Genomic DNA, 57671 nt, shown 5'->3' on the forward strand with positions numbered 1-57671 from the left:
CTGAAATAAACAATAGCAAAAAGGGGCTGTCACACTTTTTGGACAGCCCCTTCTCCAAACGCAATGAATCACCTTTTTTACTTCTTGCAATCGCAAGTTGAATATGCTACTAACATCCAAACCAACTTCTCTTGTTCTTTCAGATAATCGCTCATCAAAGCGACCGTAGCCTCATCTCCCGCCCCGGATGCCAAGGAAAGAAGTTTACGTTCCTCATCGATCAAATGACCATACGTATCAAGAATATTCTTTAACGCCTCGTCACCACAGGATACGCCTGATACCTCTTTTACACGGGCTACTTTCAGGTACTCGCTGAACTTGTTCTCCGGCTCGCCTCCCAACATCAGGATACGTTCCGCCAACTCGTCAACCTTCTCGGCAGCGTTGTTGTACATATCCTCGAATTTACCATGAAGAACGAAGAAACCGTGTCCCTTGATATTCCAGTGGAAACCACGAAGGTTCGTATAGAATACTTGGTAGTCCGCCAATAATTGTTTCAAGCTTGCTACTACGTTACTTACCGCTGATGCGTCTAAGTGGATATAATCTAATGTTCTCATAATTGCTACTTTTTAATTTGTTATACTTTTTGCTTTTCTTGTACCACAAAGATACGGCAAGTATAAGTAGCTGTCAAACAGATAATTTTTATATCAAGATAGAGGAAATTTATTAAACTATTCCATACAATAAGTATGCAAATGACATGAATACATAAATAATTGGATACTAACATTTTAAAAAGACGATTATCATTTTCGAAAAACACGTACGTGTTTTTTTGAAAAGTCGTACATGTTTTTCGGGAAACACGTACGACTTTTTACAGAATCATACGGCAAGGAACTAGAACATACATAAAAATATACGATAAGTCTCCCTTTTTCAGGGGGCCCAAAAGCATTTCCCCCAAAATCCCCTACTCGAATTATCGCTGTGGTTTTAGAGAGCCGTAAAAGAATGAAGCCGTTGCGCCTCCGTCTATCAGAAAATTTCTTGCGCAGAGGATGGCAAAGATAGATGAGTCCGTTCTATAGCCACTTAGCAAATTTACAGATTCTCTTACCACATTTACGGATTTACCAATATCAATAGTCGTCTTTATCAAGGATTAGTTACTTGATAAAGAAAGAAACCGGACGAACACCTATAAAAACTTAAGCAAAAAGGTTACCTTTGCGGAAACAAGATTTCGCTTTGGAAGTACAAGAATTATTGAAACTATATGCCGCTCACCCGCAAGTGACGGCGCTGGACACCTTACTGAAAAACGATACGTCCCGCAATATATTCCTAAAGGGACTGAATGGCTCGGGTCCGGCAATGACGATCGCCTCTCTTTTTACGAAAGGAAGGGGAAGTTATGTGTGCGTGTTGAACGACCAAGAGGAAGCCGGCTATTTCTATCACGACTTGATGCAGCTTACCGCCAGCGATGAGGTATACTTCTTCCCATCCGCTTACCGGAGGGCCATCAAGTACGGGCATGTCGATCCGGCGAACGAGATCCTGCGCACCGAGGTACTCAGCCGGTTGCAAGACCCGGACGCCTCTTTCGTGATCGTCACGTATCCGGACGCCTTGGCGGAACGAGTCGTGGCCCGGGAGGTATTGAAGGAGAATACCTTAAAAATCAGCGTGGGCGAGAAGCTGGATAATATGTTTGTCTCCGACGTGCTGGACGAGTATGGCTTCGAGCAGGTCGATTATGTATATGAGCCGGGGCAGTACGCCCTCCGTGGCAGTATCCTCGACGTTTTCTCTTTCTCCAACGAGTTTCCCTACCGTATCGACTTTTTCGGCGACGAGGTGGAGACCATCCGTACGTTCGACGTGGAGACGCAACTCAGCAAGGAGAAACTGGACAGCATCTATATCGTCCCGGAGATGAGCAAGAACGCCATGGATAGTACTTCCTTGCTAGGCTCCCTTCCCCGGAACACCTGCATAGCGGCGAGAGATCTCGCATGGTGCAAGGAGCGCATCGGAAGCGTATGGAACGACGATCCGGTGGTAGCCGACGAGGAATCCTTCGCCGATATCGACCAGATGCGGAAGAAATTAGTCCGGGGCGAGGACTTCCTACGGGAGGTCTTGGATTTCCGTCGCATCCATTTCGGGGTACGGCCGATGGGAACGGCGGACGCTACCATCCACTTCTCTACGCAAACGCAGCCGATCTATCATAAGAATTTCGACCGGGTGAGCGAGTCGTTCCATAAATACCTCGACGAGGGTTATACGTTATATATATTGAGCGATCAAGAGAAACAAGCCAACCGTATCCGGATGATTTTCGAGGATAGGGGCGACAATATCCCTTTCACCGCCGTAAACCGCACGATACACGAGGGATTCGCCGACGATACGCTACGCATCTGCTTTTTCACCGACCATCAATTGTTCGACCGCTTCCACAAGTTCAACTTGAAGAGCGATAAGGCACGAAGCGGAAAGATCACCCTTTCACTCAAGGAGCTGAACCAGTTCTCGCAAGGGGATTATATCGTACATATCGACCATGGCGTAGGACAGTTCGGAGGATTGGTACGCACCGAGGTGAACGGTAAGATGCAAGAGGCCATCAAATTGATTTATCAGAATAACGATATTATATTCGTCAGCATCCATTCCCTGCATAAATTATCGAAATACAAGGGGAAAGAGAGCGGCGAGCCGCCTAAGTTGAGCAAGCTCGGCACGGGCGCTTGGGAAAAGATGAAGGAACGTACCAAGGCGAAGGTGAAGGATATCGCCCGGGACCTGATCCTCCTCTATTCCAAACGCAAGCAAGAGACGGGTTTCGCCTACACGCCGGACAGCTTCATGCAGCATGAGCTGGAAGCCAGCTTCATCTATGAGGACACGCCGGACCAGATGAAGGCTACCGCCGAGGTCAAGGCGGATATGGAAAGTACCCGTCCGATGGACCGGTTGATTTGTGGAGACGTTGGTTTCGGAAAGACCGAGGTGGCTATCCGTGCGGCATTCAAGGCGGTATCGGACAATAAGCAGGTGGCCGTGTTGGTACCCACCACCGTACTGGCTTTCCAGCATTACCAGACGTTTTGTGAGCGCTTGAAGGATTTCCCTTGCAAGATCGATTATATCAGCCGGGCCCGTACGGCCGCGCAAATCAAGGCTACCTTGAAAGAGCTGAAAGAGGGCGAGGTGAATATCTTGATCGGCACCCACCGGATCGTCGGCAAGGATGTACGTTTCAAGGATCTGGGCTTGCTTATCATCGACGAGGAGCAGAAGTTCGGGGTATCCGTCAAGGAGAAGCTTCGGCAGCTGAAGGTGAACGTGGACACCTTGACAATGACGGCCACCCCGATCCCCCGTACCTTACAATTCTCCTTGATGGGGGCCCGGGACCTTTCCAGCATCACCACGCCACCGCCCAACCGTTATCCCGTGCAGACGGAGGTGGAGCGTTTCAATCCCGATATCATCCGGGAAGCGATCAATTTCGAGATGAGCCGGAACGGGCAGGTGTTCTTCATCAACAACCGTATCCAAAACATTTACGAGATGGAAGCCTTGGTACGGCGGGAAGTCCCCGACGCACGGGTAGCCGTGGGGCACGGGCAGATGGAGCCGGAGAAGCTGGAAAAGATCATCCTCGATTTCGTGAATTATGAGTATGACGTATTGATCGCTACCAGTATCGTGGAGAGCGGCATCGACGTGCCCAACGCCAATACGATCATCATCAACAACGCCCAGCAATTCGGGCTTAGCGACCTCCATCAGCTACGCGGACGTGTAGGACGAAGCAACCGGAAAGCCTTCTGCTACCTCCTTTCCCCGCCCCTCACCTCGCTGACGCAGGAGGCACGGCGCAGGTTGCAAGCGATCGAGAACTTCTCCGAGCTGGGTAGCGGTATCCATATCGCCATGCAAGACCTCGACATCCGGGGAGCCGGGAATATGCTAGGCGCCGAGCAAAGCGGTTTCATCGCGGATCTGGGTTACGAGACGTACCAGAAGATCTTGGAGGAGGCGGTAGACGAGTTGAAAAGCGAGGAATTCGCCGATCTTTACGCCGATAATGCCGAAGGGCATCGGGATACGGGCAGCGAGTACGTCCGGGAGACCTATATCGAGAGCGATCTGGAATTGATGTTCCCTCCCACCTACATCCCCAACGACTCGGAACGTATTTCCCTATACCGGGAGTTGGATAATATGGAGGAGGAACGTGACATCCTCGCCTTTACGGAGCGCCTGAAAGACCGCTTCGGCAAGATACCGAAGGAGGGCAAGGAGTTGATCCGGATCGTGCGCCTCCGTCGCATGGCCAAGAAACTGGGTATGGAGAAGGTGATCCTGAAGAAAGGGCAGATGAGCCTCTTCTTGGTGAATAACCCAGACAGCCCGTATTACCAAAGCGAGGCGTTCGGCAAGCTGCTGGGCTTCATCCAAAAGCATCCCCGTGAATGCAACCTCCGGGAGCAGAATGGCAAGCGAAGCATCGTGATCAAGAACGTCCCTACGGTGGAAGCGGCATGCGGCTACCTGCAAGAGATGGAAAAAATAAACTCAACCAACTTTTGACACATCCTCTTACAAACACGAAAAGATATGGAAAAGAAAACGATTATAGACCTTTTTGAGAGTTCAGCCAAGCGATTCCCGAGTAATCCTTTTTTATGGGAGAAGACGGGCAAGCGATTCGAGCCAACCACTTACTCCGAGGTTCGAGACCTCGTCTATGAGGAAGGCGCAGGCCTCATATCGCTGGGTGTGCGAAAGGGGGATAATATGGCTTTACTGAGCGAAGGGCGCAACGCGTGGATCATCGGCGAGCTGGCCATGTTCTACGCCGGGGCGACGAACGTGCCCCTATCCATCAAGCTGGAGGAGGCGAACGACCTCCTGTTCCGCCTCGTCCACGCCGACGTGAAATATATCATGGTATCGGGCCAGCAACTCAAGAAAATCCGGGCGATCAAGGATAAGCTCCCCGCCGTACGGAAGATCATCGTACTCGACGAGCAAGCGGAATACCAAGACCGTGAGATGTCGCTGTCCGAGATACGCCGGATGGGGAAGGTCTATCTGGGTATTCATCCGCTAGAGGAGTTCTTGGCGATCGGGCAATCGCTGGGCAACGATGATTACGCCACCATCACCTATACCTCCGGCACGACCGCCGATCCGAAAGGCGTGATCCTCACCCACCGTAACTATACGGCGAACGTGGAGCAAGCGCTCACTTGCGTGGATATAGACGATACGTGGCGTACGTTGGTGATACTCCCGCTGGACCATTGCTTCGCCCACGTGGTAGGATTCTACATCTTCATGTCGAAGGGAGCCTCGGTAGCTACCGTGCAGGTAGGGCGTACCGGTATGGAGACCTTGAAGAATATCCCTATCAATATAAAGGAGTTCAAGCCGTACCTGATACTGAGCGTCCCCGCCTTGGCGAAGAACTTCAAGAAGAATATCGAGCAAGGTATCCGAGCGCGAGGCAAGAACGCCGCCCGCCTTTTCAACCTAGCCTTACGGATCGGTTATATCTATAACGGGGATAGCGACGAGGAGGAAGGAAAAGGTTTCCGCGTCCTCTTGAAGCCACTGGTCCGTTTGTTCGACAAGCTATTGTTCGCGAAAGTCCGTGAGAACTTCGGGGGCGAGCTGAAGTTCTTTATCGGAGGGGGCGCCTTGCTGGATAAGGACTTGCAGAAGTTCTATTACGCCTTGGGAATCCCGATGTACCAAGGATACGGGCTGAGCGAGGCGACACCGATCATCTCGACCAACGGCCCCCGCCGCCATACCTTCGGCAGTAGCGGTGTATTGGTACGGCCCCTCGACCTAAAGATCTGCGACATGGACGGCAACGTACTTCCTCCGGGGGAGAAAGGCGAGATCGTCATCCGGGGAGAGAACGTGATGGCCGGCTACTGGAAGAACCCGGCATCGACGGCCGATACCGTAAAGGAGGGTTGGCTGTACACCGGGGATATGGGATATATGCGTGACGGGCTTCTTTATGTGTTGGGGCGTTTCAAGAGCCTGCTGATCGGAAGCGACGGGGAGAAATACAGTCCGGAGGGTATAGAGGAGGCCTTGGTAGAGCATTCCTCTTGCATCGACCAGCTGATCCTATACAATAACCAGAGTCCGTACACGACCGCCCTGTTGGTCCCTAACAAAGAACGGTTGAGGAAGCATCTGGCCCACCAGAATCTGGACCTCACGAGCGATCAAGGCCGGGAAGAGGCCATCCGTATCATCCAGCGCCAGATCGACCGTTTCCGCAAGGGAGGCGACCTGTCTAGTATGTTCCCGGACCGTTGGTTGCCGACCACCTTCGCCATCCTCCCCGAGCCTTTCACCGAGCAAAACGGCATGGTAAACAGCACCATGAAGATCGTCCGGGGCAAGGTAGAGAAAGCCTACGCCGCCCGTATCGCCCAGCTCTATACCCCCGAGGGGAAGAACCCGCAGAACAAGTGGAACAAGGAGGCGTTGTAGAGACGCGGCGTGCTCGCCTACTCCATGCACCCCCGAGAAGGCTCCCTAAGCACGAAGCAGTATTACAACCCGGAATATTATCCGTTCTTGGTTCCTACGTTAGATGACAATGGCAAGCAGATCGGGGATCTGGTACAGCCTGAGGGCGGCACGCGTATCATCGTGATCAAGAAGAAATGATTTATCGGCGAGGCCCGGCCACCAAGGTTGGGCCTCGCATTTTTTACAGATTTGACCTCGCGCCCGATATAAGTCCCATTTCAAATTTGAAATTCCACCTCGCACCCGATGTAAGCCCAGTCTCAAACTTGAAATTCCGTTTCACACCCAATGTAAGCCCCATTTCAAATTTGAAATTCCACCTCGCGTCCAATGCAAGCCCAGTTTCAAAATTGAAATTCCGTTTCGCACCCAATGTAGGCCCCATTTCAAAATTGAAATTCCATTTCATGCCCGATGTAAGCCCGAATATATGAAAAATGCGATAGGTTTTGGTGGCTGGATCCCAAAATTATCATACCTTTAGCACTGTAAAACGGATCTAGCGATCCTCCTAAAATTTTCAGATATGGAAAAAATAACCAAGGTGAATATTATTTATTTACAGAGATTGAACAACGCCGAGTACCGAACCTTCATGGCCCGCTACGGGAACCTGCTCGCGGGTGGCGGAGGCGACTCGGAATCTCCCGACGAGATCAGCTTCGACCCGAACGACCCGCTGGGCATCCCCCAAGAACTTCGTACGGCCTTCGCCACCGATTTCGCCCTGCTGACCGACGCCGTGAACCAATCCTCGGCCAGCGAGGAGACCGCGCAGATGTCCGCCCTCGACAAGGAGAGGGATGATCTCTTGATCTTCATTACTTCCACTATTACCCAAATGACGAAAAGCCCGCTGGCGGCGCAACGCACGGCGGCCGAGAAGCTATACCTTCCCGTGAAACCCTACATCGGAGCCGCGCGCCTCGCCAACTTGCAGGAGACGGCCGCCATCGAGGGCTTGCTGGTAGACCTCGACAAGGCTGGGATGCCCGAGGCGCTGGCGGCGATCAACCTCACCGAGGTAGTAGCAGCGCTGAAAGAGAAGAACAAGCAATACGCCACGCTCACCGAGCAACGCGCCAACGCCAAGGCGGACGACCCCGTAGAGAGCGCCAAGAAAATCCGCCTACGCATGGACGAGGAATACGACGAGATGTCCACCTACGCCTTTGCGCAAAGCGTGGTGAAGCCCACTCAAGAGACCGCCGCCTTCATCAGCCGCCTCAACGCGCTGGTCGACGAGACGAACGCCCTCTACAACCAACGCATAGCGCAGGCGAGGGCCGCAGCCGCCAAGAAACAAGAAGGCGACAAGCCCGCTACCGACAGCGACTCGCCATCAGAGATATAAAATAATGAAGATCTTTTTCGTTAAATAATGAAGCTCGCGTTTTCTACCGCCGGGTTTCCCATCGAGCGGTGGGAAACCCGGTGATTAATGATTATTAATAGCCTCTCCCCCCTCCCTCCCACGAAAAAAACATACCTTTGCCAACAGTATTATCCGTGAAGGAATAACGAGACATTTACATGATAAGATCTATTCGCTATATCACTTTGCTAGTCCTGTTACAATTCGTGACCGGCATTTCCGTCCTATACGCCCAGAGCATAACTTCCGCGTCCGGAATCGTGAGAGATTCCGTAAGCGGGGAACCCCTATCCTACGTATCCGTCATGTTCGAGAACTCGACGATCGGGGCGATGACCGACGATGACGGGGCTTTCAGCCTCCAGAATGACAAAGGACTTACCCGGCTGGTCGTATCCTCGCTTGGATATGACAATAAGGTCGTAAACCTAAAGGCGGGGCAAAAGAACAACGCCCTCAACGTGCTCCTCCGGCCTACCTCGTTCGAGATTGCCGAGGTAGTCGTCAAGCCTAAACGTGAGAAATATTCCCGCAAGGACAATCCCGCCGTGGAACTGATCAAGAAAGTCATAGAGCATAAGAACGACAACCGCATCGAGGCGAAGGACGAGTACCAAAGCGAGGTGTACGAGAAGCTCAGCATGTCGCTGGACGACTTCAACCCCAATCTCGAGAAGAATAAGTTCCTGAAGAAATTCAAGTTCATCAAGAACTATCTGGATACCTCGGAGTTCAACGGGAAACCGATCCTGACGATCTCCGTCCGTGAGACGATCTCCGACCAATACTACCGCAAACATCCCAAGGCGGAGAAGACGATCACCAAGGCCAAGCGCCAGCAGGGTATCGACAAGACCTTGGACGATGGAGGCGCCATCACCGCCAACCTTGAGGAGATATTCAAGGGCGTCAATATCTTCGACAACAATATCAATATCTTGTTGAACCGTTTCGTGAGCCCGCTGTCTTCCACGCTGGCCGTCTCCTATTACAAATATTATATCATGGATACGGTGGACGTTGCCGGAGATAAATGTGTGGATCTCGCCTTCGTGCCCGTAAACAGCCAGAGCTATGGTTTCACGGGCCGCTTGTACATCACGCTGGACGGTAATTACGCCGTCAAGAAATTCCTCTTGAACACCCCGGCGAACATCAACCTCAACTGGGTGGACAAGCTCCGGATCGAGCAAGAGTTCAAGCGGATGCCGGATAGCACTTGGGTGCTCGCCAATGAGAATACTTACGTTAATTTCTATATCGTAAAAGGGGCGCAACAGCTCTACGCCCACCAGCTAAGGAATTTCGATAAGTATCAGTTCGACGTGCAGAACGCCGACTCGATCTTCGGCCTTCTCGGCCCGATCCATGAGTTGCCCGAAGCCACCGCCCAGACCGACACCTTCTGGATACACAACCGCCATGTCCCCTTGAAAGAGAAAGAGAGCGCCTTGGACGACTTGCTGGCGCAACTTCGCAAGGTACCGGCTTTCAACGTGATCATCAAGACCGCCGAGATATTGATCACCGGTTATATCCCGACCACGGCGGACAAGGATAAGAGCAAGTTCGATTTCGGACCGATGAATACCACGTTCAGCGCCAACCATCTGGAGGGCTTCCGCATGCGTGTGGGAGGTATGACGACGGCAAACCTCAACCCGCACTGGTTCGGTAGCGGTTATCTGGCCTATGGCGTAAACGACCGTAAGCTAAAGTATAACGCCAAGCTGACGTATAGCGTGAACAAGAAGAAATATCACGAGGGAGAAAGCCCGGTGAACAATATCTCCGCGATCCAAGAGTACGACGTATATACGCCTGGTCAGGACTTCCTCTTCACCAGCAAGGATAATATGTTCGTGGCATGGAAGGTGGGCGAGCCCGTCACCATGATGCAATACATCCGCAAGACCATGCTCCAGTACCAGAAGGAATGGCTGAATGGCCTGACCCTTACCACTTGGGCGCGGAACGAGAACAACGAGGCGGCCGGAACGCTCCGCTACGACCGTTACGACGCCGACGGGACATTGACGAACCTAAAGAGTTTCACCAACACGGAGCTAGGGACCCAGCTTCGTTTCGCCCCGGGCGAGCGTGCCTATAACGGACGAGAGGGTAAGAACTCGCTTTTCAACCTCTCGAAAGACGCTCCCGTATTCAAGCTATCCCATCAGATGGGATTGAAGAACGTGTTGGGGGGCGACTTCAACTACAACCATACGGAGATCAGCGCCGAGAAACGGATCTGGCTCTCTTCCTTCGGACATATCGACGCCTTGGTGACGGCGGGCAAGGTATGGGACAAGGTTCCTTTCCCCTTGCTCATCATGCCGAATACCAACCAGTCCATCACGATCCAGCCGCAAGCCTTCAACATGATGCGTGCGCTGGAGTTCGTAAGCGACCAGTATGTTTCGTTCTACTTCACGTATTATATGAAGGGATGGATCTTAAACCGTATTCCCGGCGTGAAGTGGCTACGTTTGCGTGAGGTGATATCGTTCAGCGGTTTCTACGGAGGACTGACTGATAAGAACAACCCTGCCTTGGACCCGACGGGACTATACCGCTTCCCCGAGGGAACCTCGCCGATGGGCCGTACGCCTTACCTAGAGGCCAGCGTAGGTCTGGAGAACATCTTCAAGATATTACGGATCGATTATTACCGCCGGTTGACGTATCTGGACCAACCGAATATCAAGAAGGGGGGCGTGCGTATAGCGCTGCGGTTCTCCTTCTAAGAGTTGACAGTTGAGAATTGACAGTTGACAGTTAAATGTAGGAGAGATAAGAAAATGGGGGAGTTGGAACGCAGACCGAACGCATGGGCGTTGACGCCGCTGGTGGTATTCTTATTGACTTATTTGGTGGTGTCTATCGTGGCGGGGGATTTCTATAAGATGCCGATAACGGTAGCCTTCGTCATCTCCTCGATCGTAGCGATAGCGATCTCCAAGGGAGGCAAATTAAGCAACCGTATCGAGCAGTTCTGCCGGGGGGCGGCCAACAGCAATATCATGCTGATGGTATTGATCTTCATCCTCGCCGGGGCCTTCGCCCAGACTGCCAAGGCGATGGGTGCCGTAGACGCTACCGTGAATCTGGCGATGTCCATCCTGCCCGGTAACCTGTTGGCGGCCGGAATCTTCCTAGCCGCTTGCTTCATATCCATCTCGGTAGGTACGTCGGTGGGCACGATCGTGGCCTTGGCCCCGGTAGCCGTCGGTATAGCGGACAAGACGGGGATGCCGGACGCCCTTATGCTGGGTGTCGTGGTAAGCGGCGCCATGTTCGGCGATAACCTGTCGTTCATATCCGATACGACCATCGTAGCTACCCGCACGCAGGGTTGCCAGATGTCCGATAAGTTCAAGGTGAATATCCGTATCGCCCTCCCGATAGCGATCCTGACCGGATTGATATACGTGCTGGTGGGAAGCGGCGTGGAGAACGCTTACGCTCCGGCCCCGATCGAATGGGTCAAGGTGATCCCTTATCTGGTGGTATTGGTAACCGCCGTTTGCGGGATCAATGTCATGCTGGTGCTATTCATCGGGATCGTCCTGTCCGGTATAGTAGGTCTGTGGACCGGTAGCTTCGATATCTGGGGCTGGAACGCCTCCATGGGACTAGGTATCACGAATATGGGCGAGCTGATTATCGTGACGCTTCTGGCAGGAGGCATGTTGGAGATGATCCGTTATAACGGGGGTATCGACTGGATCATCCGCAAGCTTACCTCCCGCATCCATTCCTCCAAGGGGGCCGAGATGAGCATAGCGGCCTTGGTAAGTTTCGCCAACCTCTGCACGGCCAACAATACGATCGCCCTCATCATGGCCGGCCCGATCGCCAAGGATATAGCGGACCGGTTCAAGATAGATCCCCGCCGCAGCGCCAGCCTATTGGATATCTTCTCTTGCTTCGTACAGGGAATCATCCCCTACGGCGCCCAGATGTTGATGGCCGCCGGACTCGGGCATGTCTCCCCTATCGAGATCATGCAATATCTTTACTACCCGTATCTATTGGGAGCAGGCGCCTTATTGGCGATCTTATTCAATTACCCGAGGAAATATACACACGTATAGGCTGCCCGTCCTTACGAAAAAACACAATAGTATTCAAAGCAAAAAGACTATTGTGTCCGGGATTGAATACTATTGTGTTCGCTGATGAATACTACAGTGTTCAGGTGGGAACACGGTAGTGTTTGGGAGCGATGGGAATACCGCTGTCGGATTAGCCGAACAAATCCAGCGTAAGCTGTTTCTTCGCGGCTTCCAGTTTACGAAGATGCCGCTTGCCTTGAGGGGTGACGATCTCCATCTTATCGAAACGGGTACGTATCACCGTAGTCACGGTATAGCTCACGTTGACCACCTCTCCTAGCTCCGACAGACGGCGGGCGATCTCCAAGACGCAATCGATGCACATACCGCTCGTGAACGAGATCTTGTCCTCGAACATCTGTTTCTTGAAATCCTCATCTTGCATATAGAAATCGATCGTCTCGCCTCCCTTGTTGTAGATACCTTTCCACCGATACTTACTGTCTTTCAGTACCGGCGAGATGATCTCTATCGTGGCCTTATTATCCTTGACCGTAGGCAGATCGTCGCTACGCAAGATAAAATAATCGAACTGGTCCCGTTTCACCTCCAGCGAACCGGAACGGTTGCGATCCTTCTCGTTCAACTCACGTACCGAGATTTTCGTCACCTTCGGATACCCTTTCAAAGCCTCGTAGAAATTAGACTTACACTTACAGAAACGGGGCGAGGCGTTCAACAGGTCGATCAAGCGGCGTGAAGGCGTAGCCCCCGGAGTCTTCAGCCGTAGTTCACGGCGTAACTTGGACAGCTCACGCTGCATCTCCTCCTCGTCCGCCGGCGTACGATCCATCAGCGGTTGTCCACCTACCGACAAGGAAGGACGGGTCAATATCTGCATCACCAAGTTCAACACGATAGAGATAGAGCGGCTACTCTCCCCGGCCACGCCCAGCTTCTCACGGAAACCACCCTCCTTATCGTAAGGCTCGTTGTAAACCGTCAGCTTCACGTCCAGCATATCCGCCAAGGAACGTATCAGCGTAAGAATCTCCTTCTCACACCGGTGCTTGGTCATGGCATCCATATAATTGGATTTATTATTAAAGGAATAACGTATCTCCAGCTTATTCGCGAATTTTAGAATAGAGTCACTCATTTGTTTCTAGTTTTTCGGTTCTTCTTTCGGTTTACGATCAAAAAACGGGTTCTTCGACGAGGCGCTGACCGGTATCGCCATCACGCATTTACAGTCTCCCAACAGCCCCAGTCGTTGGGCCGCCAAGCCGGCGCTGAACATGACACGAGTATCCACACGCAGGTCCGCCGCCGTAGCGCAAGCCGAGCCGATAGCGATACCCAGATCGACGGAATTAATAGCGCACGGAACCAAGTCCGGCTTCTCCACGCAGGTATCGAAACCGCAATGGGCACAGTTCAAGCCTTGTACTTTCTGGGAGGTACCGATAATCACCACGGCGTCGGCACTCTTTATATTCTCGGCGTCACGGAGCAGGAACTTGAATCCGGTCTCGGCCGCTATCTGGATCATCTCATCGGACAAGCGCAAGATATCCCCATCCGTCACCATCGCTATCTCTATGATATCAATACCCTTGCCTTTAGGAGCCGTGCGAGCGGCTGTCATCATACGGCGTGCGGCCTGTAACACAAGCTCATGCCTGATTTCTCTTTCGTTCTGTATCATATCCTTCTAAATTCAGTGAAACAAAATTAAGCAAAATATACGAAACCAAGGCAAACATATGAGGATAGAATTCATAATTCAAGATTAGTCATTCGGTCCGTGGCCTTAAAGGGATAAGCCGGGTATTCATAAATACTGAAGCGAGGCTCCGTCTCTCCCTCGCAATAATTCCAGATCGTACGGTACTCATTGACATCCTCGCCCATCTCCTTCAATTGCCTAAGGTAAGCGGCCACGGATTTATTCTCCACGATATAAACCTCACCCATTTGATCGATAATCGGGCTATGCCGACGGCTCCCGTCGTGATCGAACTTAAGAATCCGCTTTCCCTCGGAAGTCAGGCCTATGGTATGGAAAGTCATGCTCTTACCAATAGCGGGCAAGTTCAATACATTACGATCCGTACCTGCGAACAACAACCCGTTTTCCTTCAGGAAACGAACCAAACGCTTGCCTAAAGGACGTTGGTTACGGATCATATCATACAACTCCGCCTGTTTCTCCTCCGGCACCTGCCCGAAGATCTTCTCCTCACGAGCCTCTTGCAACGAGCGGCTATTCGGGGTATAAACCGCATAATTCTCCCGGAATCCCTTCACGGAGAACGTATAATAGCAAACCACCCCAAGGGCGTTTAAGGTCTGCCGTAATTTCGCCGTATGCCCCCTACGGGAAGCCGAGACCGTATAAACCAACTGATTCGTGATCGTCCAGCCCGCCGCCAAGATCGCCTCGATAGCGTGCCTCGCCTCCGGTGTCACCTCCAGTGGAGACTGGAAATGCGTTTGTATATAGAACTGGCTCACGCCGATAGCGGAAGCCTTCTCCTTGAACTCCCTCAATATACCAACCAACTCGTCGGTCACACGCAGCGGAAGATAAGCCAGCAACCGGGAACCTAGCCGTACCCGTTGCAGCTCGGCGTACTTCTCGCCCTCCGGACGGCTCTCGTTCGCCTTCCGTTTCCGCACCGCCATCTTATATACCGCCTCCAATATCTTACGCAAGGTAGCGTTCTGGCTCATCAAGGCATCCCCGCCCGTTATCAGGATATCCCGTAGCTGGGCGTCTTCCTCGAAATAACGCATCAGACGACGTAACTTCCGGTCCCAACTCTCCTTAGGCTTCAGGGCCTCGAAATCGAAATTCAACCGCTCGCTCTGGAAATCATACATGCGCTGGCAAGAAGCGCACAATCCACCGCAGGCACGCCCCATCGAATCGGGGATCAAGATCGCCACCTCCGGATACCTCCGGTGTATATTATGTCCCTCCGGCAATAGCCAACCCGCCGCATTCGGCTCATCGGCAACGACCATGTCTTCCTTTTCCCACGCCTTAATGCTTCCATACGTATCTACCAGCTCGTTCGAGTACATGATGTACGATCGCACCGTAGCGTCGTCATACCCCTCATGTTCTATATTTAATAGGGAAAGATAATAAGGAGTCACAAAAAAGGGCATCCCCTTCTTTTTGGCACGGGCCAATAAGCTCATCGTCTCGTCCGACAGGGAATATCCCAAAAAGAAGTTCAATTCCGTAGGACTCTTGATCGCCATCGACAAATGGAAACGAGCGGTATTCCACCATTCACGTACCCGGGCCTCTTTCTCCTCATAGGAGATGCCCTCGGCGAACTGAAAACGTGACGAAGGGCTATGGCGTCTTTCTATCTTCTTGATCAAGCAAGAGATGATACGCTCCTTGTTCCTCTCACGGATAGCGATTACCTCCGGGTCAAGCCCGGTCGGCCAACGGCTCATCTGCCTTTTCACCAATGCCCGGTCCGGTAGGATCTCAACCGGATATTCCAATAAATCAAACTGATGGTATAGGTCAATGAATAAATCAGGAGAGACCTCATTTTCCAAATGGCCGATCAGGAACTGCCAAAGATAAGTGACCGTCCGCACCGGAAGACGCTCGCCCGTAGACAGCTCGTCCACGAAAGTATCATCATGCTCAATCAAAAGAAGGATACGTCTCGCCACCGCCATTCCTACGTTTTCTTGGGTACTTTCCTTTTCCGTGAGCCGGGATAAAATAAGAGAACGCAAAGCATCCTTAAAATACTTTGCGTTCTCACTTTCTTCCGCTAAGGTCACCAACCAAGGGAAGCTCTGATTATATACTTTTTTTAGTTTAGAAATGTCGGATACAAGATGTTCTTTTTTTATCATAAGCATGTCATTTTTGTAGATTAGAATACATTTGTAAAGCGCCCTCTTGACGATTTCCTACAAAAATAACAAAAAATACGGCAAAATGCCGTTTATACAAATCTAAAACATCTTAATAAATCCTTACCATACGATCGACGGACAATACTGCGATATCGTATTTTTCAATACCTTTAGATTGATCGGCTTCGTGATAAAACCGGAAGCCCCGGCTTCTTTAGCGGCTTCCATATCAGAGTCGAATACATAAGCCGACTGCATGATTACGGGGATATCTTTCGATAGCTTACGGATTTCCTTCAAGGACTCGATACCCGTCATCTCAGGCATCTTTATATCCATCAAGATCAAGTCCACCTCGTTTTCCTTAAAGAGAGCCAAAGCTTCCAAACCAGTTTTAGCACGGATCAAATTACAATATTTATGTAAAATGGTCTTCAGAAGTAAATAATTACTTTCCTCATCCTCCGCGATTAGCAACGTGGGCTTTCCTCCACTCAAATCATTTTTCACATCCATATATATAACGTTTTATTCTTTTAATCAAAATCAAATAAACTCTGATGAAGCAAAGATAAAACAAATATTAGAAAGTAGACATAAAATTCAAGGAGATATGAGTATTCGGGGAAGTTCTTTTTCCACCCATGCTAGAAAGTTACGTCTATACCTCCCATAAATATCGCCTTCGGCATCGGGAATCCTTCGTTGATGGAATAACGGGCAGCCGTTAAATTCTCTCCTTTGACAAATAGATTCAAGCCTTTATCACGTGTACCGAAACGGTAGGCTGCCTTCGCGTTCAAAACCGTGTAATCCTCTTTCACCTTGTCCGCCGTATTGATATAAAGGTCGAAAATGGATTGTACGTTCACGTTGAAAGTGAAACGTCCCGGGGCATACATCACGCCAGCGAAAAATTTATGTGCCGGAGCCGCCAGCAGGGCCTTGCTCGTATGCAAATAGCTATAATTCATATCGAGGCTCAAATTCTTGAGAATCTGGTAACGGGAATCGAACTCGATACCTTTATTCGTAAAAGTACCCGTATTGACATTCTTAGGCCGTCCGTCTATACGTGTCGTCTCGATCATATCCTGCCCGTCGATAAAAAAGGCAGTCAACTCCGTAAACAAGTTGCCGTCCAAAAATGTCTGCCCGATGGATACCTCGTAGTTCATCATGCGCTCCGGTTTCAAATCTGGGTTCTGAGGCGGGAACATGTACATCTCCCGTATATTCGGACTCCGGAAGCCTTTCGACAAAGAAGCCTTTATCACGTTCCCCTCGAACGGACGTACCGTGAAGCCGGCCTGCGGAATCCACTCGCCGCCGAAGATACTGTTATGCTCATAACGAACCCCGGCGTTCAAGCTTACCTTGTCAAATAGATCCTGCTGCATGATAACGTATCCGGCTACCTCGTTCACGGTCTTATTCACCAACTCATTCTGGTTACCATTGATACTATCCTGCCATGCGTGACCACCCCAGTTCTTATAATCGATGCCGACCGTAAAACTATTCCCTTTCACCAAGCGGAAAGACTGATAAAGCAAGAAACCCGCATTATGATCGTCCGAATAAAACAGATAAGGATTAGGCGTCCCGCCCGGATTATACCCATCATCAATCTTATGATGGCCCCAGTTGTAGAAAGCACGAAGAGCACCACTTGTCTTCCCGTAATTATTCTCTAAAGCGAAGGAGGTAGTACCTCGCAGGATATTCATTATATTATCGATAAGCGGATTTGTTATCTCTCCCGGGTTCTGGTTCTTGAACTTAGCTAAGCTTACGTCTCCCGTCACCTTATAATGATCATCAATCTTATATCCTAACTTAGCGAAACCATTCGTGATATGAAACTTCGAATCCGGACGATGTCCATCCGTGCGGTCATGATTCAATGAGATATAACTACTAAAGTTACCGATATTGTACCCATTATTAATCATATACTTCTGGGTGTTATACGAGCCGTACATGATACGGGCTTGTGTACGTCGTCCCGGCCGATTATGCTGGCGGGTAATGATATTCACGACACCTCCCATAGCGTTCGAGCCGTATAACAAGGAACCCGGGCCACGGATCACCTCCACCCTTTCCACGTCCGAAGCCACATAGGTATCCGGAAGCGAATGGCCGAATATACCGGCCCATTGAGGCTGTCCGTCGAACAACATCAAGACCTTATTACTCTGTCCGACACCCCGGATATTAACCGTCCCGGCCGCTCCCTCGGAGACGCCGAAACCTGTAATCCCTTTTTCCGTGACAAACAGCCCGGGTACTCGCTCCGACAATACGGGAAGCAACGCCGATTCACTGCTAGCCTCAATCTCCTCCCGTTCGATGACCGAGATAGATAACGGCACACTGTTCCGGTTCACATGGATCTTGTTGGCGGAAACCACCACCCCTTTCAAATTGATCAGACTGTCAATCTCTGCCGGATCTATCGCAAACGCCATGGAGCCTATCAACAGTCCGAAAACCAGTAAAAGTTCTTTTCTCATATACTACTACATCTATAATATTTATCATTTTAAACATCCCTTAGTAGCACGTCTACTAAAAAACGTGTTACCAAACCCGCAAAAAAAAGCATTAATCCGCCCGGCTCATCACCAACTTACCATGCTTAATGCCTTTGATTGTCGTCAACTTATCCGACAATTCCGTCAAGCGGTGGGCCGTTCCCATCACCGTCACTATATGCAAGCAAAAATTCTGATTGATATAATACTGGGAAGACGACAAGATCACATCCTTATAATTTTGTTGGATACTCGTGATTTTCAAGGAGATCTCTTTCTTGACTTGGTCATACATGATCACGATCGTCCCGGCTACGATATGGTTGCATTGCCATTTACGTTCGGCTACATTCTTCTCTATCAGAAAACGAATCGCCTGTGAACGATTGGCGAAGCCATTCTCATTCACATATTGATCCAATGATTCCAACAGATTGTCTTCCAAAGAGACACCAAAACGTTTTAAAGACATAAACCCTTTTTTTATAATTTTCGGTGCCAAAGGTAGTGTTTTTTCAAGAATCTCGGTATTCTATCGGCAGGAAGAGGAAAAATTAGTCGCTAATCACGAAAATTCACTCCGGTATCCCACCATAAGCGAGTACCTCCGGTATCCGGACCTCCCAAATACTCACACAAGGCGGAATATTGAGCCGGGTTACCGGAAATAATGCTAACCGGGAAATTCAAACGACGAATCATCGTTCGCATATCGATCTTTCCATTGCTTTTATTCACCAAAACCGGGAACAAACGGGGATAACCGGTACGCCTCTGCTCCGCCCAAGCCTCACAGCCCTCGGGGTAACAAGCGATCCATTTTTGGGTAATGATCTTCTCCAGCTTGGTCTCCCTAGAGGCTTCTTCATCCCATGCCGGAGACACCAAGCAAAGCGCCTTCGCAGAATAGTCGGGAGTAAACGTATCCACGAAATCGGCGGCTACATGATCACTTTGTAAATAAGCGTTCGCCTCTCCTACCCTCCATTGATTGAACGATGATCGTACGCCTTGCTCATAGCAAGTCCCGGCGTCCTCCCCGGACCAGCCCCGCAAGGCTGCCTCCGCACGTAAGAACCAAACTTCCGCAGGCGTCATTAAGATAGCGTCCGTTTTCTGGGTAATCGTGCTTCTCGAATGCTCACTATAGCGGGAATGATTAAATCCTGTCCCTTGCCGGATTCCCCGGTACTCCCCGGAATATCCCTGTCCGGTAGCAGGCTCAAAATAACGAGATAACCGAGGGTCTTTATATCCTTTAAGGATCGATTCCATATTAGCGTTCATAAAAACCTCTCCCCACGCCTTATTGATCTCCCCCAGCGGATTCGAGTAGCCGGTTCCGGCGGTAGAAACCGCAACGACCTCATAAGCCTCCTCCAGCAAACCGGCTGGATGTGTCAGCGACTTATGCGCCTCATCCCTTGCCTTATCAGGGTCAGCCATAGCGATACGAATCGCCAAGCGCAAACGTAATGAGTTGGCGAAACGCATCCATTCCCCAAACGTCCTGTAATTCTCCGGCATAATCATATCGAAACGAGAAAAGGTTTCTTCTCCATCATATTCAGACAGCAGGTGAATAGCCTCCCCCAAATCTTGGAAAAAAGCATAATAAGCGTCTTTCTGGGAATCCGGCATTACCCCGGCATCCGACTCCCCAAACTTTGTATACACAATCGGGCCATAATAATCCGAGATCCGATGCATGATCTCTACTTTCAGTATTTTAGCGATCGCATAGAAAGCCGGATATTTATCACGGGAATGATCTTCCGTCTGCTTTATCTCCGTCATGATATATCCATACGTATTATCCCACATCGTACCATTCCAGCCATCCTGCAAATTATAGACCGTATTCCCCAATCCTGCGTTGAAGGGTTTAAAATCATGCATATAACCGGAAAACATATCCGCATTCAGATTTTGCATCGTCTGGAAATGCCAGTTCTTGCCACTCCCCCAATCATAATTAAAATAAATCCCCATCTGGACTACCTTTAGCCAGACACCGAACGTATTATAATCATACGTTTTCTGCTCATCGGTAAAACCCGTATTATCGGTATTATACTCCTCGAATTTACCCGTACAGGAAAAAAGGAGTAATACAGCCAACAGAGCTGCCATCTTATTCAGAAATCTCGTCTTCATACGCTTAGAATGAAAGTTTCACATTAAAGCCGACACTTCTCGTAGTCGGTATCCCGAATATATCAATCCCTTGATTGCTATTGCTCGCCGAAAGCACGGCATCCGGATCAAATGGAGCCTTTTTATAAATAAAGAATAGATTCCGGGCGACAAAAGACAGTTCCGCCTTTTTGAGAAATTGTTTTCTCCCCAGCAATCTCTTCGGTAGCGTATATCCCAAAGATAACTCCCGCAAACGGATATTGGTAGCATCGTACATATAATATTCAGTCACACCGTTTCGTCCTCCCACCTGCTCATAAAATCCTTTTATGTTATAAATATGATGCCCTTCCAAATCCACATACCCCATCGTACGGGCCTCTCCGGAAACCTTACTCACTCCCGTTTGGTCAAGCACAGCCTGAGTCTGGGCCAGCACATCTCCCCCAAAATGCCCGTCAATCAAGAAATAGAACGAGAAATCCTTATACGTGAAACTATTTCCCCAACCCAATAAGAACGCCGGATTGCAATTCCCCACCTTAGCCGTATTCCCGCTGCCGATCTCTTGGGGCAAGCCGTCCCGACCATACACGATCGCACCATATTTATCCCGCTCAAAAGCTTTCCCATAGATATCACCAAACGAGCCACCTTCCACCAAACGCATCGTATAGCTAGAGGAGAATCCTTCATCTCCTTGAATAAAGCTAGCCAAATCATCATGTAGTTTCTTTACTTCATTTTTATTCCGGGAAAAGTTGAGTGTCGTATTCCATTTAAACTGATTCGTTAAGATAGGAACCGCACCGAACGTCAATTCCACTCCCATATTCTGTATATTTCCCGCATTCACAAAATAATACTTGTATGCGGCTCCAGCGGAAGAAGGTAAAGAGAAGAGTTGATTTTTCGTATTGGTCTTATAGAACGTAAGATCCACGTCCATACGATAATCAAAGAATTTCCATTCGGTACCTATCTCAAAAGAACTGCTCATCTCCGGCTTCAAGGTACCGAACGGAGCCGTATCATTCGGCTGGGGAATCCCGCCCGCGGCGATATGGCCTACCGTATTGCTAACGAATAAGGGTATATCATTACCCACCTTACTCCAAGAAGCCCGTACTTTCCCAAAAGATATCAAGGAAGGCATCGAAAAGGATTTAGGGATAATCCAAGAAAGACCGACTGAAGGATAGAAAAAACCTCTTGATTTACGTTCCGTAAACGCAAGGGTAGATGACCAGTCATTACGTGCGGTCACATCTAAGTAAAGGCTTTCCTTATATCCCAACTGCGCCATAGCAAAAAAGGATTGCATTTGCCGGCGTGCGTCATCCGACTCCTCGATGTAGGCACTGGACGACATGTTAATATTAGCGATCGTAAAGACATTCGGATAATACAAGGAAGCCGTTTTCGAATCCAGCCTCAACGCACTGGTGCGTGTGTCCGTTATGCTCGTACCGATAGCGGCGTTCAAGGAGAAATCATCCCAGCTCTTATTCAATTTAGCCATCAAATCCCCATAGAGCAACGTAGTCTGGTAGGTGTAATAAATGTAACGCCCGTTCTCACCGGCGATACCCGGAGAGGTAGAAGCGTATATTTCCTGCTGATACTTATCATTCACATAATCGATATTTCCACGGCCCTGTAATGTAAGCCAATCTGTCACCTTGAAACTAGCGGAAGCCAACGCCAACACACGGGCACGTTTGTCCTCGTTTTCCGTACGGTTGACCAACCAATAAGGATTTTGCTCAAAATCAGTAATCGTAGTATACCAGTTCTGGACGTTCATATTCCGTTTCTCGTTATATACCTCAAAGTTCTCCTTATAAGGTGCCATATCCATCCCTCTAGGAAACGTGTATAAACCTTGTAACGGGTTCATATAAAATCCCCCGGCCGTAGGTTTTCCTTTGATTGTTTGGAGTATCAAGTTTACCTGCCCCTCCAAGATCAAACGATCATCAAAGAAAGAAGAACTTTCACGGAGATTAAAATTATGCTTGCTTAAATTATTCTTAGGAACGATGCCCCGTGCGGTCGTATTGGCATACGAAAAATAATTTTGCACATGGCTATTCCCTGCCGTAAATATCAATGAGTTAATAGCGGTAATACCCGTCCGGAAGAAATCGCCGACAGGGTCATAGACCGGAAGAGAAGCCCGGTCTCCCCAACAAGTTTCCGCCCCTTCCATCCGTCCGAACTCATTCTGAAACTTGGGGAGACTGATCGCTTGATCAACAGTCAGCGACGAGGAGAAATGAATATTCCGTACCCCGGCCTTACCTCTTTTCGTTTTGATCAAGATCACACCGTTCGCCGCTTGTCCCCCATACAACGCAGAGGCCGAAGCCCCTTTCAAGACACTCAAACTCTCTATATCATCAGGATTTAGATTAGAGATACCATCGCCCGCATCCCGGTTACCGGCATCGGCCGTACCACCGATCGTTGTCAAGGCTTGCTCACTGCTAATGCTCAAGATCGGGACACCGTCTATCACATACAAAGGCTGGTTATTTCCGGATGCGGAACGACTACCTCGAATAATCACCCGGGACGAGCTACCCAGACCGGCGGAAGTCCGGTTAATCTGGAGTCCAGCCATCTTTCCGGAAAGCGTACTCATAAAATTAAAATCCTTGGCCCTTACCAATTCCCCACCTGTGATTAACTGGGTGGCATAAGGCAAGGAAGATTCTTTCTTCTCGATACCAAGAGCCGTAACGACTACCTCGTCCAAAATCTGGGCGTCATCCTCCAACTGCACATTCAATGACAATTGCCCCTCATACTCAATTTCCCGTGAACGATAACCGATATAAGAAAAAACCAAAGTAGCCTCCTCGGGAAGCTCCAATACAAAGCTGCCATCCATATCCGTAATCGTACCGTTTCTCGTTCCTTTCTCCACCACATTCACGCAGGCAATAGGCTCTCCTTTGTGATCGGTCACGATGCCTTTTACCTTACCATCCAGCTTTTGTTGCATTTGGATTATCGCCTCTTTCTTATTCAAGATGATCTGGTCATTCATGACCGTATAGACGATCTCCGTGTTCTTAAACAATAAATTTAAGATCTCGAAAACCGAACGCCCGGATAAAGGTTTACGCACTTTCTCCGATAAATTGATCACCTGAGCGTCATAAATAAAAGAATAATTGGTTTGGCTCTCGATCTCATCCAAAGCGCCAGCCAAGCTAACCGGGGGAGAGATACGAATATAGGATTCCGAACGTTCCTGTTGGGCGCCCAGCGGGAATATACATAATAATAGTAGAATGAAGATATAAATATATAATCTCATAATTTACACACGCACAATTTATCATGGGTAAATGTAAGAATTATTATCTAATACTATTCAATTATAACAAAAAAATCTCGCTTGGAGTACTGTTCTTCACAGATAAGTATCTCCAAACGAGAATAACCATCAGCTTCTGTTAAAGCCCAATATAATCAATCTGTCTGTTTATTTATTTTGAAGATGTGCAATAGTTGGAATTCTTATCCCACCAAATCGGGGTCGAAACCACATCACCTTTCCCACCTAACATGGATTTGCCTTTCTCATATTCAGCAGCATTTACCAATTGCTCTTTCATCGGGTATTTCATACGTTTGATGAAATTTTGAGGATTCAAGATATTTGTATCACTATTATTGTATACAGCTTGATCTCGATAAACAGCCACATCCAAACGAGGCAAGTTCAAACGACGCTTGTCATTCCAAGCTTCCTGCGCCAAATCTGGAAGTCCGGCGATATATTTCTGCGTGATGATCTTTTCTAAAGCCGTATTGCCCGCGCCTTGTTGATCGTCATATTTCGCACTGGTACCAGCCTCATTCTTTTCCGTGGAAGCCAAATACTCCTCAACATCACCCGATACACCCCAAGTCTCGAAGGAAGCACGTACACCTGCCTCGTAAGCAGCTTTAGCATCACCGGCGACCAAATTACGGGCGAACAACTCAGCTTTCAAGAAATCAACTTCCTCAGAAAGGAACATGTCATAAGGACGAGATTTATACGGAGCACCATCCTTAATAATAAAGCCCATCTCTGCACATTGCTTAGACTGATAAATACCAGTATTCGCCTCCTCGGCTTTCGCACCGTATACCAAACCCTTCCAATCACCATTCTCAATACCCGGCTGGAACATCTTCGGGGCACGAGGGTCTACCTTAGCGGGATGTACATTCGATACCGCAACTCCGGATGTCTGGTTTACCACGCCGGCAGGCCAATCGATATTACCGATATTAGTCACTAATTTCTCAAATGACTTGGACATACAGATCGGACCGCTCCAAGTAATCTGGAACATCGTATAGTTATAGTCTTGTCCCCAAGAACCATCCGCTTTTGGAGGCATATAAGCGTTATCGGCCTTACTTGAGATCAAGCCACAAGGGGATGTCAAAGCGGCATTTGCCTCAGCGACACATTTCTCTCGATCCACCTCAGATAGACGAACAGCGAAACGAAGACGCAAGGAGTTTCCAAATTTTTTCCAAAGAGAAACGTCATTCTTATAGACCAAGTCGATACCTGCATCCGAGAATATAGGCTCAGCGCTATCGCTGAAGCTATTCAACGCCTCATCCAATTCCGTGAAATATTCATAATAGATATCCTTCACCGATTTATAAGGAGGATTATCTTCTACGGTAGCATAGGCCGGGAAAGGCATCGGACCAAACTTATCCGCAGCCTGGCTATGGATATACACACGCCAGATACGAGCGAAAGCGATCGTATTAGCATATAAGTCCTTATCTTTTTCCATCAAACTACGGATCACGATATTGATAGAGGAAATCTGTGTCAGATACGCTTGCCATGTTAAATTGTTCCACTCGTCATTTTGGATATAATTCTTAGTTGCCCAGCCACCGCCATCGATCAACATTTGAGAGTAGAAATCAATTTGCAAAGGCTTCAAGCGTTGTTCCACATCACCATCGATAATCATCCCACCACGTAGCGTAGAGGCCAATCGAGGTTCGTTCATATTGTAATTTACATCATCTGTCGGCTTATCCGGGTTCTCATTTATACCTGTCAGGTCGCAACTAGTCACACCCAGCATCATAAACGAACAAGCTGCTAATATCTTTATACTACTTTTCATAATAATTCCATTTTTAGATTTATGTTTCATTAAAATGCCAGATTAATATTGAAACCTAAGCTTCTCATAGTAGGCATAGAACCGTACTCGATACCTTGAGCGTTACCAGATGTATAAGCAGCCTCCGGGTCGAATCCCTTTGTCTTACTATAAATCATGAACAAGTTACGAGCCACGAAACTCAAGCGAGCGGAAGTAAATGGAGTCTTCGCCAACATCGTTCTCGGGAAATTATAACCCAAACTCAACTCACGTAAACGGATGTTTGTCGCATCGTACATATAAGCCTCTGTCACGTTATTGCTAGAAAGACCATTCCAATAAGCTTGAGCCGTAATGCTTTTCGTATTGGGAGTACCATCGGCCAATACCCCCGGAACAACCATACCATCACGACCATCCAACGTCATCTCTAAATTACCGGATGAAGCACCCGCACGGATAGATCCCATATACACATCACCGCCATAACGCATATCGAACATGAAGTTCAACACGAAATTCTTATATGACAAGGTATTGCTCCAACCCATCATCCATTTCGGCTGGTTGTTACCCAACAATACCATATCGTCCGTTCTCAAAGGAACACCATCAGCACCGATAATAATGTTGCCGTTATCATCCCGTTGATAAGCGTAACCGTAAATATCTCCATAGGCTCCACCCTCGTGAGCGACGATCTTCAAGAAACTTACTGATGCGTCACTAAGGATCTGCTCTTTCGTATCATCTGTCAATGAAATTACCTTGTTGATATTCTTTGACCAGTTCAACTGAGTATCCCATTGGAAACCACTCTCGGAGATATAAGGAGTAGCGTTAAACGCAACCTCTACACCTTTATTCTCAATATTACCGGCGTTGATCATCTTTTTCTTAAACCCTGTAGCGGAAGGAACATCGATCTTTAAGATCTGGTCTTTGGCGTTCTTCTTATAATACGCTACGTCGACACCAACCCTATTCTCAAACGCCTTCAACTCAAGGCCTAACTCCCAAGAGTTGATCGTCTCATTCTTTAAATTTGGATTTGCCATCCAATCCTCGTTGCTGGCATTAAAAATACCCCCTTTAATATCATAACTGATATTATAATAGTCACGCAACATATAAGCGTCCGTATCATTACCTACCTGAGCCCAAGACGCACGGATCTTACCGAAAGAAAGAATACCCGTGTTATGCCCCATCTTATTCAACATTTGGGTGAAAATCCAGCTAACACCTACCGACGGGTAGAAATAAGAGTCATTGTCTTTCGGAAGTGTTGAAGACCAGTCGTTACGAGCGGTTAAGTCCAAATACAAATAGTCGTCCCAAGACAAAGATGCCGTAGCATATAGCGAGTTGATTTGTTTACGGTTGCGAGTATACTCACCACCATGTGTCTTACCGTTGGCGATCGCATGGAAATCGGGAATCACAAACTCACCGGATGATTCCTTGTACCATGTAGAATTACGGTACATCATATTACCACCTACCGTACCTACGATACCAAATCGATCCCAGTTGCCTTTAGCAGTCAATAAGAAATCAGAGTTGATCTCGGTGAATTTCTCCATATTGGCAGTCATGCTACCGTTGTTCTCCCAATACGGGTTACCTGTCGCACGGATTGTCTCATACTGGATGGTGTAATTATCCATACCAGAGCGAAGCTTCAAGCTCAACCAATCCGTAAACGTGAAATCCAAGGCCGCGAATCCGATAAAGCGGTCTTTCTTATCCTTGTTCGTATTGCGGTAAGCGGACCAATACGGGTTATTGGCGTTGGCTCCCGTGTCGATCAGATAACCAGCGGGCTTTCCGTCCGCACGTTTCCAATCATTATCTTTATAGGCGTCATAGTCAGAGAAGCCCACACTTCGAGGCATACTTAAATAGTTAAGGAAGATATTATCCGGGTCGCCCGCTAATTTCACACGGTTGTTCGTATGCTGGCTTACATAATTGACCTTCACGTCAGCCGATAACCATTTAGACAGCTTAGCCGTAGAACGCAAATTAATAGACGTACGATCCATTCCGCTATTCGGGACAACCCCCTTATTATCCAAGCGTGTCACACCGGCACGGAAAGTGATATCCTCGGAGCTCTTACTCAAATCCACGCTATTCGTCCAAGTGGTACCAGTGCGCAAAAAGTCCTTGTACAGATTATTATCTCTAGCCGCATAGCGATGAGATCCCATCGCCATATCCTTAGGAGAACCATCCATAACGGCACCCCAGCTCGTCGCTTTATTATTATCGAAAGCGCCGTCGATACCTTGTCCGTATACATCTTGGAACTTCGGGGTTTGCATCGGGTTCTCAGCCGTGAAATTCGAGTTGATACTTACGCCCCAACCTTTATTCTGGCTACCTTTCTTAGTCGTGATCATCACGACACCGTTACCTGCACGGCTACCATACAACGCCGCGGCTGCCGGGCCTTTCAATACGGACATACTCTCGATATCATCCGGGGAGATATCAGAGATACCGGAACCTTTATCCACGTTACCGTTACCCCAATAGTCATCCGTACCACCGCTAAAGTTATCGATAGGTACACCGTCCACAACGATCAACGGCTGGTTATTACCAGTAATAGAGTTATTACCACGAATCACGATACGAGAGGAACCACCGACACCGGTACCATTTTGCTTGATCTGCAAACCTGCTACCTTACCAGCCAAAGCGTTGGCCACGTTAGCATCACGGGTTTGCGTCAGGGACTCACCTTTCAATTCAGACATAGAATATCCCAAAGCCTTTTTCTCTCGCTTGATACCCAAAGCGGTTACCACGACTTCATCCAAGGCTTGCGTATCATCGACCAATTGAACCTCGATAGAAGGTTGTCCGGTAAAGACGATCTCTTGCGTATTAAAACCGATATAGGAAACTTGTAAAGTCGCATTGTTAGGAACATCCAACTCGAAACGGCCATCCATATCCGTGATGGTACCGTTGGTAGTTCCTTTGACAATTACGTTAGCACCGATAATAGCCTCGCCCGTTTTGTCCGTAACGACACCGACTGCTTTTCGTGTCTGTTGTTGAGCGTTTAAGACTGTGACTTCATGCGTGTTCTCTGCGAAAACCATGGCCGGTACCAAACAGAATGCGCATACCCCCATGTTAATCATTAACGGAATTTTTCGAAAAAGAGAATAACTATTCCCCCTTAAAGCATTTAAGGTTACAATTTTATTCATATTTTTGTAGTGTTACTATTTATAATAAAGTTATTTGTAGCTGCGCCAACAGCTCTTCTTGACTTTTCGTACGGGAGAATACGCCAATATTCTTCCGTATGTTTTTAATCCTTGTTTATTCTTTCTTCATGGGCAGACGTATTTTAGAAGGTTACACATTATTTCTCATTTTGATATTTCCACGACTGAGGTTCCCGATCCACTGTCCTTAACGGTAGGTTTATGTATCGCATACTGGATTCCCGACGCCAATTTCAGGTATTCCAATACTTGAGGCAATTGCTCGTCCTTGAAACGGGCTGTTATTATGGACTTGAGTATCTCGTTATCTTTTACCTCGAATACTACATGATAATGACGTTCCAGCGTTTTCAATACTTTATCCATCGGATGGTTCCTGAAGATAATCTCCCCGTTCTTCCAAGCCGTGTCATATTCGGTATTCACGCCGAACACCTTGATCTTGCCAGCGCCCTTTTGATACTCGGCTTTCTCGTTTGGCTTCAACATCTGTGTCATTCGCTTTCCTCCGGACACGACGTTCAGCTTTACCGATCCCTCTACCAAGGTGGTCTCTATCATACTCTCGTCTTTGTAAGCGGATACATTGAAAGAAGTTCCCAACACCTCTACCGAGTAATCTTTATCCGCTTTCACAATAAAAGGCTTATGGGCATTCTTCGTCACCTCGAAATATCCTTGTCCGGTTAATTCCACCGTACGGGTATCCGCATTGAAGTCCGAAGGATATCTCAATTCGCTATTGGCATTCAGCCAAACCTTAGAACCGTCAGGTAAATCGAACGCCGAAACCACCCCAGGATTCGTGCGTACGGCTAGCGTACGCACGTTCCCTTGACCCTGCTGTATGAACAAATAAGCGGATAAAAGAAAGACTGGAATGAATAACACGGCCGCAGCCCGTTGAATAACACCTAACACTTGTCTTAAAGCTAATCTTTTCTCTTTCTTATGGATTCTTGATTTAAAACGAGACAACGCCTCGTCCGGGTTCACGGTCCGCATGACTTTTAGGCGACTTGCCACTTGAGTCGTAAAATAGACCTGCTCCAACAGTTTCTCGTTTTCTAGAGAGGCGGCCCGCCAGTTTTTCACCTCCGCAGCTTCCTCCTCGGTCAACATCCCATCGATGTATCGGATCAATATGTCTTCGTTTATTTCCATTTTTTCTTGTTTCTATAATTAATACAGTTGAGACAAAAGATGTACTAAACAAAAAAACGATTTTTTTCAAGAAAATTGAATAATGGCAAAAATACCGTTCCTAAAGAAAGGCTCAACAATATCCCTCTTTCTACTGTTTTACCACAAAATGAGACTTCTTATGGTAAAGATTCTTTTAAAACGGATTTATGAGGAGCCAAGTGAGGCGGATGGTTATCGCATTCTTCTCGACAGGCTATGGCCCAGAGGACTGAAGAAAGAGGATGCGAAGTTTGACGAATGGAGAAAAGACATCACTCCATCTAAGGAGTTACGCCAATGGTTCCACGAGGATAAAGACAGGCATTGGGAAGTATTCCAAGGTCGCTACGGGATGGAAATCAAGCAGAACCCGGATTTCATTCCTTTCTTACGAGAGATCGAGAAGCATCCGGTTGTCACTTTCCTCACGGCAGCGAAGGATGTACAACATAGTCATCTACCTATATTAAAAGAAGTCATCGAGGATTTCGAGAAAAACAAATCATAAAAATAAAAAGACCTATGAAAAGTATCGTATTGCTTCGCCACGGCGAAAGTGTATGGAATAAAGAGAACCGGTTCACCGGTTGGACCGATGTGGATTTGACAGAAAAAGGCGTGGCCGAAGCTTATAGGGCCGGCAACTTATTGAAAGAAAAAGGATATGTGTTCAATAAAGCCTATACCTCTTATTTAAAACGGGCTGTCAAAACCTTGAATTGTGTATTGGATCGCATGGACCAAGACTGGATCCCGGTGGAGAAGAGCTGGAGGCTGAACGAGAAACATTACGGATCGCTACAAGGGTTGAACAAGAGCGAGACCGCCCAAAAGTATGGAGACGAGCAGGTCTTGATCTGGCGTCGCAGTTACGATATAGCCCCGCTTCCCCTATCGGAAGGCGACCCTCGTAACCCTCGCTTCGATATCCGCTACAAAGACGTGCCGGATAAAGAGTTGCCCCGTACGGAATCCTTGAAAGATACGGTTGAGCGGATTCTCCCTTATTGGAAAGAGGTTATCTTCCCGACGCTCCGGACCGCCGACCAGATCCTTGTCGCCGCTCACGGAAACAGCTTGCGGGGAATCATCAAATATTTAAAAAACATCTCCGATGAAGAGATCGTTCATCTGAATCTCCCGACAGCCGTTCCATACGTGTTCGAGTTCGATGATGACTTGAAACTCGTGAATGATTATTTCCTTGGCGACCCGGAGGAAATCAAGAAACTCATGGAAGCCGTAGCCAACCAAGGAAAGAAAAAGTAGCGGGATTCATGCCTCTTATCCGGAATTATTCATTAAGTTTGCAACCAAACAAACTTAAACACTATTGTGGACGAGAACGCAGAACGAATTTCACTAGAACTTATCGCAGGAGACGAACAAGCGTTCGACACCGTGTACAAACAATATTACCGGGGATTGTGCGCCTTCGCCTCCCAATATGTAACAGTACCAGAATCGGAGGAGATCGTACAAGACGTGATGATGTGGCTGTGGGAAAACCGAAAATCCCTAGTAGCGGACATGTCCCTGAAATCACTCCTCTTCACCATTGTCCGCAATAAATGCCTCAATACGATCAGCCACATACAGGTTAAGCAACAAGTGCACGAGAGATTGTACGCCAAGTTCCAAGAGCAATTCGAGAATCCTGATTTTTATATAGGAGAACTGATGGCCTTGGCCTCCAAGGCCATCCGGGAGCTCCCGGATGAATACCGTAAGGCATTCGAGATGAACCGTTTCGAGGAAATGACCTACAACGAGATCGCCGAGCGGACAGGCGTATCCCCCAAAACAATCGCATACCGCATCTCTCAAGCGCTCAAGATATTACGGACGAAATTAAAGGACTATATCCCTTTATTGGTATGGCTGCTTTACGAACAAACACGCTCATAACGGAGGAAGCATCCTACCGCCATGAGCGTTTTTTTAATGAGTCAAAAGACTTATTTCACGAACGGTGCTTTCAATAAATAATCCACGCAGCCTTTCACGCCCTCAAACTGGGAACGTCCGTCAGGCATACCCTCCAACTCCACGAAATAATCCTTGATTCCATTCGCGTAAGCTTGCCGGAATATATTCTCGAAATTCATCATCCCGGACTCGCCTAGAATAGCACGGTCCTTGATATGCAATACCTTGATACGGTTCGGATATTTCTTCAACCACTCTATCGGATCTTGTTGTCCCATCACGGCCCAATAAACATCCATCTCGAAAAACACAAGCGAAGGATCAGTATTCTTCAAGAACAACTCATAGATGCAATCTCCTTTCACACGCCTTCCCAGCTTGGCCTCCGTACTACCCGGATTTACCTTGGCGAACTCCATCTCATGGTTGTGATAGCCGAAAGGAATACCGGCCGCTTTCACGATCTTACCCGCCTCGTTAAAAATCTCGCAGACGAAAGCGGTTTCCTCGGTGCTACGGGTACTCGGTTGCCCGGGCTGGATCAAGTACTTCACGCCTAGTTTGGCATGGTCATCAGCCGTCTTCTTCCAATACTCGGAGATCTGGGAGCGATTGGCCTTCGTGTACTCACGTACCGGAGGATTCACGTGGGAACTGGTGATCTTCAATCCGGCATCATCCACCATCTTCTTGAATTCCATCATGTCTACACCGCCGATCTTGCCTTCCTTGTAACCGGCCAATTCCAGATTCGTGTACCCCATTTGCTTGATCTTTTTCAATCCACCGGGTACATCCGCATAAAGTTCCTTGCCTAAAGAATAGATTTGTAAACCAACTGTCTTAGCGGCCATCGTCTCAGTAGTGACAGGTTTAGCCGCATCTGCGCTCCCGACCTTTCCGGCCATCAGGCCACCCAAGGTGAAAAGGGACGCGTTCTTTAAAAAATCTCGTCTATTTATCATGATTATTAGAATTAAGTCAGTCCAAAGATAGAGATTATAATCTAAAAAAAGACCGCATAGGATGGAAAAATCCACCTATACGGTCCACAAATGGTATACATTATATAATAGGAATCGATTAACGGCGAGGCTTGATATCCAACTTCACCGGCTTGATCATATTCTCCGGGCTTAAGATCGTATCCAATTCCTCCTTGGTCAAGATACCATGATCCAGTACCAATTGATAAACGCTAACACCGGTCTCCAACGCCTCCTTCGCGATCTTGGTCGAGTTCTTATAGCCGATTACCGGATTCAAGGCCGTCACCACGCCGATGCTATGATGTACCTCCTCACGGCAACGATCCTCGTTAGCGACAATACCGTCCACGCAACGGGTACGCAAGGTATCGAAACCATTGATCAGCAAATCCACGGACTCGAAGCAGCATTGTGCCATCACCGGCTCCATGGCGTTCAGCTCCATCTGGGCGGCTTCCCCGGCCATGGTCACACATAATTCATTACCCATTACCTTATAAGCGATCTGGTTCATCACCTCCGGGATCACAGGATTCACCTTACCCGGCATGATAGAAGAACCCGGCTGCATAGCAGGCAAGTTAAACTCACCCAAACCGCAACGAGGGCCGCTTGCCAACAAGCGAAGGTCATTACATATCTTATTCATCTTCACGCAAACCCGCTTCATGGCGGAAGCATAGCCTACCAAGCAAGAAGTATCCGAGGTAGCTCCTACCAAATCGGAGGAGAGACGGATATCCCATCCGGTTATCTCACGTAAAGCCGCGATACATTTCTCCGCGTATCCCGGCTCGGCACAAATACCCGTACCGATAGCGGTAGCTCCCATATTAACCACCAAGAAATCGGCGGCGGCCTCATTCAAGTGAGCGATCTCATCCTGCAAGATGCTGGCGAAGCCATTAAAGGTCTGCCCCAACGTCATAGGTACGGCATCCTCCAACTGCGTACGTCCCATCTTGATAATTTGCGAGAACTCCTCCCCTTTCTTACGGAAAGAGGCGATCAATTCCTCCAAATGGGGAAGCAATTGAAGATGCTTAAAATACATACCGATATGGATAGCGGTCGGATATGCGTCGTTCGTGGATTGCGAGCAGTTCACATGGTCGTTCGGTGAGCAGTATTGGTATTCACCTCTCTCATGCCCCATCAATTCCAAGGCACGGTTGGCGATCACCTCATTCGCGTTCATATTTGTAGTCGTACCCGCTCCGCCTTGGATCATATCCACCGGGAACTGGTCGTGATGCTTGCCATCGAGAATCTCCCCGCAAGCGGCGATGATAGCGTCCTTTTGCTCTACGGTAAGCAAGCCTAGTTCAAAGTTAGCCATGGCAGCCGCCATTTTTGTTATAGCTAATCCTTTAATGAATAAAGGATATTCACTCAAACGGAATTTACTGATTGAGAAATTCTCGATTCCTCTCAAGGTTTGAACTCCGTATAATGCTTCGGCGGGGATTTCACGAGCGCCGATCAAATCGCTCTCTATGCGAGTTTTTCCAGTTAATTTAGTATCCATATTAGAAATATTAATCGTTTTTTATTGTTTCCGCAAAGGTAGAAACTATTATTTTGAAAGCAAATTATTCTTCGAAATAATAAAAACAAATACCAAAAACGTCAATACACGTCTACACAAGGCTCAATGAATTACAATTTGTCAATAGAGCAGTTTTAATAGACCTTCTGATCTTTTTTATCTCATTCATAAAAAAAGCACGATTTTATTTGCTGTTTGTCAAAGATTCCATATATTTGCTGCCGTAATAACAAAACAGAGTCATGAGAACATTCGTAGTAAATACATATTGGTGGTGGCGCTCCGTACAACTCAAAAGGTCGTAAGGAACGAAGACTCGTATGTATATATAAACACTACATAAAGATATAAAGAGGTCTGTCGCACTTGCGGCAGGCCTCTTTTCTTTTTATGGCAAATTCAAAAGGAAAATAACTAAAATAGATAAAAGATGAAAACGTATCAAGTTGACAAGAATGGTTACTATGGTGAGTTCGGCGGGGCTTATGTTCCCGAGATCCTTCATCAATGCGTGGAAAATTTACAGAATACCTATCTGCAAGTGTTGGAGAGCGATAGCTTCAAGGAAGAGTTCGATCAGTTATTGCGTGATTATGTAGGCCGCCCCTCCCCTCTTTACTTGGCCAAACGGTTGAGCGAGAAGTACGGATGCAAGATCTATTTGAAACGGGAAGACTTGAACCATACCGGAGCACATAAGATCAACAATACGATCGGACAGATCCTCCTAGCTCGCCGCATGGGGAAGACCCGTATCATCGCCGAGACGGGTGCCGGACAGCATGGAGTGGCTACGGCTACGGTATGTGCCTTGATGAATATGGAATGTATCGTTTATATGGGGAAGACAGACGTGGAACGCCAACATGCCAACGTACAGAAGATGGAGATGCTGGGAGCTACCGTCGTGCCCGTGACCTCGGGAAACATGACCTTGAAAGACGCCACAAACGAGGCGATTCGTGACTGGTGCTGTCATCCTTCGGATACGTATTATATTATCGGTTCTACGGTAGGACCCCATCCTTATCCGGATATGGTAGCCCGGCTGCAATCCGTTATCAGCGAGGAGATCAAGAAGCAACTGCTGGAGAAGGAAGGAAGGGATCACCCGGATTACCTGATCGCCTGCGTAGGCGGGGGAAGTAACGCCGCCGGTACGATCTATCATTTCGTGGACGACGAGCGGGTGAAGATCGTCTTGGCCGAGGCCGGCGGCAAGGGCATCCACTCCGGCATGAGCGCCGCCACGATCCAATTGGGTAAAGAGGGCATCATCCACGGGGCACGTACCTTGGTCATGCAGAACGAGGACGGACAGATCGAGGAACCTTATTCTGTTTCCGCCGGCTTGGATTACCCGGGCATCGGCCCGATCCACGCGAACCTCTCCGTAGAGCACCGTGCGCAAATCCTAGCGGTCGATGATGACGAGGCGTTGGAGGCCGCTTTCGAGTTGACCCGTTTGGAAGGAATCATCCCGGCCTTGGAAAGCGCCCATGCCTTGGGAGCCTTGGCCAAGGTAAACTTCAAGCCGGAAGACGTGGTGGTACTGACTGTCTCGGGCCGTGGCGATAAAGATATGGACACTTACATTAATTATAAATTGAGAATTGAAAATTGAAAATTATATGATGGATTATACCTTTAGGACAATAAGCAAGAAGGTGATGGGCGACCTTCATACGCCCGTAAGCATCTATCTGAAGGTGCGGGATATCTACCCGGAATCGGCCCTGTTGGAAAGCTCGGACTTCCACGGAAACGAGAATAGCCTTTCCTTTATAGCGCTCCGCCCCTTGGCGAGCATCGGTATCAACAACGGAGAATGCACGGCTACCTTCCCGGACGAGACCCGTGAGGTTACCCCGCTCACCGAAGACTATAACGTACCCGAGGCGATGAACGCTTTCCTCGGCCGCTTCAAGGTGGAGGGAGCGGACAAGAAGGTCTGCGGATTATTCGGCTACACGGCTTTCGATGCCGTCCGTTATTTCGAGAACATCCCGGTCATGGAAGTTCATCACGAGGAGAACGACGCCCCCGATATGCTATACATATTATATAAGTATATCCTTGTCTTCAATCATTTCAAGAACGAGTTGACCCTAGTGGAGATGCTCCAAGAGGACGAGGCTAGCCGGCTGGAAGAAATCGAGACATTGATCGAGAACCGTAACTTCGCCTCCTATAACTTCCAGACAGCGGGTCCCGAGACCTCCCCGATCACCGGCGAGGAATACAAGGCGATGGTCCGCCAAGGCATCAAGCACTGCCTCAGGGGGGATGTCTTCCAGATCGTATTGAGCCGTCGCTTCGAGCAACCGTTCAAGGGAGACGACTTCAAGGTGTACCGGGCTCTTCGCAGCATCAACCCCTCTCCTTATTTGTTCTATTTCGATTTCGGAGGTTTCCGTATCTTCGGCTCTTCCCCCGAGACGCATTGCAAGGTAACGGGCAGACACGCCAGCATCGACCCGATCGCCGGGACCGCTTTCCGTACCGGTAATATCGAGGTAGACAAGCAGCGTACCGAGGCCCTGCTTGCCGATCCCAAGGAGAACGCCGAGCACGTGATGCTGGTAGACCTCGCCCGCAACGACCTCAGCCGGAACGCCCACGACGTGCAAGTGGATTTCTATAAGGAGGTACAATACTACAGCCACGTCATCCACCTCGTATCCCGTGTGAACGGCGAGATCAACACCGATAGCGACCCGGTAAAGACCTACGTCGATACCTTCCCCGCCGGCACGTTGAGCGGAGCCCCCAAAGTACGGGCCATGCAATTGATCACCGACATCGAGCATCATAACCGGGGCGCTTACGGCGGCTGTATCGGCTTTATCGGTCTGGACGGTGATTTGAACCAAGCGATCACGATCCGTACCTTCGTCAGCCGTGGCAACGTACTTTACTATCAGGCGGGAGCCGGGATCGTGGCTAAGAGCAACGATGAGCGTGAATTACAAGAGGTAAACAATAAGCTGGGAGCCTTGAAGAAGGCGATAGATCTAGCGGAGAAATTAATCAATTGATTATCCGGTTGTAGAGACGGGGCGTGCCCCGTCTCCCACAGTCTGATAGTATTTTAAGTTACCATTTTGAAAGGATGAGACGGGGCACGCCCCGTCTCTACAACAACAACAATATATATAAAATGAAGATATTATTATTTGATAATTACGATTCCTTCACCTACAATTTGCTACATATATTGAAGGAACTGGGTGCGGATGTAGAGGTACACCGCAACGACAAGATCTCCTTGGAAGAGATAGAGCGTTTCGATAAGATCTTACTATCCCCGGGACCGGGCATCCCCGAGGAAGCCGGCATCCTCCTCCCCTTGATTCGCCGGTACGCCCCGACAAAGAGCATCCTAGGTGTCTGCCTAGGCGAGCAGGCCATCGGCGAGGCATTCGGCGCCACATTGATAAACCTTACCGACGTGCATCACGGCGTTTGCTCCGATATACGGATTGTCGCTAAAGATCCTATCTTCGAGGGACTGGAACCGGGTATACGTGTTGGGCGTTATCATTCTTGGGCGGTCTCCAAGGAAAACTTCCCGGATTGTCTGGAAATCACGGCGGTCGATACGGAAGAAGGACAGATCATGGGCTTGCGCCATCGTGAGTACGATGTACGAGGTATCCAATTCCATCCGGAATCCGTGTTGACACCCAAAGGGAAGACAATTATAGAGAACTGGCTGAAACGCTAATTACCTCCTAAGGCACTTATAGTTTCTTCCTAACGAAACATCAGTTTCTCTATGGTGAAACTAATGTTTCTCAAGCAAGAAACAAGAGTTTTCCCCTAGAGAAACAAAAGTTTTTCGATAAAGAAATATCGCAAAACTGCAATATTTTATCATTCAACACATTACAGACATGAAGCAAATATTATACAGATTATTCGAGCACCAATATCTAGGTCGGGAAGAAGCCCGGAATATCCTCCAGAATATAGCGGAGGGACGCTACAACGATTCCCAGATCGCCAGTCTGATCACCGTATTCCTGATGCGCAGTATCTCCGTAGAGGAATTGACCGGATTCCGGGAAGCTTTGCTGGAGATGCGTGTACCGGTAGATTTAAGCGAATACAAGCCGATCGATATCGTAGGTACCGGAGGCGACGGGAAAAACACGTTCAACATCAGTACCTGTTCCTGTTTCGTAGTGGCCGGTGCCGGTTACAATGTCGTAAAGCACGGTAACTACGGGGCTACCTCGGTGAGCGGCGCCAGCAACGTGATGGAGCAACACGGCGTAAAATTCACGAACGATATCGATAAGCTACGTACCTCCATGGATACCTGCCATATCGCCTACCTCCACGCCCCCTTGTTCAACCCGGCGCTGAAAGCGGTAGCTCCGGTACGGAAGAGCCTCGGCGTGCGCAGCTTCTTCAATATGCTCGGCCCGCTGGTCAACCCGGTCATGCCTACTTACCAATTGTTAGGCGTATATAACCTCCCGCTACTCCGCCTATATAATTATACGTATCAAGAGAGTGGTACCCGTTTCGCCGTGGTACATAGCTTGGACGGTTACGACGAGATCTCCCTCACGGCCGATTTCAAGGTAGCCATGCCGGAGAAAGAGAAGCTTTATACCCCGGAGATGCTCGGATTCAAACGTTGCACGGAAGCGGACCTCGATGGCGGAGAGACCCCGGAGGAAGCGGCCCGTATCTTCGACGCCGTATTAGGGAACAGGGCTACCGAGGCCCAAAAGAGCTGCGTGATCGCCAACTCCGCTTTCGCCATCCAAGTGATCTGTCCAGAGAAGAAGATCGAGACATGTATCGCCGAGGCACGTGAATCATTGGAAAGCGGAAAAGCATTGGCCACATTCCGTAAATTTATATCTTTGAACCAAAGATAAAGAAACATATCCTATGAAAAAGGACATCTTACAAGATATTATCGCCAATAAGCGCATCGAGGTAGCCCGGCAAAAACAGGCCGTAAGCTTACAGACCTTATTGGCTCTAGGTAGCGACCGTATGGAGCGTGACACACGTTCCATGCGTGCGGCGCTGGAATCATCCCCCTCCGGTATTATCTCCGAGTTCAAGCGTAAAAGCCCCTCCAAGGGCTGGCTGCATCCGGGTGCGAATATCGCCGACGTGGTGCCCGCTTACGAGGCCGGAGGAGCCTCCGCCTGCTCGATCCTTACGGACGGGGATTTCTTCGGAGGTTCCTTGGGCGACTTGCAAAAGGCCCGCAAGCTGGTGGATCTCCCGTTACTTCGCAAGGACTTCATCATCGATACCTACCAACTCTTCCAAGCCCGGGTGATGGGTGCCGACGCTGTCTTGTTGATCGCCGCCGCCCTTACGGAAGAAGAATGCCGGATACTCGCCGAGACCGCCCATAGCCTGCAATTGGAAGTCTTGCTGGAAGTCCATAGCGAGGACGAGCTCAAATACCTGAACGCGGATATCGATATGCTCGGCGTGAACAACCGCAATCTCGGCACCTTCCATACGGACGTAAACAACTCATTCAAGTTGGTCGATAAGATGCGAGGCTTCTCCCCTCTTTTAGTGTCCGAGAGCGGAATCTCCGAGACCGATACCGTACGCCAATTGCGTGAGGCCGGTTTCCGTGGATTCCTGATCGGAGAGACCTTCATGAAAACCGAGAGGCCGGGCGATACCCTAGCCGATTTTATAGGAGGACTGGCATGATCATCAAAGTTTGCGGAATGCGGGAACCTCAGAATATCCGGGAAGTAGCCGCCCTAGCCATCAACTGGATCGGCTTTATCTTCTACGAACGTTCCAAGCGCTTTGTCGAGCGATGCCCGACGGAGCAACAGGTAACGGACAGTGAACAATTGTCCCCTAAGAAAGTGGGCGTTTTCGTCAACGCTACCATCGAGTCCATGATGGAGAAAGCCTCCGCCTACAAGCTAGACTATCTCCAACTTCACGGTAACGAATCGCCGGAAGATTGCCACACCTTGCAAAAAAGGGGCTATTCCTTGATCAAGGCTTTCCCCATCGCTACGAAAGAGGACTTCGAAAAAACAAGGGAGTATGAGGGCCGGGTGGATTATTTCCTTTTCGATACGAGATGCGAGGGCTATGGAGGCTCAGGCAAACGTTTCGATTGGTCCATCCTAACCGAATATAAAGGAGAGACTCCCTTCTTGCTCGGCGGAGGCATCCGTCCGGAAAACGCAGAGGCGATCCGGAACTTCCGGCATCCCCGTCTCGCAGGTATCGACCTCAACAGTGGCTTCGAGATTGAGCCGGGATTGAAAGACATCGACAAACTAAAGAATTTCATCCAACAAATTTTACATCTAACAGTAATGAATCGCATCACAAACTTATTCCAGACCCAGAAAGACGGAATACTCTCCGTCTATTTCACCGCCGGTTATCCGAACTTAAACGATACGGCAAGCATCTTAAAAGCCTTACAGGCTAAAGGTATCCACATGGTAGAAGTAGGAATCCCTTTCTCCGACCCGATGGCAGACGGCCCCGTCATCCAAGAGGCCGCCACGCAAGCGTTGCGTAACGGGATGTCACTGCACCTCCTATTCGAGCAATTGAAAGAGATCCGGAGCGAAGTACAGATCCCGATCATCTTGATGGGCTACCTGAACCCCATCATGCAATACGGTTTCGAGAAATTCTGCGCCAGTTGCGTAGAGGCCGGCGTAGACGGAATGATCATCCCCGACCTGCCTTACGCCGATTATATCTCCGATTACAAGGAAATCGCCGATCGCCATGACCTAAAAATGATCATGCTGATCACCCCAGAGACCTCCGAGGAACGAATCCGGCAGATCGATGCCCATACCAGCGGATTTATCTATATGGTATCCAGCGCCGCCACGACCGGAGCCCAACAAGACTTCAACGAACAAAAGCAGGCCTATTTCCGTCGTATCAACGCCATGAACCTACAGAATCCCCGCTTGGTAGGTTTCGGCATCAGCAATAAAGCCACTTTCGAGGCGGCGACAGCCCATTCTTCCGGTGCCATCATCGGTAGCAAGTTCGTCCAGTTACTAAAGAGCGAAGCTACTCCCGCCGAGGCGGTCGATAAGTTACTGGAAGCCCTAAAACAATAGGAACCCTATTCATGTTTACATATAAAAACAGTAAATAGTCCTATGAATAACTTCACTTTTCACAACCCAACCCGTTTATTATTCGGTAAGGGCATGATTGAGAAACTGAGTACGGCCATCCCGATGGTGCATCGCATCATGATCACTTTTGGAGGAGGTAGCGTAAAGCAAAACGGTGTGTACGACCAAGTGATCAAGGCGCTAAAGGATCGTGACTATATCGAGTTCTGGGGCATCGAGCCTAATCCCACCATCGAGACCTTGCGAGAAGCTATCCAGATAGCGAAAGGCAAGCAGGTGGATTTCCTATTGGCGGTAGGCGGTGGCTCCGTCATAGACGGGACGAAGCTAATCTCCGCCGGCATCCAGTACGACGGTGATCCTTGGGAATTGGTACAGAAAGGGTATTACTATCATACCGTGCCCATGGGTACCGTACTGACCCTGCCCGCCACAGGTTCCGAGATGAATAGCGGGGCCGTGATCTCCCGGAAAGAGACGCAAGAGAAATTCCCGTTCTACAGCAATTTCCCCGTATTCTCGATCTTGGATCCGGAGACGACCTTCAGCCTGCCCCCGTATCAAGTGGCTTGCGGTATCGCCGATACCTTCGTCCACGTGATGGAACAATATATGACTACGACCGACCAATCCCGCTTGATGGATCATTGGGCGGAAAGTATTTTAAGCACCTTGGTTGAGATCGCCCCGAAGATCAAGGAAGATTCGAGGAATTACGACCTGATGGCAGATTTCATGCTATCCGCCACGATGGGCTTGAACGGCTTTATCGCTATGGGCGTAACGCAGGACTGGGCTACCCATATGATCGGACACGAGCTAACCGCCCTTCACGGATTGACGCATGGAGCGACCTTAGCGATCGTCCTCCCCGGAACCTTACGCACCCTACGCAAGCAGAAAGAGGGCAAGATCCTGCAATACGGCGAACGGGTATGGGGTATCAATAGTGGAACGACAGAAGAACGGGTAAGCCAAGCCATCGAGAAGACTGAGCAATTTTTCCAAAGCCTCGGTTTATCTACCCGCCTCAGCCAAGAGAAGATCGGCGATACGACAATCACCGAGATCGAGAATCGCTTCAATGAACGAAACGCCGCCTTCGGGGAGGCGAAGAATGTAACGGGTAGCGTGGCACGGGAAATATTGGAGAGCTGTAAATAACGTACAACTTGTAGAGACGGGGCGTGCCCCGTCTCATCCCCTCAAAAGGGTATAGATTTTATCTTAACAGGACTACTACCCGGATCGGGCCATGCGCCCCGAATACCAAGGCTTGTTCAATATCAGCAGTCTTTGAGGGACCGGACATGAAGACTCCGTAATCATAATCCATAGTGGCAGTACGGCGGTAAGCCTCATTCATCGTATGAACCAATTGAGTCTTGTCCAACAAGATCACCAAAGCGTTCGAGATAAAGTACAGACCTTTATAACGTACCTGACGGGGTAACCAGACAGCGGCATTCTCCGCCACGCCGAAACTACCCTCCACCACAGATACGTCCGTCCCGTTCAACTCCCGGGGATCGGTCAGCTCATCCGGGTTAAAGGTAGAGCAAGTAATCTCCTTCAAATTCGAGGCGATACGTTTCGCCTCCGGAAACTCACGGCGGATCACCTCATTCACATCCTCGCCGGGCTTTAACTCGATGGCCTTGCCACCCGCCCCGGCTAACACTTCCGAGAACGTAGCCAACTTATCCGCATAGGTAATCGCCTCCAACGTAAGCTCAGGCATCTCGTGGCGTGCACCCGTATGATGACGGATACTCGCCAATATAGAATCTTTACTACTCATTATCTCACCTTATTATTCTTCCACATATCATTAAACGACTCCTTGGCAAAAGCCGGAAGCTCACGTCCCTTGCCCCAAGCGTTCAAGCCATTGTAGACCATGAAACGGGGCAAATGATTCACTACCGGAGCAAACTTCAACGCCGTATTGAACAATCTCGGACGTTCCATCAGGAACTTCATCCCGAAAGACATCACTTTCTTCTCCTTGCTCGCCTTACCGATCTTATCCAAATCTTGCCGCCAACGGTAAATCTGCTCGCCCAAATCGATCTTTACCGGACAAACGTTCGAGCAAGAAAGACATAAGGAGCAAGCCGATACGTTATCCGAATATTCCTCCGGATTCCTCAGCATACCCAAGTTGATCCCGATCGGTCCCGGAATGAAATACGTATACGAATAGCCACCACTCCTGCGATATACCGGACAGGTATTCATGCACTCGCCACAACGGATGCAATTCAACGTACGGATATGATCCGGTTTCGCCAAGATATCACTGCGCCCGTTATCCACGATAATGATATGGAACTCTTGTCCCTCGGGCGGACGGCGGTAATGAGAAGTATAAGACGTGATGGGTTGCCCCGTACCCGAACGAGCCAGCAAACGAGTGAATACGCCCAATGCCTCCAGATTCGGTACGATCTTCTCCATCCCCATCGTAGCGATATGCACCTTCGGGAAGGAGGTTCCCATATCGGCGTTTCCCTCATTGGTACAAACCACGATCTCGCCCGTAGAGGCGACGGCGAAGTTAGCGCCCGTCATCGCCACGTCGGCATGCAGGAATTTCTCACGCAGATTCTTACGGGCGGCATGCGTCAGGTAGGTAGGGTCGATATTCCCTTTCTCCGTTCCCATCTCACGCTCCATCATCTCGCTGATCTGCTCCCGTTTGATATGGATCGCCGGCATCACGATATGGCTCGGGGCCAAATGCATCAATTGCAAGATACGCTCACCCAAATCGCTCTCCACCACATCGATTCCTTTCGACATCAAGAACTCGTTCATATGGCATTCCTCCGTCAGCATCGATTTGCTCTTGATCAGGTTCCGGGCATCATGCTGGCGCAAGATCCGCAAGACGATCTCGTTATGCTCCTCGGCATCTTTCGCCCAATGCACGATAGCCCCGTTGGCGATCGCGTTTTTCTCGAACTCCTCCAGAAGCGTGTCCAGATGGCTGTTGGAGTAAAGCTTGATCTCCGAGGCCAACTCCCTCAACCGCTCCCACTCGGGAAGCGAATGGCTCATCTTATCCCGTTTGGTACGTACCATCCAAAGCGTATGGTCGTGCCAAGCCTCATTCTCCTTATTCTCTAGGAAACGGGCCGCTGCTATAGCATGTTTCGTACTCATAATCCGGACGCTAATATTTGAACGATGTGAATAGTCTTGATCGGAAGTTTCTCCCGCTTGATAACCCCTTCCATATGCATCAGGCAAGAGCTATCCGCACCGGTGATATACTCGGCGCCGGTACTCATATGATCCTTTACCTTGTCTTGTCCCATGCAAGTAGAGACCTCGGGCTCCTCGATGGCGAACATACCGCCGAAACCGCAACATTCGTCCACCCGCTTCGGCTCGAACACCTCGATACCTTTCACCAAGGAAAGGAGATCACGTAACTTGGAATAGTACGGGATATTACGCTCGCTGGGCGACGAGAGATGCAACTCACGCACCCCGTGGCAACTATTATGGATACTCACCTTATGCGGGAAAACGGCCGGCAGGGATTCCGGTCTCACCACGTCGTGCAAGAACTCGCAGATATCATAAATCTTCTTGCTGTTCATACAAACGTGATCCCGCTTCTCCAAGATATGGGGATGGTTCTCTTTTACGAAGGCTACGCAACTGGCCGAGGGGCCTACCACGTAGTCATAGTTCTTAAACTGTTCCTCCATCCGGAGGGCCAAGCGAGCCGCCTCATCCTCGAAGCCGGCGTTCGCCATGGGTTGTCCGCAGCAGGTCTGGTCCATCGGATAATCGACATCCACACCCACATGCTTCAACAATTTATACGAGGCGATACCCACTTCGGGATACACCGCGTTAATGTAACATGGGATAAATAATCCTACCTTCATACTAATTATATCTTTATATCCTTATATACGACACCGTATATAATTAACACCTAAAGGCCCATCACAACTGCATATTTGCCCTAACCCGGCTCAACGTCTCGGGAGTCATCAACAAATAAGAAGCGATATGGGACAAGGGGGCACGCTGCACGATCTCAGGGTGTTCTTTCAATAAGCGGGCATAACGTTCATTAGCGGTCTCGAAACGAAGGAAATCCGCTTTCCGTTGAGACAGGATCAGCGAATTCTCCAACAGGCGGCGATACATGACCTCGATCTCGTAATCCTCGGCGCACAATGCCAATAAAGGATCATGAGGAATACCATACAGTACCGTATTCTCCAAGGCCTCCACCAACAGATTAGCGGGACGTTGGCGCAAGAAGCTCTCGATGCAAATGAAGATGTTGTCCTCGCTGGCGAAATGCTCGGTCAGCTCTTTCTTATTCTTGAAGTAAAACTGGCGAACCATTCCCTTATAGACATAACCGAGTTGCGTACAAACCTCTCCTTCGCTCAAAAACAGGGCGCCTTTTTTCAATTCTGTCCGGATTAAGATAGAGGCCAGTTTCTCAACAGCTTCCTCACTGAGTAGAATCGATTGCGCCGCGATCCTGCGAGCTATAAATATCGCTGTATCCATATTCATGGTTGTTTTTGTTTGTTTCCGCAAACTTACGAAATAAATACCACTTGATTTACGTCAAGTCCCCTTTTATTTATATTCTTGCCAACTCTTGATGCAGATATCATCTACGCTCAAGGTACAGAAGGCTTGGATAAAAGCGCTGGCCAGACGGGCGTTGGTGATTAGCGGGATATTCAGGTCGATGGCGGCACGGCGGATCTTATAGCCGTTGTCAAGCTCTCCGGCAGAAAGGTCACGAGGGATATTCACAACCATATCGATCTGCTTCTCATGAAGCATCTTAAGCGCCTGCGGTTCTCCCTTCTCGCTCGGCCAGTACACCTTCGTACTCGTAATGCCATTCTCCGCCAAGAAACGGTGTGTACCTCCCGTAGCGAATAGATTGTAGCCTTTCGCCGCCAGCATCTTAGCGGCATCCAGCATGGCTACCTTCTGCTTCGGCGTACCGGTGGACAGGAGGATATTCTTCTCCGGAACCCGTTGCCCGACAGCGAGCATACTCGTCAACACCGCCTCGGATACATCGTCGCCCAGACAACCCACCTCGCCCGTGGAAGCCATATCGACCCCTAATACCGGATCGGCTTTCTGCAAGCGATTGAACGAGAATTGAGAGGCCTTGATACCCACGTAATCCAAATCGAACTCATTCTTATTCGGTTTCTCTACCGGCAAGCCCAGCATAACACGGGTAGCCAACTCGATGAAGTTTATCTTCAGCACCTTGCTCACGAACGGGAAGGAACGACTGGCACGAAGGTTACACTCGATCACCTTGATCTCATTGCCCTTCGCCAGATATTGGATATTGAACGGGCCGGAGATATTCAGCTCCTTAGCGATCTGCTTACTGATACGCTTGATACGACGAACCGTCTCCACATATAATTTCTGGGCCGGGAACTGAATCGTAGCGTCGCCGGAATGTACCCCGGCAAACTCGATATGCTCGCTGATGGCATACATCACGATCTCGCCATGATCGGCCACGGCATCCATCTCCACCTCTTTCGCATGCTCGATGAACTGGCTTACCACCACCGGATGCTTCTTACTGACATTGGCGGCCAATTTCAAGAAACGCTCCAACTCCTCTTGATTCGAGCAGACATTCATGGCGGCGCCACTCAACACGTAACTCGGGCGAACCAATACGGGGAAGCCTACCTCCGCCACGAAGCCATTGATATCCTCCATGGAAGAAAGTTCTTTCCAGCGGGGCTGATCCACGCCGATACGATCCAACATGGCGGAGAACTTCTCACGGTCCTCGGCATTATCGATGCTCTTGGCGGATGTCCCCAAGATATTCACATGCTGCTCGTCCAGACGCATCGCCAAGTTATTCGGGATCTGGCCGCCGGTGGAGACGATCACGCCGTGGGGGTTCTCCAGCTCAAGGATATCCATCACACGCTCGAAGGTAAGCTCGTCGAAATAAAGGCGGTCGCACATATCATAGTCGGTAGATACCGTCTCGGGATTGTAGTTGATCATCACGGAGCGGTAACCCTCCTTACGGATCGTATTCAAGGCCTGCACGCCACACCAGTCGAACTCCACCGAGCTACCGATGCGGTAAGCGCCGGAACCCAGCACGACAATCGAGCGATGATCGCCCAAATACGTCACGTCGTTTTCCGTACCGCTATACGTCAGGTACAGGTAATTCGTCTGCGCCGGATACTCGGCGGCCAAGGTATCGATCTGTTTCACCACCGGAAGAATGCCATGCTCCTTACGGAACTGACGAACCAACATCATACCCTTCTCCACATCCCCGTCAAGACCGATCGCCCGTGCGATCTGGAAATCAGAGAAACCTTGTATCTTCGCCCGGCGGATCAACTCCGGATTGATGCGCCAACGTTGGATCCCCTTCATATCGAAAGCGTGAAGCTCCTTGGAGGTCTGCATGATTCCATATAGTTTCTGTAGGAACCATCGGTCTATCTTGGTAAGCTCATGAATCTGGTCTACCGTATAACCGGCTCGGAATGCCTTCGAGATAACGAAGATACGGCGATCGGTAGGCTCGTGCAAAGCCTTATCGATATCCTCGATCACCAACTCCTTGTTCTCCACGAAACCGTGCATACCCTGCCCGATCATACGCAAGCCCTTCTGGATAGCCTCCTCGAAAGTACGTCCGATCGCCATCACCTCGCCAACCGACTTCATGCTGGAACCCAACTCACGAGCCACACCGTGGAACTTACCCAAGTCCCAGCGAGGGATCTTACATACCACGTAATCGAGAGCCGGCTCAAAGAAAGCGCTAGTCGTTTTCGTCACGGAGTTTTTCAAGTCGAACAAACCGTAGCCCAAGCCTAATTTAGCGGCCACGAAAGCCAACGGATAACCGGTTGCCTTAGAAGCCAAGGCCGAAGAACGGCTCAAGCGGGCGTTCACCTCGATCACCCGGTAATCCTCACTCTCCGGATCGTAAGCGTATTGCACGTTACACTCGCCCACGATACCGATATGGCGGATGATACGGATCGCCAACTCACGTAATTTATGATAATCCGTATTGCTCAAGGTCTGCGAGGGGGCAATCACGATAGACTCTCCCGTATGGATTCCCAGCGGGTCGAAATTCTCCATGTTACATACCGTGATGCAGTTATCGAAGCGGTCGCGCACCACCTCGTACTCTACCTCTTTCCAGCCCTTCAAGCTTTTCTCCACCAATACTTGCGGAGAGAAAGAGAAAGCCTTCTCTACCAACACGTCCAATTCTTCCTCATTGTCGCAGAAACCGGAACCCAAGCCCCCCAGCGCATAAGCGGCACGGACGATGACCGGATACCCCAGCTCAGCGGCCGCACGACGAGCGTCAGCGGCGTTCTCCACGGCCTCGCTCTTGATCGTCTTCACGTCGATCTCATCCAGCTTGCGTACGAACAACTCCCGATCCTCGGTATCCATGATAGCCTGCACCGGGGTACCCAATACCTTCACGCCATACTTCTCCAGCACGCCGCTTTGGTAAAGAGCCACGCCACAATTCAACGCCGTCTGCCCGCCGAAAGCGAGCAAGATACCTTCCGGACGTTCCTTCTCGATCACCTTTTCCATAAAAAAAGGAGTAACGGGCAGGAAATAAACCGTGTCCGCAACTCCTTCCGATGTCTGTACCGTAGCGATATTCGGATTGATCAATACCGTTTGAATCCCCTCTTCCTTAATCGCCTTCAGGGCTTGGCTGCCTGAATAATCGAACTCGCCCGCCTCACCAATCTTCAAGGCTCCGGAACCGAGTATCAGGACTTTCTTTATATCTTCTTTCATTGCTTTACTTTTTTAATGTTCTCTTTTAGGGTAAGCCTAAACACCCGTTTAGGGTAGACCTAAACACTCATTTAGGGTTGCCCTAATCCCTCGTTTAGGGTGGGCGTAAATCCCCGGCTACAACAATTCCGTGAATTTATCAAACATGAACTCCGTATCCAGCGGCCCGCTGCAAGCCTCGGGATGGAACTGAGAGGAGAAGAAAGGCTTCGTCTTATGCTTGATACCCTCGTTCGTCCCGTCATTCATATTGATGAACAGCGGTTCCCACTCCTCACCCAGCGTATCGTTATCCACGGCGTAACCATGGTTCTGCGAGGTGATGAAGCATTTCTCCGTGCCTACCATACGTACCGGCTGGTTATGGCTACGATGACCGTACTTCAATTTATAGATAGAAGCACCGCCGGCTTTCGCCAACAACTGGTTACCCATGCAAATACCGCAAATCGGCTTATCCCCGGAAAGCGCCTTACGGATATTCCGCACGGCGGCATCGCAAGTATCCGGATCGCCCGGACCGTTACTGATAAACAAGCCATCGTATTCCAGCTGATTGAAGTCGTAGTCCCAAGGCACACGGATCACCGCCACGTTACGCCTCAACAGGCAACGGATGATGTTATGTTTCACGCCGCAGTCCAAAAGCACGACGCGCTTTAGGAATTGAGAATCGAGAATCGAGAATCGGGAATCGGAGGCTTCCGATAAAGAACAGGTCTGGCTCGTACCATCGGGCAGGTAACAAATAATCTCCTTGCACGATACCCGATCCACATAGTTCACATGCTCATAATCCTCGATCTTCAATTCCCCATTTCCAATTTCGTTATCGGCATCGCCGATAACGATGCGTCCCATCATCACGCCATGCTCACGCAATTTCTTAGTCAACGCACGCGTATCGATACCGTATATGCCCGGGATCTTCTCCTCCTTCAACCAGTCGCCCAAACTGCACTCGGCGTTCCAGTGGCTATACTCATGGCTGTAATCGCTAACGATAATCGCCTCGGCATGGATCTTCTCGCTCTCCATAAACGTAGCGATCCCGTTCGGCTCGAACGTACGAGGCGGGACACCGTAGTTACCAACGAGCGGATAAGTCAACACCATCAACTGGCCTGCGTACGAAGGGTCCGTCAAGCTCTCCGGATATCCGGTCATAGCGGTATTGAACACGACCTCGCCAGCCACCGGTCTCTCATAGCCGAAAGAGTAGCCACGGAAGACGGTACCGTCGTCTAACATCAAAGTTGCTGTTCTGTTTGTCTGCATAGAATCTGTATGTTGTGTCATTTCACTAAATATTCTTCTTCCATATAGTGAATAAAAGCCTCGTTCACTAACCGAGTCCCGCCCGGTGTCGGGTAATCGCCGGAGAAATACCAGTCACCCGGATGCTCCGGACAAGAGGCATGCAAGCCCTCCAAAGTCTGGTAGACGATCTCTACTTTCGCCTGTGTCCCGGCCGGTGTAAGCAACTCCACCATCTTAACGGATATCTCCTCGTCCGTAAACGGGGCGTATATCTCCTTTACGTAATTCACCAACGGACCATCCGCCGCTGTTTGTTGTCGCTTCGCCTTCTGATAAGCGTCCAAGATCACGTATTCCATCCCCCGGTCACGTAACAGGGCCACCGCAGCCTTAAAAGCGATAAACTCGTTCATCCGGGACATATCGATACCGTAATAATCCGGGTAACGTACCTGCGGAGAAGAACTTACGATCACGATTTTCTTCGGATGCAGGCGATCCAAGATACCGATAATACTCTGGCGTAAGGTAGTACCCCGCACGATGCTATCATCTATCACAACCAGATTATCGATAAAAGGTTCAATACTTCCGTAAGTAATATCATATACGTGCGCCGCCAGATCATTGCGGCTATTGCCCTCAGCGATAAATGTACGTAATTTTATATCTTTTATAGCTACTTTCTCCGAGCGGACTCGCATGGAAAGGATTTGCTCCAGTTCCTCTTCCCTGAGCAGGTGACTACGATCGGCGATCCATTCTTTTTTCAGCTTATTCAAATAGTTGTTCAACCCCTCCTGCATCCCGAAATAAGCGACCTCGGCCGTATTCGGGATAAAAGAGAAGACGGTATGATTCAAGTCGTAATCCACCGCTTTCAAGATCGGATGCACGAGATTATCTCCCAAACGCTTCCTTTCCCTGTAAATATCCACGTCGCTACCCCGTGAGAAGTAGATACGCTCGAAGGAACAAGCCTTATTCTCTTTCGGCTCCACGATCTGGGAGATATGCCACTCGCCTTTCTTGTTGACGAGTATCGCCTCTCCCCGATTCAACTCCCGGATATCCTCTACCTGCACGTTCATCACGGTTTGTATAACCGGACGCTCGGACGCCAACACGATAATCTCATCATCCGCATAATAGAAGGCCGGACGGATTCCCCACGGGTCCCGCACGCTGAACGACTCGCCACTACCGGTGATACCGCAAATCACGAAACCACCATCCCAGCCCGGGGTACAGCGTTTCAGCACGTTCGACAAATCGATTTGATCCTCGATGGCATGCGTGATATCCATCCCTCTCAATCCTTCCGCCTCACACTTTTGGTACAGGCGCTCCACTTCCCGGTCCAGCCGGTGTCCCAGCTGCTCCAGCATGATATACGTATCGGAATATTTCCGGGGATGCTGACCGATCGCCGTGATCTCCTCGAATACTTCATGAACATTTGTCAGGTTGAAATTTCCGCAAACGGCAAGGTTCTTTGCACGCCAGTTATTGCGTCGTAAAAAAGGATGGATATAAGAGATTCCGGATTTTCCGGTGGTACTGTAACGGAGGTGGCCCATATAAAGCTCTCCGGCGAAAGGTAGGTTGGCTTTGGCGAATAGCGGATCGTTGAGTTGCTCGGGGGTTAAATCCTTGTAGTGTTCGTGAACTGCGGCAAATATCTCGGTAATAGCTCCGGTCCCGACGGCCCGTTCACGGAACATATATTCCTCTCCGGCATTTGCCTCTAACTTCACGCAGGCTAAGCCCGCTCCTTCCTGCCCCCTGTTATGCTGCTTTTCCATCAGCAAATAGAGCTTGTTCAGTCCATACATCCAACTACCGTACTTCTCGTGATAATACTCCAAGGGTTTCAGTAACCGGACCATGGCAACACCACACTCGTGCTTCAATACTTCCATTGTCGAATCAACTTTTTGATTTTGCCGCAAAGATACAGACAATCCCTAACATATTGTTTAAACAAACATAAAATAATTGACACTTTCACGGAAAAAATGTTTTTATCGGACGTTTGGTTAACAAAGCTTACATTTTATAAGCAAAAGGGAGGGTTTTATTTTCAATCCATAAGCCACTCATTTCCCTCTTGAAAGAGGCCTTTCAAAGATATCCATCCGAGAACCGTAATATTTCCGTAACAGAAAGAAAAACACCAATATTCTTTCTGGCACAGAAATATTCTTGCATAAATTCTTTCTATCATAGAAATAATTCGGTAATTTTGTGCGTAAATATAATTTCCATAGAATGAATACAAATATACTCCAAACACTGGTAACGGCCATGCAACGCCGATTAGCGGCTCTTCCGCAGAGATTGCGACCATTTACCACGGAGTTTGATGAGCTCCCTAAAAACCTGATGCTAACCGGTGCCAGAGGATGTGGCAAATCTACATTTCTACTCCATCATTCACAAGGCAGGCGCTTATTATACTTTTCTGCTGATAATCCGAAGATTATTGGCGAACCGCTCTATGACTTAGTTAGTAGCGTATTCATGCTTGGTTATGAAGGTGTTATTATCGACGAGATTCACTACGCATCAAACTGGAGCATACATCTGAAGGCCTTGTATGATGACTATCCAGGAAAAATCATCTGGATTTCAGATTCCTCATCGTTAGTACTTCGTGATGGCAAAGCCGACTTGTCCAGACGTTATGTAGCGATACAGATGCCTTTAATGTCGTTCAGAGAATTTCTATATCTTGAAACTGGCCAAATATACCCCAAGTACAAACTGGGAGACACAATACTACCTACACAACCAGATGCGGAGCTGTTGAACCATTTCCTCAATTATCGTAGTTACGGTACACGTCCTTTCTACCAAGAGAAAGATTTCGAAGCACGTTACATGGCTATCATCGACAAAATTCTCAATAACGATATACCGTTCTTCCTGCCTAGCATTTCCGAAAACAACCTACGTGTGATGCGAGCCATTATCGGCACACTGGCAAACTCCTCAATACCTCGTGTACAAGTCACCTCCTTATGCTCCGACTGGGGAATAGGAGCGGAAAAACTCTATCAACTACTCTTTGTGATGGAAAGTGTAGATCTATTGAAAATAGTAAAGTACCCCAATGACACGAAAGCCCGTAGCACTGGCGCAAAAATGTTGTTCGCAGACCCATGCGCTTATAAGGTTTTGAATGCAGACCAAGGAACGGAACGTGAAGCCTACACTATCCACTGCTTTTCTAGGGCAGGTTACGAGATAAACGCCATGAAAGACGAGAAGAAAGGTGATTATGTGATTACAAAAGACCATGTATCACAAACCCTAGAAGTTGGAGGAAAAAACAAAAATCCTAAAGAAGCGGACTACGTCTTGAGAGACAACACCGACTACCCTGTAGGCAACGCCATTCCATTCTGGCTCATGGGTATGATGTGGTAGTATTATAGTCATCACCTAAAAAAATAATCACCCAGCCATTCGTCTCCCCCCTTCAAAAAGGAAATGAATGTCCAAGGTGATTATTTTTTATCAGAAAGCAGGAAAATCCCTATCTTCCCCACTCCTTTATCATCTGCTCATTCCGTAAACGACATTACCATCCATAATGACAATATACGTGTTGTTGCTTTACTCCATAAAAATATCTGCTATTGTTTCCCTATACACTCATAAATAAAACCAGCTTCATGAAGTTCATGAGCGTCATAAATATTACGACCATCGATCAATAAGGAATTACGCATAAGTCTTTTAAGTACAGCCCAGCTAGGGATACGGAACTCTTTCCATTCCGTAACTAGCAACAAGGCATCCGCATCCACCGTAGCGTCATACATATCACTCGCATAGACGACCTTGTCACCCAGCCTACGTCTGCACTCCGCCATAGCGATCGGATCATACACCCTGACCGTAGCACCCGCTTTCGTCAGCAAATCAACCAAGATCAAAGAGGTAGCCTCACGCATATCATCCGTCTCCGGCTTAAAAGCCAAGCCCCACAAGGCCACCGTCTTGCCGGATAAGTCTGAAATATGTTTTTGAAGTTTATGAAACAACACGTTCTTTTGCCTCTCATTCACCTCCTCGACCGCTCTCAAGACATTCATCGTATAGCCATTCTTTTCCGCCGTCTTGATCAACGCCTTTACGTCTTTCGGGAAGCAAGAACCACCATAGCCACAGCCTGGATACAAGAACTTACTCCCGATACGGCTGTCTGAACCTATTCCCTTACGCACCATGTTCACGTCAGCACCCACCAGTTCACAAAGATTAGCGATGTCATTCATAAAACTAATACGGGTAGCCAACATGGAATTGGCAGCGTATTTGATCATCTCAGCGGAAGGAACATCCGTAAAAATCAAGCGATAGTTATTCATCATGAAGGGCTTATACAACTTCTCCATCAGTTTTCGTGCTCGCTCCGATTCCACGCCGACCACCACACGATCTGGCTTCATGAAATCATCCACCGCATTTCCCTCTTTCAAGAACTCCGGATTACTAGCCACATCAAACTCAACAGACACACCCCGTTTATCCAATTCCTCTTGAATAGCGGCCTTGACCTTCCGGGCCGTACCCACCGGCACCGTACTTTTAGTCACCACTAACGTATATTTATTGATATGCTGCCCTACCGTACGGGCAACCTCCAGCACATAACGCAGATCCGCACTACCATCCTCGTCCGGAGGCGTACCTACCGCACTGAACACCACCTCCACGTCATCCAGAACGGAGGAGAGATCCGTCGTGAACTTCAAACGTCCGGCATTATAATTCTTATGGACCATATCCTCCAAGCCCGGCTCGTAAATCGGGATGACACCCTTCTTCAAGTTCTCGATCTTCTCGGCCATCACATCCACACACGTAACGTCCACACCCATCTCCGAAAAACAGGTACCCGTTACCAAACCGACATATCCTGTCCCGACAATCGCTATTTTCATACCGTAGAATTTATTTTTATAGATTATAATATGATTTGAACCACGCCACGGTTCGATTAACACCCTCTTGAATATCCATTGAAGGCTTAAAACCCACTGCCTGTTGAAGCAATGTAGTATCGGCGTTCGTCTGATACACGTCCCCCGGTTGCATCGGAAGAAAATCCTTCATCGCCTCTTTCCCGCAAGCGCTCTCTATAGCTTGTATAAAATCCATCAACCTGACAGGCTGTGAATTGCCTATATTATAAATACGATAGGGTGCGGAGGAGGAGCTAGGATCCGGATGCTCCGGGTCCCAATCCGGATTCGGTGTAGCCGGGCGATCTAAGACCCGTATCACTCCCTCCACGATATCATCAATATACGTAAAGTCACGTAACATATCCCCGTTATTGAACACCTGAATCGGACGATCGTGCAGAATAGCGTCAGTAAACAAGAAAGGAGACATATCCGGCCTCCCCCAGGGTCCATACACCGTAAAGAAGCGTAAACCCGTGGCAGGAACCCCATACAATTGGCTATACGCATGCGCCATCAACTCGTTAGACTTCTTGGATGCGGCATACAAACTCACGGGATGAGCGATACTCGTTTTCTCCGAGAAAGGCACATCCGCATTCAGACCATACACGCTGCTAGAGCTGGCATACACCAAATGACTCACCTGATGATACCTACATCCCTCCAGCACATTGATAAAACCATTCAAGTTCGATTCCACGTACGCATATGGATTCGTGATCGAATAACGTACGCCCGCTTGGGCAGCCAGATTCACTACCGCATCAAACCCCTCATTGGCGAAAAGCATCCGCATCGCCTGCCGATCCTCCAGATTCATCCGGATAAAACGGTATCTCTCATACGTATGGCTCGGAGTCAATTTATACCAATCCACCTCCTCTTCCCGTATGCCCGCCTCCTTCAAGCGACCATACTTCAAGGCCGTATCATAATATCCATTGATATTATCCAAGCCCACAACCTCGTCTCCCCGCTCCAGTAAACGCCGTGCGACAAACGAGGCGATAAAACCGGCGGAGCCGGTCAATAAAACCTTCATAAATATGTATGTTGAAAAAAGATTTGTGTAAGAAATTATTCTAAGATCCTTTTACGAATATTACTTCCATAGATCTTTCTCACTACCGAGACAGGAAGCAACCTAAACATCAAACGAGCTATCGGATAAATATAACGCCAAGAGAAACGTCCATACAAACGAGAGATCCCATTGACATAAATCTTAAACTCATTGAAAGTATTTTTTCTTTTATTTCTTCGCTTAAAGACATCTCCTTCTCGGCGAAAATAAATCGTTACATCCTTGATATTTCCGATCTGATATCCCTTACAGAGTACATCATACCACAAAGCGAGATCTTGGCTCGTTCGATAACGCTCATCATACCTTAATCCATTGTCAAATATAAAACGACGCATCATCACAGTCGGATGAGCCAATGGTGATGCTTTACAAATAGAACTTTTTACATCTTTATTTGTCAGAGGATAATGACGTATACCCAAATCCTCATGCTCCGCATCAAACTCTTGCAAAGCACCTCCAAGCACCGATACCTCCGGATGTTCTTTCAGATACCTCACCTGCCTCTCAAATCGCAATGGATGCGATATATCATCGCTATCCATACGAGCGATAAAATCTGATTTTACCACACTCAGCCCCTTGTTCAAAGATTTAGTTAATCCCAAATTACAATCATTCCTCAATAAAACCAAGCGTTCCCTCAACAAAGACTTCCAATCAATAATGACACGTATCAATTCATCACCCAATGGTCCATCTTCAACCAAAACAATCTCATCCGGTTTCAAGGTTTGATCCGTCCAAACACTCCGCAAGGCTCGAGCCAAG

41 protein-coding genes and 1 pseudogene (1 of these 42 running past the window's edge) are annotated in these 57671 nt (G+C 48.8%); 18 read left to right on the forward strand and 24 right to left on the reverse strand.

Annotated elements, in window-relative coordinates:
* Nucleotides 1–77: 77 nt before the first annotated feature.
* Complete coding sequence (locus DWY79_RS09110; protein WP_005863058.1) at nt 78–566, reverse strand: Dps family protein; 489 nt, start codon at nt 564–566, stop codon at nt 78–80.
* 637 nt (nt 567–1203) lie between these two features.
* Here DWY79_RS09110 and mfd point away from each other — a divergent pair.
* From mfd to DWY79_RS09150, 6 genes are all read left to right on the forward strand, one after another.
* Nucleotides 1204–4566, forward strand: a complete 3363-nt coding sequence (mfd, locus tag DWY79_RS09125; RefSeq protein WP_122369294.1) for a transcription-repair coupling factor — start codon at nt 1204–1206, stop codon at nt 4564–4566.
* A 27-nt stretch (nt 4567–4593) separates the two neighbouring features.
* Complete coding sequence (locus DWY79_RS09130) at nt 4594–6495, forward strand: long-chain fatty acid--CoA ligase (RefSeq protein ID WP_122369230.1); 1902 nt, start codon at nt 4594–4596, stop codon at nt 6493–6495.
* 24 nt (nt 6496–6519) lie between these two features.
* Complete coding sequence (locus tag DWY79_RS22575) at nt 6520–6675, forward strand: hypothetical protein (protein WP_162613644.1); 156 nt, start codon at nt 6520–6522, stop codon at nt 6673–6675.
* 388 nt (nt 6676–7063) lie between these two features.
* Nucleotides 7064–7891 (forward strand): DUF6261 family protein, encoded by an 828-nt coding sequence (locus tag DWY79_RS09140; RefSeq protein WP_122144204.1) that lies wholly within the window; start codon nt 7064–7066, stop codon nt 7889–7891.
* Nucleotides 7892–8070: 179 nt separating this feature from the next.
* Nucleotides 8071–10659 (forward strand): DUF5686 and carboxypeptidase-like regulatory domain-containing protein, encoded by a 2589-nt coding sequence (locus DWY79_RS09145; protein ID WP_122369231.1) that lies wholly within the window; start codon nt 8071–8073, stop codon nt 10657–10659.
* Between the two features lie 54 nt (nt 10660–10713).
* Nucleotides 10714–12009 carry a Na+/H+ antiporter NhaC family protein gene (locus DWY79_RS09150; RefSeq protein WP_121772446.1) on the forward strand — a complete coding sequence of 432 codons (1296 nt, stop codon included), beginning with the start codon at nt 10714–10716 and terminating at the stop codon, nt 12007–12009.
* A gap of 151 nt (nt 12010–12160) precedes the next feature.
* Here the strand turns inward: DWY79_RS09150 and DWY79_RS09155 are convergent, their stop codons facing one another.
* The 11 genes from DWY79_RS09155 to DWY79_RS09205 all read right to left on the reverse strand — a co-directional run bounded on the left by DWY79_RS09155 (nt 12161) and on the right by DWY79_RS09205 (nt 30108).
* Nucleotides 12161–13129, reverse strand: a complete 969-nt coding sequence (locus DWY79_RS09155; protein WP_122369232.1) for a hypothetical protein — start codon at nt 13127–13129, stop codon at nt 12161–12163.
* A 6-nt stretch (nt 13130–13135) separates the two neighbouring features.
* Nucleotides 13136–13678: a ferredoxin domain-containing protein gene (locus tag DWY79_RS09160; protein ID WP_057326475.1), complete on the reverse strand. Its 543-nt coding sequence runs from the start codon at nt 13676–13678 to the stop codon at nt 13136–13138.
* 71 nt (nt 13679–13749) lie between these two features.
* Nucleotides 13750–15864, reverse strand: coding sequence for a KamA family radical SAM protein (locus DWY79_RS09165; RefSeq protein ID WP_122369233.1), 2115 nt, complete (start codon nt 15862–15864; stop codon nt 13750–13752).
* A 123-nt stretch (nt 15865–15987) separates the two neighbouring features.
* Nucleotides 15988–16383, reverse strand: coding sequence for a response regulator (locus DWY79_RS09170; RefSeq protein ID WP_005863076.1), 396 nt, complete (start codon nt 16381–16383; stop codon nt 15988–15990).
* 131 nt (nt 16384–16514) lie between these two features.
* Nucleotides 16515–18386 carry a TonB-dependent siderophore receptor gene (locus DWY79_RS09175; RefSeq protein ID WP_122369234.1) on the reverse strand — a complete coding sequence of 624 codons (1872 nt, stop codon included), beginning with the start codon at nt 18384–18386 and terminating at the stop codon, nt 16515–16517.
* Between the two features lie 91 nt (nt 18387–18477).
* Nucleotides 18478–18879, reverse strand: a complete 402-nt coding sequence (gene nikR, locus DWY79_RS09180; RefSeq protein WP_057326478.1) for a nickel-responsive transcriptional regulator NikR — start codon at nt 18877–18879, stop codon at nt 18478–18480.
* Between the two features lie 89 nt (nt 18880–18968).
* Nucleotides 18969–20564, reverse strand: a complete 1596-nt coding sequence (locus DWY79_RS09185; RefSeq protein ID WP_057326479.1) for a SusD/RagB family nutrient-binding outer membrane lipoprotein — start codon at nt 20562–20564, stop codon at nt 18969–18971.
* Nucleotides 20565–20568: 4 nt separating this feature from the next.
* Complete coding sequence (locus tag DWY79_RS09190; protein WP_122369235.1) at nt 20569–23874, reverse strand: SusC/RagA family TonB-linked outer membrane protein; 3306 nt, start codon at nt 23872–23874, stop codon at nt 20569–20571.
* A gap of 172 nt (nt 23875–24046) precedes the next feature.
* A complete protein-coding gene (locus DWY79_RS09195; RefSeq protein ID WP_005857803.1) occupies nt 24047–25711 on the reverse strand; it encodes a SusD/RagB family nutrient-binding outer membrane lipoprotein in 1665 nt (554 codons plus the stop codon).
* Between the two features lie 29 nt (nt 25712–25740).
* Entirely contained in the window at nt 25741–28854 is a 3114-nt protein-coding gene (locus tag DWY79_RS09200) for a TonB-dependent receptor (RefSeq protein ID WP_199705208.1), read from the reverse strand.
* 234 nt (nt 28855–29088) lie between these two features.
* The gene (locus tag DWY79_RS09205) at nt 29089–30108 is read right to left on the reverse strand and encodes a FecR family protein (protein WP_005863089.1); all 1020 of its coding nucleotides are present in this window, start codon (nt 30106–30108) and stop codon (nt 29089–29091) included.
* A gap of 160 nt (nt 30109–30268) precedes the next feature.
* On the opposite strand from DWY79_RS09205, the gene DWY79_RS09210 reads away from it, so the two are divergent.
* The 3 genes from DWY79_RS09210 (at nt 30269) to DWY79_RS09220 (ending at nt 32037) form a co-directional block, all read left to right on the forward strand.
* A complete protein-coding gene (locus DWY79_RS09210; RefSeq protein ID WP_005857809.1) occupies nt 30269–30637 on the forward strand; it encodes a DUF488 domain-containing protein in 369 nt (122 codons plus the stop codon).
* A gap of 14 nt (nt 30638–30651) precedes the next feature.
* On the forward strand, nt 30652–31398 hold the full coding sequence (gene gpmA, locus DWY79_RS09215) for a 2,3-diphosphoglycerate-dependent phosphoglycerate mutase (protein ID WP_048928687.1): 747 nt from the start codon (nt 30652–30654) through the stop codon (nt 31396–31398).
* 66 nt (nt 31399–31464) lie between these two features.
* Nucleotides 31465–32037: an RNA polymerase sigma-70 factor gene (locus tag DWY79_RS09220; RefSeq protein WP_005857830.1), complete on the forward strand. Its 573-nt coding sequence runs from the start codon at nt 31465–31467 to the stop codon at nt 32035–32037.
* A 50-nt stretch (nt 32038–32087) separates the two neighbouring features.
* On the opposite strand, the gene DWY79_RS09225 is transcribed toward DWY79_RS09220, so the two are convergent.
* On the reverse strand, nt 32088–33023 hold the full coding sequence (locus DWY79_RS09225) for a sugar phosphate isomerase/epimerase (RefSeq protein WP_121772452.1): 936 nt from the start codon (nt 33021–33023) through the stop codon (nt 32088–32090).
* A 118-nt stretch (nt 33024–33141) separates the two neighbouring features.
* Nucleotides 33142–34575 (reverse strand): aspartate ammonia-lyase, encoded by a 1434-nt coding sequence (locus DWY79_RS09230; RefSeq protein WP_057318876.1) that lies wholly within the window; start codon nt 34573–34575, stop codon nt 33142–33144.
* A 451-nt stretch (nt 34576–35026) separates the two neighbouring features.
* Between DWY79_RS09230 and trpB the strand changes: the two genes are divergently transcribed.
* The 8 genes and pseudogenes from trpB (at nt 35027) to DWY79_RS09275 (ending at nt 42887) form a co-directional block, all read left to right on the forward strand.
* Complete coding sequence (gene trpB / locus DWY79_RS09240; protein WP_122369237.1) at nt 35027–36220, forward strand: tryptophan synthase subunit beta; 1194 nt, start codon at nt 35027–35029, stop codon at nt 36218–36220.
* A 10-nt stretch (nt 36221–36230) separates the two neighbouring features.
* Nucleotides 36231–37634, forward strand: a complete 1404-nt coding sequence (locus DWY79_RS09245) for an anthranilate synthase component I family protein (protein ID WP_122369295.1) — start codon at nt 36231–36233, stop codon at nt 37632–37634.
* Nucleotides 37635–37756: 122 nt separating this feature from the next.
* Nucleotides 37757–38323 (forward strand): aminodeoxychorismate/anthranilate synthase component II, encoded by a 567-nt coding sequence (locus DWY79_RS09250; RefSeq protein WP_008772464.1) that lies wholly within the window; start codon nt 37757–37759, stop codon nt 38321–38323.
* Between the two features lie 169 nt (nt 38324–38492).
* On the forward strand, nt 38493–39491 hold the full coding sequence (gene trpD, locus DWY79_RS09255) for an anthranilate phosphoribosyltransferase (RefSeq protein WP_005857841.1): 999 nt from the start codon (nt 38493–38495) through the stop codon (nt 39489–39491).
* Nucleotides 39492–39504: 13 nt separating this feature from the next.
* Nucleotides 39505–40299, forward strand: a complete 795-nt coding sequence (gene trpC / locus DWY79_RS09260; RefSeq protein ID WP_008779672.1) for an indole-3-glycerol phosphate synthase TrpC — start codon at nt 39505–39507, stop codon at nt 40297–40299.
* Between the two features lie 17 nt (nt 40300–40316).
* Nucleotides 40317–40898, forward strand: a pseudogene (locus DWY79_RS09265) (phosphoribosylanthranilate isomerase); the annotation flags it as partial.
* Between the two features lie 30 nt (nt 40899–40928).
* Nucleotides 40929–41702 (forward strand): tryptophan synthase subunit alpha, encoded by a 774-nt coding sequence (gene trpA, locus DWY79_RS09270; RefSeq protein WP_008779670.1) that lies wholly within the window; start codon nt 40929–40931, stop codon nt 41700–41702.
* Between the two features lie 42 nt (nt 41703–41744).
* A complete protein-coding gene (locus DWY79_RS09275) occupies nt 41745–42887 on the forward strand; it encodes an iron-containing alcohol dehydrogenase (protein ID WP_122369238.1) in 1143 nt (380 codons plus the stop codon).
* A 58-nt stretch (nt 42888–42945) separates the two neighbouring features.
* Here the strand turns inward: DWY79_RS09275 and DWY79_RS09280 are convergent, their stop codons facing one another.
* From DWY79_RS09280 to DWY79_RS09310, 7 genes are all read right to left on the reverse strand, one after another.
* Entirely contained in the window at nt 42946–43524 is a 579-nt protein-coding gene (locus DWY79_RS09280) for an LUD domain-containing protein (RefSeq protein ID WP_122369239.1), read from the reverse strand.
* Nucleotides 43524–44891, reverse strand: coding sequence for a lactate utilization protein B (locus DWY79_RS09285; RefSeq protein WP_122369240.1), 1368 nt, complete (start codon nt 44889–44891; stop codon nt 43524–43526). The genes DWY79_RS09280 and DWY79_RS09285 overlap by 1 nt, the downstream gene beginning before the upstream one ends.
* Nucleotides 44888–45628, reverse strand: a complete 741-nt coding sequence (locus DWY79_RS09290; RefSeq protein WP_121772456.1) for a (Fe-S)-binding protein — start codon at nt 45626–45628, stop codon at nt 44888–44890. Before DWY79_RS09290 ends, DWY79_RS09285 begins: the two co-directional genes overlap by 4 nt.
* 61 nt (nt 45629–45689) lie before the next feature.
* Nucleotides 45690–46271 carry a Crp/Fnr family transcriptional regulator gene (locus tag DWY79_RS09295; RefSeq protein WP_008772471.1) on the reverse strand — a complete coding sequence of 194 codons (582 nt, stop codon included), beginning with the start codon at nt 46269–46271 and terminating at the stop codon, nt 45690–45692.
* A 72-nt stretch (nt 46272–46343) separates the two neighbouring features.
* Nucleotides 46344–49571 carry a carbamoyl-phosphate synthase (glutamine-hydrolyzing) large subunit gene (gene carB / locus DWY79_RS09300; RefSeq protein ID WP_122369241.1) on the reverse strand — a complete coding sequence of 1076 codons (3228 nt, stop codon included), beginning with the start codon at nt 49569–49571 and terminating at the stop codon, nt 46344–46346.
* Nucleotides 49572–49688: 117 nt separating this feature from the next.
* The gene (carA, locus tag DWY79_RS09305; RefSeq protein ID WP_122268510.1) at nt 49689–50870 is read right to left on the reverse strand and encodes a glutamine-hydrolyzing carbamoyl-phosphate synthase small subunit; all 1182 of its coding nucleotides are present in this window, start codon (nt 50868–50870) and stop codon (nt 49689–49691) included.
* Entirely contained in the window at nt 50867–52753 is a 1887-nt protein-coding gene (locus DWY79_RS09310; RefSeq protein WP_005857863.1) for an amidophosphoribosyltransferase, read from the reverse strand. The genes carA and DWY79_RS09310 overlap by 4 nt, the downstream gene beginning before the upstream one ends.
* Before the next feature lie 349 nt (nt 52754–53102).
* Here DWY79_RS09310 and DWY79_RS09315 point away from each other — a divergent pair, with 349 nt between their 5' ends.
* Nucleotides 53103–54263: an ATP-binding protein gene (locus tag DWY79_RS09315; protein WP_122369242.1), complete on the forward strand. Its 1161-nt coding sequence runs from the start codon at nt 53103–53105 to the stop codon at nt 54261–54263.
* A 209-nt stretch (nt 54264–54472) separates the two neighbouring features.
* Here DWY79_RS09315 and DWY79_RS09320 read toward each other — a convergent pair whose 3' ends face one another.
* The 3 genes in view from DWY79_RS09320 to DWY79_RS09330 are tightly spaced (at most 35 nt apart) and all read right to left on the reverse strand, a layout consistent with a single transcriptional unit that may run on beyond the window.
* Complete coding sequence (locus DWY79_RS09320) at nt 54473–55786, reverse strand: UDP-glucose/GDP-mannose dehydrogenase family protein (protein WP_122369243.1); 1314 nt, start codon at nt 55784–55786, stop codon at nt 54473–54475.
* A 16-nt stretch (nt 55787–55802) separates the two neighbouring features.
* Nucleotides 55803–56855 carry an NAD-dependent epimerase gene (locus tag DWY79_RS09325; RefSeq protein ID WP_122369244.1) on the reverse strand — a complete coding sequence of 351 codons (1053 nt, stop codon included), beginning with the start codon at nt 56853–56855 and terminating at the stop codon, nt 55803–55805.
* A 35-nt stretch (nt 56856–56890) separates the two neighbouring features.
* Nucleotides 56891–57671 carry the 3' portion of a glycosyltransferase gene (locus DWY79_RS09330; RefSeq protein WP_122369245.1) on the reverse strand. The gene runs 50 nt beyond the window's last position, so the window shows 781 of its 831 coding nt (coding positions 51–831); its start codon lies beyond the right edge, outside the window — the gene reads right to left on this strand; its stop codon occupies nt 56891–56893.

It is taken from the genome of Parabacteroides sp. AF27-14, from assembly GCF_003635425.1.
Taxonomy (GTDB): Bacteria; Bacteroidota; Bacteroidia; order Bacteroidales; family Tannerellaceae; genus Parabacteroides; species Parabacteroides distasonis.

Bases quoted from the DNA above. Each gene is read 5' to 3' on its own strand.
- DWY79_RS09250 (WP_008772464.1), top strand. From the start codon at position 37,757: ATGAAGATATTATTATTTGATAATTACGATTCCTTCACCTACAATTTG.
- DWY79_RS09160 (WP_057326475.1), bottom strand. From the start codon at position 13,678: ATGATACAGAACGAAAGAGAAATCAGGCATGAGCTTGTGTTACAGGCC.
- DWY79_RS09150 (WP_121772446.1), top strand. From the start codon at position 10,714: ATGGGGGAGTTGGAACGCAGACCGAACGCATGGGCGTTGACGCCGCTG.
- DWY79_RS09275 (WP_122369238.1), top strand. From the start codon at position 41,745: ATGAATAACTTCACTTTTCACAACCCAACCCGTTTATTATTCGGTAAG.
- nikR (WP_057326478.1), bottom strand. From the start codon at position 18,879: ATGTCTTTAAAACGTTTTGGTGTCTCTTTGGAAGACAATCTGTTGGAA.
- DWY79_RS22575 (WP_162613644.1), top strand. From the start codon at position 6,520: ATGCACCCCCGAGAAGGCTCCCTAAGCACGAAGCAGTATTACAACCCG.
- DWY79_RS09325 (WP_122369244.1), bottom strand. From the start codon at position 56,855: ATGAAGGTTTTATTGACCGGCTCCGCCGGTTTTATCGCCTCGTTTGTC.
- DWY79_RS09205 (WP_005863089.1), bottom strand. From the start codon at position 30,108: ATGGAAATAAACGAAGACATATTGATCCGATACATCGATGGGATGTTG.
- trpD (WP_005857841.1), top strand. From the start codon at position 38,493: ATGAAGCAAATATTATACAGATTATTCGAGCACCAATATCTAGGTCGG.
- DWY79_RS09200 (WP_199705208.1), bottom strand. From the start codon at position 28,854: ATGATTAACATGGGGGTATGCGCATTCTGTTTGGTACCGGCCATGGTT.
- DWY79_RS09110 (WP_005863058.1), bottom strand. From the start codon at position 566: ATGAGAACATTAGATTATATCCACTTAGACGCATCAGCGGTAAGTAAC.
- trpA (WP_008779670.1), top strand. From the start codon at position 40,929: ATGAATCGCATCACAAACTTATTCCAGACCCAGAAAGACGGAATACTC.
- carA (WP_122268510.1), bottom strand. From the start codon at position 50,870: ATGACACAACATACAGATTCTATGCAGACAAACAGAACAGCAACTTTG.
- DWY79_RS09145 (WP_122369231.1), top strand. From the start codon at position 8,071: ATGATAAGATCTATTCGCTATATCACTTTGCTAGTCCTGTTACAATTC.
- trpC (WP_008779672.1), top strand. From the start codon at position 39,505: ATGAAAAAGGACATCTTACAAGATATTATCGCCAATAAGCGCATCGAG.
- carB (WP_122369241.1), bottom strand. From the start codon at position 49,571: ATGAAAGAAGATATAAAGAAAGTCCTGATACTCGGTTCCGGAGCCTTG.
- DWY79_RS09130 (WP_122369230.1), top strand. From the start codon at position 4,594: ATGGAAAAGAAAACGATTATAGACCTTTTTGAGAGTTCAGCCAAGCGA.
- DWY79_RS09185 (WP_057326479.1), bottom strand. From the start codon at position 20,564: ATGAAGACGAGATTTCTGAATAAGATGGCAGCTCTGTTGGCTGTATTA.
- DWY79_RS09230 (WP_057318876.1), bottom strand. From the start codon at position 34,575: ATGGATACTAAATTAACTGGAAAAACTCGCATAGAGAGCGATTTGATC.
- DWY79_RS09315 (WP_122369242.1), top strand. From the start codon at position 53,103: ATGAATACAAATATACTCCAAACACTGGTAACGGCCATGCAACGCCGA.
- DWY79_RS09320 (WP_122369243.1), bottom strand. From the start codon at position 55,786: ATGAAAATAGCGATTGTCGGGACAGGATATGTCGGTTTGGTAACGGGT.
- DWY79_RS09140 (WP_122144204.1), top strand. From the start codon at position 7,064: ATGGAAAAAATAACCAAGGTGAATATTATTTATTTACAGAGATTGAAC.
- DWY79_RS09225 (WP_121772452.1), bottom strand. From the start codon at position 33,023: ATGATAAATAGACGAGATTTTTTAAAGAACGCGTCCCTTTTCACCTTG.
- DWY79_RS09195 (WP_005857803.1), bottom strand. From the start codon at position 25,711: ATGAAAAGTAGTATAAAGATATTAGCAGCTTGTTCGTTTATGATGCTG.
- DWY79_RS09310 (WP_005857863.1), bottom strand. From the start codon at position 52,753: ATGGAAGTATTGAAGCACGAGTGTGGTGTTGCCATGGTCCGGTTACTG.
- DWY79_RS09280 (WP_122369239.1), bottom strand. From the start codon at position 43,524: ATGAGTAGTAAAGATTCTATATTGGCGAGTATCCGTCATCATACGGGT.
- DWY79_RS09295 (WP_008772471.1), bottom strand. From the start codon at position 46,271: ATGGATACAGCGATATTTATAGCTCGCAGGATCGCGGCGCAATCGATT.
- DWY79_RS09290 (WP_121772456.1), bottom strand. From the start codon at position 45,628: ATGAAGGTAGGATTATTTATCCCATGTTACATTAACGCGGTGTATCCC.
- gpmA (WP_048928687.1), top strand. From the start codon at position 30,652: ATGAAAAGTATCGTATTGCTTCGCCACGGCGAAAGTGTATGGAATAAA.
- DWY79_RS09170 (WP_005863076.1), bottom strand. From the start codon at position 16,383: ATGGATGTGAAAAATGATTTGAGTGGAGGAAAGCCCACGTTGCTAATC.
- DWY79_RS09175 (WP_122369234.1), bottom strand. From the start codon at position 18,386: ATGAGAAAAGAACTTTTACTGGTTTTCGGACTGTTGATAGGCTCCATG.
- DWY79_RS09285 (WP_122369240.1), bottom strand. From the start codon at position 44,891: ATGAGTACGAAACATGCTATAGCAGCGGCCCGTTTCCTAGAGAATAAG.
- DWY79_RS09245 (WP_122369295.1), top strand. From the start codon at position 36,231: ATGGATTATACCTTTAGGACAATAAGCAAGAAGGTGATGGGCGACCTT.
- DWY79_RS09165 (WP_122369233.1), bottom strand. From the start codon at position 15,864: ATGATAAAAAAAGAACATCTTGTATCCGACATTTCTAAACTAAAAAAA.
- DWY79_RS09210 (WP_005857809.1), top strand. From the start codon at position 30,269: ATGGTAAAGATTCTTTTAAAACGGATTTATGAGGAGCCAAGTGAGGCG.
- DWY79_RS09190 (WP_122369235.1), bottom strand. From the start codon at position 23,874: ATGAGATTATATATTTATATCTTCATTCTACTATTATTATGTATATTC.
- DWY79_RS09155 (WP_122369232.1), bottom strand. From the start codon at position 13,129: ATGAGTGACTCTATTCTAAAATTCGCGAATAAGCTGGAGATACGTTAT.
- trpB (WP_122369237.1), top strand. From the start codon at position 35,027: ATGAAAACGTATCAAGTTGACAAGAATGGTTACTATGGTGAGTTCGGC.